This is a genomic window from Rhodobacter sp. SY28-1 (assembly GCF_005222785.1).
Classification (GTDB): Bacteria; Pseudomonadota; Alphaproteobacteria; order Rhodobacterales; family Rhodobacteraceae; genus Tabrizicola.
In genome coordinates this window covers 950074-993519 of sequence record NZ_STGH01000003.1, presented here as the reverse complement: position 1 = coordinate 993519, position 43446 = coordinate 950074, and the positions used below count along the sequence as shown (strand labels likewise).

46 protein-coding genes, 1 tRNA gene and 1 riboswitch (1 of these 48 only partly in view) are annotated in these 43446 nt (G+C 66.3%); of the genes, 18 read left to right on the top strand and 29 right to left on the bottom strand.

Annotated elements, in window-relative coordinates; genetic code table 11:
* The 7 genes from E8M84_RS19030 to E8M84_RS19000 all read right to left on the bottom strand — a co-directional run.
* A partial coding sequence (locus E8M84_RS19030; RefSeq protein ID WP_137112752.1) for an ATP-binding cassette domain-containing protein occupies positions 1-202 on the bottom strand: 202 nt, incomplete at its 3' end.
* Between the two features lie 13 nt (positions 203-215).
* A complete protein-coding gene (gene pstA / locus E8M84_RS19025; protein ID WP_137112751.1) occupies positions 216-1559 on the bottom strand; it encodes a phosphate ABC transporter permease PstA in 1344 nt (447 codons plus the stop codon).
* The gene (pstC, locus tag E8M84_RS19020; protein WP_137112750.1) at positions 1556-3016 is read right to left on the bottom strand and encodes a phosphate ABC transporter permease subunit PstC; all 1461 of its coding nucleotides are present in this window, start codon (positions 3014-3016) and stop codon (positions 1556-1558) included. Before pstC ends, pstA begins: the two co-directional genes overlap by 4 nt.
* A 90-nt stretch (positions 3017-3106) precedes the next feature.
* Complete coding sequence (locus tag E8M84_RS19015; RefSeq protein WP_137112749.1) at positions 3107-4144, bottom strand: PstS family phosphate ABC transporter substrate-binding protein; 1038 nt, start codon at positions 4142-4144, stop codon at positions 3107-3109.
* A 124-nt stretch (positions 4145-4268) separates the two neighbouring features.
* Positions 4269-5855: a GMC family oxidoreductase gene (locus E8M84_RS19010; RefSeq protein ID WP_137112748.1), complete on the bottom strand. Its 1587-nt coding sequence runs from the start codon at positions 5853-5855 to the stop codon at positions 4269-4271.
* Positions 5852-7246: an aldehyde dehydrogenase family protein gene (locus tag E8M84_RS19005; RefSeq protein ID WP_137112747.1), complete on the bottom strand. Its 1395-nt coding sequence runs from the start codon at positions 7244-7246 to the stop codon at positions 5852-5854. The genes E8M84_RS19010 and E8M84_RS19005 overlap by 4 nt, the downstream gene beginning before the upstream one ends.
* A 49-nt stretch (positions 7247-7295) precedes the next feature.
* The gene (locus tag E8M84_RS19000; protein ID WP_137112746.1) at positions 7296-7715 is read right to left on the bottom strand and encodes a Hint domain-containing protein; all 420 of its coding nucleotides are present in this window, start codon (positions 7713-7715) and stop codon (positions 7296-7298) included.
* A gap of 241 nt (positions 7716-7956) precedes the next feature.
* Here E8M84_RS19000 and E8M84_RS18995 point away from each other — a divergent pair.
* Both E8M84_RS18995 and tig read left to right on the top strand, forming a co-directional pair.
* Positions 7957-8041: transfer RNA gene (locus tag E8M84_RS18995), tRNA-Leu, on the top strand.
* A 146-nt stretch (positions 8042-8187) separates the two neighbouring features.
* Complete coding sequence (gene tig / locus E8M84_RS18990) at positions 8188-9522, top strand: trigger factor (RefSeq protein ID WP_137112745.1); 1335 nt, start codon at positions 8188-8190, stop codon at positions 9520-9522.
* A gap of 27 nt (positions 9523-9549) precedes the next feature.
* Here the strand turns inward: tig and E8M84_RS18985 are convergent, their stop codons facing one another.
* From E8M84_RS18985 to E8M84_RS18955, 7 genes are all read right to left on the bottom strand, one after another.
* Positions 9550-10494, bottom strand: coding sequence for a DMT family transporter (locus tag E8M84_RS18985; RefSeq protein WP_137112744.1), 945 nt, complete (start codon positions 10492-10494; stop codon positions 9550-9552).
* 57 nt (positions 10495-10551) lie between these two features.
* Positions 10552-11565, bottom strand: a complete 1014-nt coding sequence (locus E8M84_RS18980) for a GSU2403 family nucleotidyltransferase fold protein (protein ID WP_137112743.1) — start codon at positions 11563-11565, stop codon at positions 10552-10554.
* A 139-nt stretch (positions 11566-11704) separates the two neighbouring features.
* Positions 11705-12274, bottom strand: coding sequence for a 50S ribosomal protein L9 (gene rplI / locus E8M84_RS18975; protein WP_137112742.1), 570 nt, complete (start codon positions 12272-12274; stop codon positions 11705-11707).
* 12 nt (positions 12275-12286) lie between these two features.
* Positions 12287-12514, bottom strand: a complete 228-nt coding sequence (gene rpsR / locus E8M84_RS18970) for a 30S ribosomal protein S18 (protein WP_103256213.1) — start codon at positions 12512-12514, stop codon at positions 12287-12289.
* Positions 12515-12533: 19 nt separating this feature from the next.
* Positions 12534-12998, bottom strand: coding sequence for a 30S ribosomal protein S6 (gene rpsF, locus E8M84_RS18965; RefSeq protein ID WP_137112741.1), 465 nt, complete (start codon positions 12996-12998; stop codon positions 12534-12536).
* A gap of 153 nt (positions 12999-13151) precedes the next feature.
* Positions 13152-13571, bottom strand: a complete 420-nt coding sequence (locus E8M84_RS18960; RefSeq protein ID WP_137112740.1) for a PACE efflux transporter — start codon at positions 13569-13571, stop codon at positions 13152-13154.
* Entirely contained in the window at positions 13568-14155 is a 588-nt protein-coding gene (locus E8M84_RS18955) for a flavin reductase family protein (RefSeq protein ID WP_137112739.1), read from the bottom strand. The genes E8M84_RS18960 and E8M84_RS18955 overlap by 4 nt, the downstream gene beginning before the upstream one ends.
* 97 nt (positions 14156-14252) lie before the next feature.
* On the opposite strand from E8M84_RS18955, the gene E8M84_RS18950 reads away from it, so the two are divergent.
* From E8M84_RS18950 to E8M84_RS18940, 3 genes are all read left to right on the top strand, one after another.
* A complete protein-coding gene (locus tag E8M84_RS18950; RefSeq protein ID WP_137112830.1) occupies positions 14253-14738 on the top strand; it encodes a GNAT family N-acetyltransferase in 486 nt (161 codons plus the stop codon).
* A 40-nt stretch (positions 14739-14778) separates the two neighbouring features.
* Positions 14779-15525 carry an EcsC family protein gene (locus E8M84_RS18945; RefSeq protein WP_137112738.1) on the top strand — a complete coding sequence of 249 codons (747 nt, stop codon included), beginning with the start codon at positions 14779-14781 and terminating at the stop codon, positions 15523-15525.
* A gap of 87 nt (positions 15526-15612) precedes the next feature.
* Complete coding sequence (locus tag E8M84_RS18940; protein WP_137112737.1) at positions 15613-17085, top strand: AMP-binding protein; 1473 nt, start codon at positions 15613-15615, stop codon at positions 17083-17085.
* Between the two features lie 492 nt (positions 17086-17577).
* Here the strand turns inward: E8M84_RS18940 and E8M84_RS18935 are convergent, their stop codons facing one another.
* Positions 17578-17772: a hypothetical protein gene (locus E8M84_RS18935; RefSeq protein WP_137112736.1), complete on the bottom strand. Its 195-nt coding sequence runs from the start codon at positions 17770-17772 to the stop codon at positions 17578-17580.
* 39 nt (positions 17773-17811) lie between these two features.
* On the opposite strand from E8M84_RS18935, the gene E8M84_RS18930 reads away from it, so the two are divergent.
* Positions 17812-19113 carry a PqqD family peptide modification chaperone gene (locus tag E8M84_RS18930; protein WP_137112735.1) on the top strand — a complete coding sequence of 434 codons (1302 nt, stop codon included), beginning with the start codon at positions 17812-17814 and terminating at the stop codon, positions 19111-19113.
* 15 nt (positions 19114-19128) lie between these two features.
* Here the strand turns inward: E8M84_RS18930 and ptsP are convergent, their stop codons facing one another.
* Both ptsP and E8M84_RS18920 read right to left on the bottom strand, forming a co-directional pair.
* Positions 19129-21372: a phosphoenolpyruvate--protein phosphotransferase gene (gene ptsP, locus E8M84_RS18925; protein WP_137112734.1), complete on the bottom strand. Its 2244-nt coding sequence runs from the start codon at positions 21370-21372 to the stop codon at positions 19129-19131.
* A gap of 26 nt (positions 21373-21398) precedes the next feature.
* Positions 21399-21869, bottom strand: a complete 471-nt coding sequence (locus E8M84_RS18920) for an Rrf2 family transcriptional regulator (protein ID WP_137112733.1) — start codon at positions 21867-21869, stop codon at positions 21399-21401.
* A 37-nt stretch (positions 21870-21906) separates the two neighbouring features.
* Between E8M84_RS18920 and E8M84_RS18915 the strand changes: the two genes are divergently transcribed.
* Positions 21907-22824, top strand: coding sequence for an NAD(P)/FAD-dependent oxidoreductase (locus tag E8M84_RS18915; RefSeq protein WP_137112732.1), 918 nt, complete (start codon positions 21907-21909; stop codon positions 22822-22824).
* A gap of 68 nt (positions 22825-22892) precedes the next feature.
* Here the strand turns inward: E8M84_RS18915 and E8M84_RS18910 are convergent, their stop codons facing one another.
* Together E8M84_RS18910 and purD are read right to left on the bottom strand one after the other, a co-directional pair.
* Positions 22893-24149 carry an aspartate kinase gene (locus E8M84_RS18910; protein WP_137112731.1) on the bottom strand — a complete coding sequence of 419 codons (1257 nt, stop codon included), beginning with the start codon at positions 24147-24149 and terminating at the stop codon, positions 22893-22895.
* Positions 24150-24247: 98 nt separating this feature from the next.
* Positions 24248-25516, bottom strand: a complete 1269-nt coding sequence (gene purD, locus E8M84_RS18905) for a phosphoribosylamine--glycine ligase (protein WP_137112730.1) — start codon at positions 25514-25516, stop codon at positions 24248-24250.
* A gap of 65 nt (positions 25517-25581) precedes the next feature.
* Between purD and xseA the strand changes: the two genes are divergently transcribed.
* Positions 25582-27144: an exodeoxyribonuclease VII large subunit gene (gene xseA, locus E8M84_RS18900; protein WP_137112729.1), complete on the top strand. Its 1563-nt coding sequence runs from the start codon at positions 25582-25584 to the stop codon at positions 27142-27144.
* Positions 27145-27345: 201 nt separating this feature from the next.
* Here the strand turns inward: xseA and E8M84_RS18895 are convergent, their stop codons facing one another.
* Genes E8M84_RS18895 through E8M84_RS18860 form a run of 8 tightly spaced genes read right to left on the bottom strand, consistent with a single transcriptional unit; the run spans position 27346 to position 31289 of the window.
* Entirely contained in the window at positions 27346-27741 is a 396-nt protein-coding gene (locus tag E8M84_RS18895) for a hypothetical protein (protein WP_137112728.1), read from the bottom strand.
* Positions 27738-28133, bottom strand: a complete 396-nt coding sequence (locus E8M84_RS18890) for a hypothetical protein (RefSeq protein ID WP_137112727.1) — start codon at positions 28131-28133, stop codon at positions 27738-27740. Before E8M84_RS18890 ends, E8M84_RS18895 begins: the two co-directional genes overlap by 4 nt.
* Positions 28133-28522, bottom strand: coding sequence for a hypothetical protein (locus E8M84_RS18885; RefSeq protein WP_137112726.1), 390 nt, complete (start codon positions 28520-28522; stop codon positions 28133-28135). The genes E8M84_RS18890 and E8M84_RS18885 overlap by 1 nt, the downstream gene beginning before the upstream one ends.
* Positions 28523-28524: 2 nt before the next feature.
* A complete protein-coding gene (locus E8M84_RS18880; RefSeq protein ID WP_137112725.1) occupies positions 28525-28914 on the bottom strand; it encodes a hypothetical protein in 390 nt (129 codons plus the stop codon).
* Between the two features lies 1 nt (position 28915).
* Positions 28916-29311 carry a hypothetical protein gene (locus E8M84_RS18875; RefSeq protein ID WP_137112724.1) on the bottom strand — a complete coding sequence of 132 codons (396 nt, stop codon included), beginning with the start codon at positions 29309-29311 and terminating at the stop codon, positions 28916-28918.
* A gap of 2 nt (positions 29312-29313) precedes the next feature.
* Positions 29314-29715, bottom strand: a complete 402-nt coding sequence (locus tag E8M84_RS18870) for a hypothetical protein (RefSeq protein WP_137112723.1) — start codon at positions 29713-29715, stop codon at positions 29314-29316.
* A 4-nt stretch (positions 29716-29719) separates the two neighbouring features.
* A complete protein-coding gene (locus E8M84_RS18865) occupies positions 29720-30112 on the bottom strand; it encodes a hypothetical protein (protein ID WP_137112722.1) in 393 nt (130 codons plus the stop codon).
* 55 nt (positions 30113-30167) lie between these two features.
* Positions 30168-31289 (bottom strand): alkane 1-monooxygenase, encoded by a 1122-nt coding sequence (locus tag E8M84_RS18860; protein WP_240790448.1) that lies wholly within the window; start codon positions 31287-31289, stop codon positions 30168-30170.
* Here E8M84_RS18860 and E8M84_RS18855 point away from each other — a divergent pair.
* The 7 genes from E8M84_RS18855 (at position 31288) to E8M84_RS18825 (ending at position 37369) form a co-directional block, all read left to right on the top strand.
* Positions 31288-31980, top strand: a complete 693-nt coding sequence (locus E8M84_RS18855; RefSeq protein WP_137112721.1) for a lysoplasmalogenase — start codon at positions 31288-31290, stop codon at positions 31978-31980. The genes E8M84_RS18860 and E8M84_RS18855 overlap by 2 nt on opposite strands.
* Before the next feature lie 175 nt (positions 31981-32155).
* A complete protein-coding gene (gene ftsY / locus E8M84_RS18850) occupies positions 32156-33331 on the top strand; it encodes a signal recognition particle-docking protein FtsY (RefSeq protein WP_137112720.1) in 1176 nt (391 codons plus the stop codon).
* Positions 33328-34260: a hypothetical protein gene (locus E8M84_RS18845; protein ID WP_137112719.1), complete on the top strand. Its 933-nt coding sequence runs from the start codon at positions 33328-33330 to the stop codon at positions 34258-34260. Before ftsY ends, E8M84_RS18845 begins: the two co-directional genes overlap by 4 nt.
* Positions 34250-35128: a hypothetical protein gene (locus E8M84_RS18840; protein ID WP_170971998.1), complete on the top strand. Its 879-nt coding sequence runs from the start codon at positions 34250-34252 to the stop codon at positions 35126-35128. The genes E8M84_RS18845 and E8M84_RS18840 overlap by 11 nt, the downstream gene beginning before the upstream one ends.
* Positions 35125-36024, top strand: a complete 900-nt coding sequence (locus tag E8M84_RS18835) for an EamA family transporter (protein ID WP_137112717.1) — start codon at positions 35125-35127, stop codon at positions 36022-36024. The genes E8M84_RS18840 and E8M84_RS18835 overlap by 4 nt, the downstream gene beginning before the upstream one ends.
* A gap of 3 nt (positions 36025-36027) precedes the next feature.
* Entirely contained in the window at positions 36028-36636 is a 609-nt protein-coding gene (locus tag E8M84_RS18830) for an inner membrane-spanning protein YciB (RefSeq protein ID WP_137112716.1), read from the top strand.
* 97 nt (positions 36637-36733) lie between these two features.
* Positions 36734-37369, top strand: a complete 636-nt coding sequence (locus E8M84_RS18825) for a hypothetical protein (protein WP_137112715.1) — start codon at positions 36734-36736, stop codon at positions 37367-37369.
* A gap of 89 nt (positions 37370-37458) precedes the next feature.
* Here E8M84_RS18825 and E8M84_RS18820 read toward each other — a convergent pair whose 3' ends face one another.
* Together E8M84_RS18820 and E8M84_RS18815 are read right to left on the bottom strand one after the other, a co-directional pair.
* Positions 37459-38577 carry a tetratricopeptide repeat protein gene (locus E8M84_RS18820; RefSeq protein WP_137112714.1) on the bottom strand — a complete coding sequence of 373 codons (1119 nt, stop codon included), beginning with the start codon at positions 38575-38577 and terminating at the stop codon, positions 37459-37461.
* An 85-nt stretch (positions 38578-38662) separates the two neighbouring features.
* Positions 38663-39571, bottom strand: a complete 909-nt coding sequence (locus E8M84_RS18815) for an alpha/beta fold hydrolase (protein ID WP_137112713.1) — start codon at positions 39569-39571, stop codon at positions 38663-38665.
* A gap of 131 nt (positions 39572-39702) precedes the next feature.
* Positions 39703-39780, top strand: a riboswitch (SAM riboswitch).
* Positions 39781-39831: 51 nt separating this feature from the next.
* Here E8M84_RS18815 and metZ point away from each other — a divergent pair.
* From metZ to E8M84_RS18800, 3 genes are all read left to right on the top strand, one after another.
* Positions 39832-41013 carry an O-succinylhomoserine sulfhydrylase gene (metZ, locus tag E8M84_RS18810; protein ID WP_137112712.1) on the top strand — a complete coding sequence of 394 codons (1182 nt, stop codon included), beginning with the start codon at positions 39832-39834 and terminating at the stop codon, positions 41011-41013.
* 154 nt (positions 41014-41167) lie between these two features.
* Complete coding sequence (folE2, locus tag E8M84_RS18805; RefSeq protein ID WP_137112711.1) at positions 41168-42253, top strand: GTP cyclohydrolase FolE2; 1086 nt, start codon at positions 41168-41170, stop codon at positions 42251-42253.
* A gap of 45 nt (positions 42254-42298) precedes the next feature.
* A protein-coding gene (locus E8M84_RS18800; protein WP_137112710.1) for a TrkH family potassium uptake protein crosses the window boundary here: on the top strand, positions 42299-43446 show its 5' portion. 301 nt of this gene lie beyond the right edge of the window; only the first 1148 of its 1449 coding nucleotides appear in the window; it begins with the start codon at positions 42299-42301; its stop codon lies beyond the right edge, outside the window.

The following is a 43446-nucleotide window of genomic DNA, read 5'->3' as shown; positions in this document are numbered from 1 at the left end:
CGTTCATCCGGTTCAGGCAGCGCAGGAAGGTCGACTTGCCGCAGCCCGAGGGCCCGATGAAGGCGGTCACGGCCCGGTCGAGGATATCGACCGACACGTCCTTCAGCGCGTGGTTCTGCTCGTAGTAGACCTGAACACCCGTCGCCGAGATCTTGGCGGCTGTCGTTCCGGCCTCAAGTCCGGTGCGGGTCATGTCGTTCATGGCATCCATTTCCTTACCAGCGGCGTTCGAACTTGCGGCGCAGCAGGATGGCCGCGACGTTCATGATGACGAGGAAGACCAGAAGCACGATGATCGCGCCGTTTGACCGTTCGATGAAGGCCGGGTCGGCGCGGCTGGCCCAGGAGTAGACCTGAACGGGCAGCGCGGTCGCCGGGTCGAGGAAGCCTTCGGGCGGTGCCGAGGGGTAGTTGTCGACAAAGGCCACCATGCCGATCAGGAGGAGCGGCGCGGTTTCGCCCAAGGCCGAGGCCAGCCCGAGGATCGTGCCGGTCAGGATACCGGGCATGGCGAGCGGCAGGACGTGGTGGAACACGGTCTGCATCTTCGACGCGCCGATCCCGAGGGCTGCGTCCCGGATCGACGGCGGCACGGCCCGGATCGAGGCGCGGGTTGCGATGATGATCGTGGGCAGCGTCATCAGGCTGATGACCAGCGCACCCACAACCGAAGACGATTGGGGAAGCCCGGCAAAGTTGATGAAGATCGCAAGGCCCAGGATCCCGAAGACGATCGACGGGACGGCGGCAAGGTTCGAGATGTTGACCTCGATCGCGTCGGTCCAGCGGTTCTTGGGGGCGAATTCCTCAAGGTAAATGCTGGCTGCGACACCCACGGGGACGCACATCACCAGAACCATCAGCATCATGTAGGCCGAGCCGATGAGGGCAACGCCCAATCCCGCGGCCTCGGGGCGCTGGTCGGAGGCGTCTGGGTTGGTGAAGAAGCCCCAGTTCCACGACGAGGTCAGCATTCCGGACTGGCGGAGCTGTTCGGCAAGGCGCAGCTGGTCGGGAGTGACGTTGCTGTCACGTTCGGCCGTCTCGAGCGTCACGCGGCCCTTGAGGTAGCCGTCGATCCGGCCCGCGGCCAGGATAGATGCATCAATGGTGGTGCCAACCAGTTCGGGATTGGCAAGCACACGGGCGCGCAGTTCGCCGGGAGCGTCCTTCGAGATCAGTTCGGCGATCTCCTTGTCCGACACGCCCTCTTGCGTGATGCCCCGGCGGTCGAGTTCCGAGGCGAATGCTGCCACCAGGACTTTCTGGTAGCCGACGGTCGTGACCTTGGCCATTTCGTCTCGGTTGCGGTTGCCTTGGGGGTCAAGGGTCGCGGCAGTCAGTTCCATCGGGAAGGTGAGGCGCGCCTGGTAGAAGGAGGACACGCCATCGCGCAGGATGGTGAAGAGCATGATCGCCAGCATCACCAACGAGATGGTGATCGCAACGATGCCGTAAAGCTTGAAGCGCGTCTCGGCGGCATTGCGGCGGCGCATCTGGTCGCTGGCCGTCAGGATCGACTGTTTCGGGGCCGGGAAGGCTGCGGTGAGGTCGGTCATTCGTACTGCTCCCGGTATTTCCGGACGATCCAGAGGGCGAAGATGTTGAGGCCGAGGGTGATGACGAAGAGCGTCATGCCGAGGGCGAAGGCGACGAGGGTTTCAGGCGCGGCGAAGTCGGTGTCGCCGGTCAGCTGGCCGACGATCTTGACGGTCATCGTGGTCATCGCCTCGAACGGGTTCAGCGACAGTTTCGCGGCGGCACCTGCGCCCATGACGACGATCATCGTCTCGCCGATGGCGCGGGAGGCGGCCATGAGGATCGCGCCGACGATACCGGGAAGGGCGGCAGGCAGGATGACCTGCTTCACGGTTTCCGACTTGGTGGCACCAAGGCCCAGGCTGCCGTCCCGCAGGGACTGCGGCACGGCGTTGATGATGTCGTCGGAAAGCGAGGAGATGAAGGGTATGTTCAGGATGCCGATCACAATCCCTGCGGTCATGACCGAAGAACCGGAGTTGCCAAGGCCCAGGGGTTCGGCAAACCAGTCGCGGAGTGCCGGGCCCACGGTGACCAGGGCGAAGATGCCGAAGACGACGGTCGGGATGCCCGCGATGATCTCGATCAGGGGCTTGACCCAGTTGCGCACCGACTTCGAGGCGTATTCGGCCAGGTAGATCGCGGCGTAGAGGCCGATGGGGACGGCGACCAGCATCGAGACAAGCGTGATGTAGAGCGTGCCCCAGATCAGCGGCAGGATGCCAAGCTCGGACCCGCCGCGGAAGTTCGGTGACCAGGTCAGGCTGAAGAAGAAGTCCTGGATCGGATACTTGCTGAAGAAGTCGAAGGTTTCGCTGACCATGGACCAGACGATGCCCACCGTGGTCAGGATCGCGATGGACGAGGCGACCATCAGAAGGCCGAGAATGACCTGTTCGACCCGGTTGCGGGCGCGGAAGTCCTTGTGGGCGCGGGTGACGCCCCAGAACAGGCCGAGGGCTGCCAGGATAATGACAACGGCAGTGCGGCCCGCTGCGCCCCAGCTGGCCAGCTCCCGGTAGTCCTGCGCGGCGGAAAGGACGGGGGCGGTGACGTTCGAGCCGAGGGCGACGCCGACCTTGGCCAGCCGGTCGCGGACATCGGTGAATTCGGTGCGGATCATCGCGGCTTCGTCGGCGGTCATCTCGCCTTGCTCGACAGCCGCGTCAAGGCCTCCGGCGACGCGGCGGACGTCGGCCATCGTCAATTCGCGCTGGGTCGCGTCGGCGACCAGACTGTCGGGAAGGGCGGCAGAGATGCGGCTTTCGATCACCATGGGCTGCAAGATCAGCCAAAGGACCAGCGCGCCAAGCGCCGGGATCAGGACCGAAAGCGCGCCGTACCAGCCGTAGTAGGCGGGAAGGGAATGCAGATCGCGGGGATTGCCGCCGGACGAGGCGAGAGCGCGTTGCCGCGACAGCAGGAAGGCGGCGATCGCAAGGACAAGGACGGTGGCAAGGATCATCAGGACGGACATGGGTCAACCTGCGAAGGCCAGAGGGACCGTGGCGACACTGCCGCCGGGAAGGAAAGGGCGGGGCCCGCGAAGGCCCCGCCCGGTTTCAGCTTATTCGAGCGGACCCATCGGGGTCTCGGAGGCAACGGCAGCCTGGGTGTCGGCCAGTTCCGGGTCGGACACCAGACCATAGGCGGCCAGCGGGCCATCGGGGCCAGCCATGTCATCGGATACGAAGAACTCGATGTATTCCTTCAGGCCGGGGATCACGCCGATGTGGGCCTTCTTGACGTAGAAGTACAGCGGACGCGACACCGGGTATTCGCCCGAGGCAACCGATTCTGCCGAGGGGACGACGCCGTTCATGGTGGCGACGCGCAGCTTGTCGGTGTTGTTCTGGTAGAACGACAGGCCGAACACGCCGATGGCCTGCTTGTCTGCATCCAGACGCGCCAGCGTTTCGGTGTAGTCGCCGTCGATGTCGACGTTGCGGCCGTCGGTGCGCAGCTTCATGCAGGCGGCTTCGGTCGCGTCTTCGTCCATGCCCGAGGCGGTGAAGGCCGCCATGGCGCCAGTGTCTTCACAGCCCTGGATGATGACCTTCTGGTCGAACACTTCACGGGTGCCGTGCTTGGTGCCGGGTGACAGGACCAGGATGTCCTGAGCGGGCAATGCCGGGTTGAACTCGGCCCACTGGGCGTGCGGGTTGGCGACCAGAGCGCCGTCCTTCAGCACGGTTTCGGCGACGGCGTTGTACATGTCGGCCGGGGTCAGGGCGAATTCGGCGCCGTTCACGTCCGAGGCGAAGACGATGCCGTCATAGCCGAAGCGGACTTCCATGATCTCGGTGACGCCGTTCTGGGCGCAGAGGTCGATATCCGACTGCGAGATGCGGCTGGACGAGTTGGCGATGTCGACGGTGGTTTCGCCCACGCCTTCGCACAGCTTCTTGCGGCCAGCGCCCGAGCCGCCGCCTTCCACGACCGGGGTCGGGAAGTCGAAGTTCTCGCCGAAGGCTTCGGCAACGATGGTGGCATAAGGCAGCACGGTCGAGGAACCGGTGACCTGGATCTGGTCACGGGCAGCGGCCGGCATCGCGGCAGCGCCGGCGAAGGCCAGGACCGAAGCGGTCAGGTGGATGGATTTCATGGGTGCACTCCTGCATAACGTGCGGCCATCGGTGGCAGCGTAGGGCTGGCTCTAGCCCTGCTGCGTGACGCTTAGATTGCAGGTTTGTAAAAGCTGTATGACAGTTCGCGACACTGACGCGGGGTCACGACCCTGGCGCCAGCATCATCCGGGCGATGTTTTCGGCGATCATCATCGTGGGGGCATTGGTGTTGCCTGCGATGATCTGCGGCATCAGCGAGGCGTCGACGACGCGAAGACCATCCACACCACGGACACGTCCGGCCGGGTCCGTCACCGATGCGGGATCGGTGCCCATCCGGCAGGTGCCGACCGGATGATAGATCGTCTCGGCCCGCGCCCGGATGTCAGCCTCCAGCTGGGCGTCGGTCGTAAGCTGTTGGCCGGGAAGGGTTTCCCGGGCAATGAAGCGTTGCATGGCAGGGGCCTGCGTGATCTTGCGGGCGATCTTCAACCCGTTCAGCAGGGTCGGCAGGTCATCGGGATGGCTGAGGTAGTTCGCCGCGATTCTGGGGGCGGCGACCGGGTCGGGCGCGGCCAAGGTGATCCGCCCCCGGCTTTTCGGCAGAAGGTCGCAGACATGCAGCGTCAGGCCATAGCCAAGAGACAGCCGTCGTCCGTGGTCATGCAGGTAGGCCGGGATGAAGTGGAACTGCAGGTTCGGCCGGTCCCTGGCAGGATCAGATGTTACAAAACCCCCGGCCTCGGCCACGTTCGAGGTGAACTCTCCCTGACCGCGGCGCAGGTAGGCCCATGTTGCCCGCAAGGCGCGCGGCAGGAAGCTTGGCGCGATGCCGATGGCGTCCCGGGTTTTCAGCGCGGCCTGGACGGTGATGTCCAGATGGTCGGCCAGGTTCGCGCCTATCTGAGGCGCGTCATGGATCACCGGGATGCCCATGTCCTGCAAGTTCGCGCCAGGGCCGATGCCGGACAGCATCAGGAGGTGCGGCGAGTTGATCGCGCCGCCGGACAGGATGACCTCGCCCCCCTCGCGCAGGCGGATCTCGCGGTTGGCGAGGGCCACGCCCACGGCGCGACGATTCTCGATCAGGACGCGGTGTACCTGTGCGCCGGTGACCAGGGTCAGGTTCGGCCGGGCAAGGGCGGGGACGAGGAAGGCCTGTGCCGCGCTGAACCGGCGACCCTCGCGCTGGGTGACCTGATAAAGCCCGACTCCCGTCTGATCGGCGCCATTGAAATCCGGGTTCACCGGGATCTGACATTCGGCCCCGGCCTGGACGAAAGCCCGGCTCAGGGGGTTCGGGGCGGTCAGGTTGCTGACGGTCAGCGGGCCGCCCAGTCCGTGGTGGTCGTCGGCCAGCGCGCGGTTGTCCTCATGGTCCTTGAATATCTCGCGCACGACGGGCCAGTCCCAGTCCGGTCCGGCTGCGGCGGCCCAGTCGCGGTAGTTTTGCGGATGGCCGCGCATGTAGATCATCGCGTTGATCGAGGACGATCCGCCAAGCACGCGCCCGCGCGGCCAGAACAGGCGGCGGTTCCCGAGTTCGGGTTCGGGGGCAGTTTCGTAGCCCCAGTTCAGCCAGCGCATATGCGCCAGTGCGGCCAGGCCGAAGGGCATGTGGATCATCGGGTTGCGGTCGGGTGGTCCGGCCTCGATCAGGCAGACCCGGGTGGCGGGATCGGTGGACAGGCGGTTTGCCAGGACGCATCCCGCCGACCCGGCGCCAATGATGATGTAGTGAAAGCTCATCCGAAGACCCGCTTGACCAGTCCAACGAGCCGCATCACGCGGGCGGTGTAGGGGGGAAAGAGAAGCGGCAGGAGGAGAAAGCGGTTCCGCAGGACGGCGCGTTCATGGCTGAAAGCGCGGAAGCCTGCCTCGCCATGTGCCGACCCGATGCCCGAGGTGTTAACCCCGCCGAAGGGCAGGTTCGGGTGGGTGAACTGCACCAGGGTCAGGTTCACGCCCACCCCGCCCGAGGTGGTGGCGCGGGTGATCTTCTCGATGCGGGCCGCGTCGCGGTCGAAGACGTACAGCGCCAGCGGCTTGTCGCCGTGGTTGATGGCGGCAAGCACGGCGTCAAGGTCGGTGTAGGTCAGGACCGGCAGGATCGGGCCGAAGATTTCCTCCTGACAAAGGCGCATGTCGGACGTGGTGCCCTCGACCAGCTGTGGCGGCAGGAACTGCCCGTCAGGGGTGCCACCGAGAAGCGGTCTGGCGCCCTTTTCGACCGCGTCCGAGATCAGGGCCGCAAGGCGCTGGGCATGGGCGGGGGAGACGATCCTGGCCAGATGCGGGCTGGCTTCGCCGTTGCCATAGGCCCGTGCGATCCGGGCGCGGAGGGCGGTCAGGAAGGGCTCGCGCACCGAGGCGTGGACATAGAGGTGGTCGGGCGCGATGCAAGTTTGACCTGCGTTCAGGAACTTGCCGAAGGTGATCCAGTCGGCGGCCTGCTTCAGGTTGGCAGCGGGGCCGACGATGACCGGGGATTTGCCGCCAAGTTCCAGCGTGACCGAGGCGAGGGTCTTGGCGGCGGCAGTCATGACAACGCAGCCCACGGCGGGTGAGCCGGTGAAGAAGATGTGGTCGAAGGGCAGGGCAAGAAGCTCCTCTGCCACAGTCTTGTCGCCCTCAATTACCGTGACAAGGTCCGGGGGGAAGGTCTCGGCCAAAAGGCGCGCGATCAGGGCGCTGGTGGCAGGCGTCATCTCGGACGGTTTGACGATTGCGGCATTTCCAGCGGCAAGACAGGACACAAGCGGGCCGATGGCCAACTGGAAGGGGAAGTTCCAGGGTGCGATGATCAGGCAGGTGCCGCGCGGCTGGCGCTCGACCCGACCAGAAGCGCCGAAGGTGGAAAGCGTCGGCCAGACCCGGCGCGGCCGCATCCAGCGGCGCAGGTGGCGGCGGGCATGGGCGATTTCCTGCAGGACGGGAAGGTAGTCGGACAGGATCGCCTCGGCCTCGGGCCGGCCGAGGTCAGTGGCCAGGGCGGCGATAAGCGCGGCCTCGTTCCGGCGGACGACATCGGCCAGGCGGTCGAGGGCGGCGCGCCGTTCGGCCAGACCAAAGGACAGGCGGCGCTGGGCGTTTCCGGCCCGCATCGTGGCGAAGACTGTGGCGATCCGTGAGGGGTCCATGACCCAGGACCTTAGCCGATCCGGGGCGCAAGCCTAGAGCGACGCAGCGTCAGGCCAGTTCCGGCAGGAAGGCGGGGCAGGCCAGTTCAAGGCCTTCGGCATAGATTACCTCGTCCTCGTCGAAGCGCAGGGTGAACAGCCGAGCGTTGCGGTGGGATTCGACGCAGATGAACTCACCATCGGCAAGGCGCGCCGCAGGGATCGCCGCGACCTCGACACCGTACAGCCCCTTGGCCCGCCAGTCGCGGATCAGGACGGGTTGCCCGGGCGACAGGAGAAGATCCTGATCGGGCCGGTCATGGCCCATGGTCGAGGCCCGGACCCGGACAAGATCGACCTGCTTGCGCGCGACGACGGAAACCGAGGTCAGGCGACGGGCGCCGGCACGGGTCACGATCCGGTCGCCAGGGGTCAGGAATTCGACGGGGATCAGGCCATCGAGGGTGCGCACCATGGTTCCGGCGAGCATGCCCTGGGCTTGCGGCACCCCGGCCCCACCTGCAGATCGAGAAAATGGTGCGTTGGCGTCCACGGATCCTGCCCTTCTCCTTCAGTCAGGACAGGTTTGGCAGCCGTTTGTGGTCCGCATTCGATGCCAGTTCGGTCATTTCTGGGCAGTTGTGGCCTGATCCCGCTGGGGTTGTGGCGGGATTTGGGCGGCGCTTTTGCCTCTCGCGCCCGGGGCGGGCCTTTGTTAGAAGGGCCCCCATGCGGGTGTGGCGAAACTGGCAGACGCACCAGATTTAGGTTCTGGCGCCGCAAGGCGTGGGGGTTCAAGTCCCTTCACCCGCACCATTCCGCCCAAGTCAGGATGGCGGATTCCCCCTTACATCGGATGGAAACCTTTGCTATCAGGCCCGCCAATGCGCGCGGGGTTTCGGCCCTGTGACGATAGGCTATTGCGCAATCGCGCCCGAAAGATCGAGGAAGGACGTCCCCCCATGCAGGTCACCGAGACCCTGAACGAAGGCCTCAAGCGCGGCTACACCATTACCGTCACGGCGGCGGAACTGGACGCGAAGGTCCAGGAAAAGCTGATCGAGGCGCAGCCCGAGGTCGAGATCAAGGGCTTCCGCAAGGGCAAGGTCCCGCTGGCGATCCTGAAAAAGCAGTTCGGCACCCGCATCCTGGGCGATGCGATGCAGGAAGCCATCGACGGCGCGATGAAGGATCACTTCGACAAGACCGGCGACCGTCCGGCGCTGCAGCCCGAAGTGAAGATGGTCGGCGGCGAGAACTGGAAAGAAGGCCAGGATGTCGTGGTCGAGATGACCTATGACGCGCTGCCCCCGATCCCGGACGTCGACGCGGGCAAGATCAAGCTGGAACGCCTGATCGTGAAGGCCGACGACAAGGCCATCGAGGAAGCGCTGGGCAACCTCGCGTCTTCGGCCCAGTCGTTCGACGACCGCAAGAAGGGCGCGAAGGCGAAGGACGGCGACCAGATCGTGATCGACTTCAAGGGCTCGGTCGACGGTGAACTGTTCGAGGGCGGCTCGGCCGAGGATTATCCGCTGGTGCTGGGCTCGAAGTCCTTCATCCCGGGGTTCGAGGACCAGCTGGTCGGCGCTAAGGTCGGTGACGAGGTTTCGGTGAACGTGTCGTTCCCGGAAAACTATGGCGCTGCCCATCTGGCCGGCAAGGCCGCAGTCTTCGCTTGCACTGTCAAGGCGGTTAAGGAACCGAAACCGGCGGAAATCGACGACGAGCTGGCCAAGAAGTTCGGTGCCGATGATCTGGCAGCCCTGAAGGCCCAGATCGCCGAGCGTCTGGAAGCCGAATACAAGGGCGCCGCCCGCGCAGTGCTGAAGCGGTCGCTCCTCGACCAGCTGGACGGCATGGTCAAGTTCGACCTGCCCGCTAACCTGGTCGAGGCGGAAGCCAACCAGATCGCCCACCAGCTCTGGCACGAAGAAAACCCGCATGAGCATGGCCACAATCACGGCCACATCGAGACCACGGACGAGCACAAGAAGCTGGCCGAACGCCGCGTGCGTCTGGGCCTTCTCCTCGCCGAAATCGGCCGCAAGGCCGAGGTCACCGTGACCGATGCCGAGATGACCCAGGCCGTTCTGGCCGCTGCCCGCCAGTATCCTGGGCAGGAGCGTCAGTTCTTCGAATTCGTTCAGAAGAACCAGCAGATGCAGCAGCAGCTGCGCGCGCCGGTCTTCGAGGACAAGGTTGTCGACCACCTCGTCGGCCTCGCCAAAGTGACCGAGAAGGAGATCTCGAAAGAGAAGCTCCAGAAGGCCGTCGAGGCGCTGGACGAGATGTAAGAGACCGGTCAGGTCCGACAGGGAAAATCAGGCCGCGCCTTCATGTGCGGCCTTTTCGCTTTGCGCTTCGGCCCGGATGACCAAGAGGCCCGCCCCGATCAGTAGCGCGATGCCGCCCCAGGCCAACGAGGTCGGAAGCTGCGCCCAGAACAGCCAGCCCCAGAGCACGCCCCAAATGATAAAGCTGTACTCAAAAGGTGCCACCGAGGACGAGGGCGCGACGCGGTAGGCGTAGGTCAGAAGCGACAGGCCGATGGATGCGATCAGCCCGCAGGCCATGAAAAGCAGCAGGTCCCGCACCGGCATCGCCTGCCAGCCGCGCGTGAGGAAAGCGAGCGAGGGGTGGGTGGCCCCGTCATAGGCTCCCGATCCGAAGACGGCGGCAAGGGCCAGCGCGCTGGCGAGAAAGGTGAGGTTCCCCCAGAAGGTCATCGCCCCCGCCGTCTCGGTTCGGCCAAGGACGCGGGTTGCAAGCTGGGTCAAGGCATAGCCGAAGGCACCGAGGACGGGGAGGAGTGCGGCGGGGTCAAAGACGCTGGCGCTTGGGTTGAAGATCATCAGCATTCCGGCGAACCCGGCCAGGAGGGCCAGAAGGTTCATCGCCCCGATCCGCTCCTTGAAGACCAGCGCGGCGGCTATGGTGATGAAAAGCGGTGCGGTGAAGAAGAGCGCCACCGTATCGGCCATCGGCATGGCGGCGAGGCCCAGGTAATAGGCGGTGTAAGCGGTGAAGTTCAGGAACCCGCGTGCGAACATCCAGCCCCAGTTCGGTGTGGTGATGGTCGTAAGCCGCCCATCCAGCACCCGTACGATGATGAGGAGAAGCGGAACCGCCGTGAGGCTGCGGATAATCATCGCCTGATACAGCGGATAATCGCCCGACAGCCGTTTCAGGATCACGTCCTGCAGCGAAAAGACTGCGATGCCCACGACAAGGGCAAGGATACCGCGCTGGGTGGCTGTCAGGTTCATGCCCGCCACGCTAGCTGTGGCAGGGCAGGCGGCTTGCCTGCCGCCGACACCGCCCCGTCAAAGCGCGGCAAGCTTTGTCGCTGTTTCGGGCATCCGCTTTAGTGTGGCCCCGATATGTGCGCGCCACTGGGGGCCGCGCTCCATTGCGTCCTGATACGCCTCGCGCAGTTCGTCGGGCCGGTCCTCGGCCAGGGCTTCGATCAAGAGGGCGGCTTGGGCGCGGTCCTTGCGGGATTTGATCTGGTCTGCCCCGGCCCGCCTCCGATCCGCGACGATCAGCTTGTGGACGGCAAAGCGTTCGGGGCGAGGGATCTGGACAAGTACCCCAGATCGGTAGAGGGCAGCCGCCTTGATGGGACCTGCGATCAGGAAGTTCAGGAAATGGAGCGACTGGGCTGCCACGCCAAGCGCAGGCAGGTCGCGGATGTCCTCCTCGGGACGGAACGAGGGGGTCAGAAACTCGACCATCAGGTCAGAGCGGGTCTGCCGCCATTTCCATATCGAACGGCTGCCCAAGGACGGGACGGGCGCGAAGTCGAGGGCTCGGAAGCCGTCGGCAAGTGGCTCTTCGACCTGATCACTCAAGGCAAGGGACAGCCGTTCGAATTGGGCAATGTCGATATCGCCGGTTTGGGCCAGTTCGTCGCCAGAGATGCGGATGCCGAGTTCGCCTTCGTAAAGCCGGAAGGCCTGGGTGCCTACGAGTGTCCCGCCAAGACGGAACACGCCCAGCCGTTCCATCGTCGCCAGAAGCGAGCCGATCGAGGCGTCCGTGCCGAGCATGCCGGCAGCACGCAGGGTGCGGACCAGTTCCGTCCGCCTCCGGCTGCGCGCTTGTCGATCCTGTGCGAGCGCCAGCGTTCGTCGCAGGCGGTCGGCCAGGTCGGGTGTGTCCTCGCCGATATAGGTCTTGCGGACGGTCGTGCCGACGCGGTGGACGTCATACCAGTAGGCACGGCCATTGCGCATTTCTCGGGTTGGAGTGCCCCTGACGTTCGACGCCTGTTCATCCTGCAGGCTGCGCAAGAGGTCGAGGTAGGCGGAGTTGGTGGTCAGGCTGTGGCGGAGCATTCCTTGTGCAACAATCGTTTGGTTTGTTGTACATGGAGCGATGTACAACAAAAGTCAAGATTGTTGTACAAGACCTCGCCCAAAGAAAAACCGCGCCCGGTTTCCCGGACGCGGTTCGCAAATCCCTGACAGGAAAAGCTTATTCTTCCGACGCGGCTGCTCCCATTTCGTCGAAGAGTTCAGCGATCTCGAACTCGGCCTGGGCTTCGGCTTCGGCTGCCAGTTCGGCGACCGATTTGCCCGACGCCTGGAGCTCGGCCTCTTCGGGCGAGCGGGCGACGTTCAGCTTGATCTTCACCGCGACTTCCGGGTGCAGACGGACGGAAACCGTGTGCAGGCCCAGATCCTTGATCGGACGGTCGAGGACGACCTGGGTGCGGCTGACCGTGAAGCCCGCCTCGGTGGCAGCGTCAGCCGCGTCACGCGGCGTGACCGAGCCGTAAAGCGCACCGGCGTCCGACGCCGACCGGATCACGATGAACGCCTGACCGTCGAGCTTGGCAGCAACGGCTTCGGCCTCTTTCTTCGTTTCCAGGTTGGTGGCTTCCAGCTGGGCTTTCTTCGCCTCGAACGACTTCACGTTCGCCTCGTTGGCGCGGAGAGCCTTGCCCTGCGGCAGCAGGAAGTTGCGGGCGTAACCGTCCTTGACGTTCACGACCTCGCCCATCTGGCCAAGCTTGGCCACACGTTCCAGAAGGATGACTTGCATGTGCGTCGCTCCTTATTTCACGGCATAGGGCAGCAGGGCCAGGAAGCGGGCGCGCTTGATGGCCTGGGCCAGTTCACGCTGCTTCTTCGCCGAGACTGCGGTGATGCGGGACGGGACGATCTTGCCGCGCTCGGAGATGTAGCGCTGCAGCAGACGGGTGTCCTTGTAGTCGATCGCCGGAGCGTTGTCGCCCGAGAAGGGGCAAACCTTACGGCGGCGGAAAAACGGCTTGTTCGCCATGGTCTATTCCTTTCTCAGATCAACGACGCGGAGCGCCGAACGACGGACGGTCGCCACGATCACCGCCACGGTCGGGGCGGTCGCCGAACGACGGGCGTTCACGGCGTTCACCGCCGAACCCACCCCGGTCACCGCGATCCCCGCGGTCGCCGTCACGCTCTTCGCGCTTCTGCATCTGGACCGACACGCCTTCGGCATGTTTGTCGACCTTGATGGTCAGCACGCGCATCACGTCGTCATGCAGGCGCATCAGGCGTTCCATTTCCTGAACGGCAGCGGCGGGCGCGTCCGACTTCAGGAAGGCGTAGTGGCCCTTGCGGTTCTTGTTGATCTTGTAGGCCATCGTCTTGACGCCCCAGTACTCGTTCTCAACGACTTTGCCGCCGTTGTCCGCGAGGACGGTCGAGAAGTGTTCGATAAGGCCTTCGGCTTGCGCGTTGGACAGGTCCTGACGCGCGATGAAGACATGCTCATACAGAGGCATGCAGACTTCCTTCGTTTCAGGGCGGCTTCATAGGACGGGCAAGAGCCTTTCCGCAGCCCGTCCACGAGAGGCATCGCCGGTTCATGGATAAGCGGAAAGGATGCGGCCTTATACAGATTGCCGCCTTGGGCGCAAGGCCAAAGGGAGCAGGGCCTACCGCGCCGAGGCAGGCAGGCCGAAGACGCGGTCGAAGCCCCAGGTGAAAAGGTAGGTATAGAGGATGAACAGGGCGATCAGCCCGGCCTCGTAGACCAGCGCCTGCCAAAGCGTCACCCCCAGCCACCAGGCCATGACCGGAAGGAGGAGGAGCACCAGACCGCCCTCGAACAGGATCGCATGGGTCGTGCGGCGGGCCAGCGACCGCCCCTTTACCGGTTGCCGTGCCTCCCAGGCCTCGAAGCCGGTGTTGAAGACGAAGCTCCAGCACAGCGCTATCGTCGCGGTCACGACCGACAGCGCGAAGGAGGATGCCGGGCTCGCCTCGGACAGAAGCCAGAGGTAGGTCGAGACGACCAGCGTTCCCAGGGCCTCGAACGAGACGGCATAGACGATCTTGCGGCGGGTGGGCGTCATCCCTTGGCGGGGTCCTTTGGGCGGCGCAGTTCCCGGATTTCGCGGACAAAGGTGTAGTCGTGATAGCCCAGCCGCGCGGCTGGGGCGTAGCGGGTCGGGTCCAGGCGGCCATCCACCAGGCAGTCGTCGCGGATGTGGATGCCCACGACCTCGCCGATCAGGACCTTTTCCGGGCCAAGGAGGTCCACCAGCTTGACCACCCTGCATTCCAGTGTCGCAGGGGCATCGGCCACGCGCGGGCAGTCGATGGCAACACATTCCGCCTTGGCCACACCCGCTGCCGTGAACTCATCCGTCCCACGCGGGAACCGGGCCGAGGTCGCGTTCATCGCTTCCAGCGCCGCTTCGGCGACGATGTTCACCGCGAAGACGCCTGACTCCATCGCATTGACCATGCTGTCGCGATAGTCGCCCGCGAACATCACCTGTGGTGGCGTATAACCCACGGCGTTGAAGAAAGAATAGGGCGCCAGGTTGTCGCCCGTGCTGGCGCGGGTCGAAATCCAGCCGATGGGCCGGGGCGAGACGATGGCCGAGAACGGGCTGTGCGGCAGCCCATGGCCTTCGGCGGGTCGGTAGAACATCGGCAAGTCCTGTTTCACAAATTGATCGTGACCCTGCGCCATGTTACGGGCCGGTGCCAGTGGATTCGGCAAGGGCTTCGAGTGGGATCAACGGCGCGTGTACAAGCTTGAGGAAGAGACGGAAGACGACTGGTGGGAGGTGGAAGCCCTCTATGATCTCTGTTTCGCCCCTGGCCGTACCGCGTTGTCCTCATACCGCCTACGCGATGGTGTCCCGACCGTGGCCCCGCTTTGCCTGACGCTCCGCGACGAGGACGGCGCGCTGGCGGCGGTGATCCGTTACTGGCCCGCGCTGATCGGCGAACAGGACGTGCTTCTGCTTGGCCCTGTGGCCGTCCACCCGACCCACCAGGGCGAAGGGCTTGGGGCGCTTCTGATCAACGAAAGCCTGGCCGAAGCGCGGCGTCTGGGCTGGGAGCGGGTGATGCTGGTGGGGGATGCACCCTATTACGGCCGCTTCGGGTTTCGGAAGCTGGACGGGGTCGAGATGCCGCCGCCGACGAACCCGGACCGCATCCTGGGGCTGGAGCTGAAGGCGGGGGCCTGGAACGGGGTGACCGGCACCGTGACCAAAGCGACCTGAGCCCCATTGCAGCCGGATCAGGGGCACCCATATCAAGACCATGGACCAGACCCTTCCTGCCGCAATCGATCTGTCTTCTCAGGTTGCCGACCTTGCCCGCCGCTACAAGCGCGCGAACGGGCCGGTGATCCGGCTGGTGAACCGCCTTGGAACGACGCTGGAAAACCAGCTTTCCGTCTTGCCCGAGGCGGTCCGCGCCCAGATCGAACGGGTGACAGCGCAGGCGCTGGAAGCCTCCTATGGGATCGCGGCCCGCACCCCGGACCTTGGCGCGCGCGGCCCGCTGGCCGCCGTCATCGCAACCGGAGCCGCGGGCGGGGTTGGTGGCCTGCCGACGGCTGTTGCGGAACTTCCGGTCACGGTGACGCTGTTTCTGAATGCGATCCGCGCGGCGGCCCGCGATGCCGGATTTGATCCGGATGAGGATTGGGTGCGGGCCGAGTGCCTGCAGGTCTTTGCGGCGGGCAGTCCGCTCAAGGACGATGACGGGGTGAACACCTCGTTCATCGGCACGCGTCTGGCCTTGACCGGATCGACGGTGCAGAACCTGATCGCCGCTATCGCGCCCCGTCTGGCCACGGTCCTTGGCCAGAAGGTCGCCGCCCAGGCCGTCCCGATCCTTGGCGCGGTGTCGGGTGCCGCGATGAACGCGGCCTTCCTGTCCTACTACCGCGAGATCGCCCGCGTCCGCTTCGCGCTTCTGGACCTGGCCAGGACCCACGGAACCGACGCGGTCGAAGCCGAGTTCCGCATCGCGGTGACGCCTCCGAAGGTGATCAAGGCCTGATCCCGGGCCGCAAAAAGTTTCGGCGAAAATTCTTGGGTTGTGCCGCCGCCACGGCTAAACCCCGGACGAGGCGGCGGAGGCAGGGTCATGAGCGCAGATGTCATCACATCGCTGAAGCAGATGGCGGCGACGCCGGGCCGGACCTGGATCGTCGGAGGTGCCAGCTATGGCGACCTGTTGGCCGAGACGGGGCGGCTGGCGAACGCGCTGGTGTCGCTGGGTCTGCGGCCGGGCGACCGCCTGCTGGTGCAGGTCGAGAAGTGCGAGGCGGTCCTGTCGCTGTATCTTGCCTGCCTGCGGGCCGGGGTGATCTTTCTGCCGGTGAACCCTGGCTATACGGTGTCCGAGACCGCGCACTTCTTGACTGATGCCGAACCTGCGCTGGCTGTCACCGATCCCGCCAGGGCAGAGGGTCTGGCGGCCCTTGGGGCACGGGTCATGGCGCTGCCCGATCTGCTGGCGCAGGCAAAAGAGCAGTCAAGCGATTTCACCGATCCCATGCACAGGCCGGACGATGTGGCGGCGATCCTCTACACCTCGGGCACGACGGGGCGGTCAAAGGGAGTGATGCTGACGCGGGAGAACCTGGCTTCGAACGCCGAGGCGCTGGTGGGGTTATGGCGGTTTTCCGAAACCGACGTCCTCCTGCACGCGCTGCCGGTCTTCCACACCCACGGCCTTTTCGTCGCGACGAACTGCGTGCTGTATTCCGGCGCCTCGATGATCTTCCACCCCGCCTTCCAGCCTGCTGCCGTCCTGGCTGCGTTGCCCAAGGCTACGGTGATGATGGGGGTGCCGACCTTCTACACCCGGCTATTGGCGGAACCGGGGCTGACCCGCGACGCGACCGCGCATGTCCGGCTGTTCATCTCGGGCTCTGCCCCGCTGTCGCCCGCCACCCATGCCGAGTGGAGCGAGCGGACGGGGCATGCGATCCTGGAGCGCTACGGGATGACCGAGACGAACATGATCACCTCGAACCCCCATGACGGCGCGCGGCGGGCGGGGACGGTGGGGATGCCGCTGCCGGGGGTCGAGGTGCGGATCACCGGGCCGGACGGCGGGGAGTTGCCGCAGGGCGAGGCGGGGGCGATCGAGGTCCGGGGGCCGAACGTCTTCAAGGGCTACTGGCGGCTGCCGGAGAAGACGGCGGAGGAGTTCCGCGAGGGCTGGTTCATTACCGGCGACATGGGGGCCTTTGATGCCGAGGGCTACCTGTCGATTCTGGGCCGGGCCAAGGATCTGGTCATCACCGGCGGGCTGAATGTCTACCCGGCCGAAGTCGAGGCGGCGCTGGATGAACTTCCCGGCGTCGCGGCCAGCGCGGTGATCGGGGTGCCGCACCCGGATTTTGGCGAGGCGGTGGTGGCCTGTCTGGTGGCAACCAAGGGGACGGTTCTGGACGAAGGGCTTGTCCGGGATGCGCTGCGGGACCGGCTGGCGGCGTTCAAGATTCCGAAGCGGGTGCTGGTGCTGGAGGACTTGCCCCGGAACGCGATGGGGAAGGTTCAGAAGGCTGAACTGCGGCGGGTTCATGCGGGCCTTTTTGCGGCCGGGTGAAGCTTGTGTCCACGGTGGACAAAACGGCATAATGAAATGAAAACAAATGGTTGGCTGCGGGCGTTAGGGGAATCTCAAGTCCTTGATCCTTCCGCCTTTTCGGCGTGGGCCGCCGGTCGGATTGGGTGAAATGACCCCGACCGGGCAAGATCAGCCGTCCGTTGCAGGGGAAGCCGCTGCAAGGCCGTGCCGCATGACCCTTGCGGCCTGCGCCATCTGCGATGGTGCCCTGTCGGTGCCATTCATCCGGGCAGCAGCGCGCGGAAAGGCGCGTATACCTTAGGTTTAATTCGCCGGAATAAACCGCTGGCAAGTAGCCAAGGCCGTTTTCCTGCCGCAAGCCTTGGTCATCCCAGCCGTCGTAAATCTGACATGCCTGGGACTTCGGTCTGTAAGAATCAAGTAGGAGAACTCGATGACCCAAGACGCAGATGAACGCAGCTTTTCGCGCCGCAAGGCCCTGACCCGCATCGCCGCCCTTGCGCTCGGCGCCTATGCCGCCCCGGCCGTCACCACCTTGAGCATGGCGCAAGCCAGCAGCGGTTCGAGCGGCACCAGTTCCCCGAGCCCGACCAGCACCCCGAGCCCTGCCAGCGCCCCGAGCCCGACCAGCGCTCCCAGCAAGACCACGACGCCCAGCAAGACCACGACGCCCAGCAAGACCACGACCCCCAGCCAGTCGACCACGCCCAGCACCTGCTCGGGTCCAGATGACGACGATGCCGGATGCTCGAACCCGGCGCCCTGACGACCAAGACCTTGGCCCTTGGCGCGACGACCCTGCGCCAGGGGTATCGGGTGCAGATGCCGATGCAACGGGACATCGTGTTTGAAGGGATGGCAGCGCCCTTGCGGCTGGAAGGTGCCGCGCCGGTCCACGCGCTGCTGCCAAAGGTGATGACTGGCTGGCGCTTTCACGAACGGGCGGAAGATAGCGCAGTGCAGCCGTTCTTTTCGATCCACGACACCGAGGACAAGGCGCGCTTTCGCTGCGAATGGCATGTCGAAGAGCGCCCGGTGCAACACTACGATCCGGTCAATGCGATCTGCGATGCCGTGTCGGCCATGTCTTTTGCGCTTCCGGCCGAGGATCCACGGCTGATCTGCCTGCATGCGGCGGCGGTCGAGATGGCGGGGCGCCTGGTCGTCTTTCCAAACATCCGGCGGGCCGGAAAAAGCACGCTGTCGGCAGCGCTGGCCATGGCCGGGCATCGGGTCTTCAGCGACGATGTGCTCCCCCTGCTTTTCACCGAAGACAGCCATGCCGTCGGCCTTGCGATGGGGATCGCGCCCCGCTTGCGTCTGCCGCTGCCAGACAGCGCGCCGCCCGATTTCCGGGACTGGGTCGCTGCGGCAAGCGGGCCGCAGAACCGACAATACCTCTACCTGACCCTGCCGAACCTGCCGCTGCACGGCGACACCTGTCCGGTTGGAGCCTTCGTCATCCTGGACCGGCAGGACGATGCGACCGAAGCCCGGCTGGAGCGGGTGCCGCCGGATGTCGCCATGGATGCGCTGTTGCACCAGAACTTCACCCGCGACCGACATTCCGGTGACATCCTGCAGGCGATGGCCGCGACCCTGGCGGAAAGGCCGGTGTTCCGCCTGACCTATTCCGGGCTGGCAGATGCGGTCACCTGCCTTGGCGCAGCGTTCCGCGACTGGAGGGACGAGTTTCCAGAGGCGGCAGGTGCCGAACGGCAGTTCCAGCTTGCCCGGTTCGACGAACCCGAGGCCGGGGGTCTGCGGGACGGATCACCAATCCAGCAGAAGGCGGGGACGACTGCCGAAACGATTGGGGAAACCCTCTATCTCGCCGACACGCATGGGCTGGCCATTCACCGGATGGATGCGCTGGCGACGGTGATCTGGACATTGCTGGAGGACCCGGTCACGCCGCAGGAAATCCTCGATGTGCTGGCCGAGGCCTTTCCGACGGAAGATCCAGAGCGGATCGCGGGCGATGTGCAGGGTCTTCTGGACATGCTGCGCGACGCCGGACTTATCGAGGCAGCGGTCGGGGACTGACCCCTGCCACGGCCATCAGGTGTCGACGGTGGTCAGCCAATCCATCAGCGCGGGTCTTGCACTTTCGGCGCCGTCCGCGCGGGCGCGCTCGATCACCTTGCGCGCCTGTGCCAGATCGACCTTGCGGAGCAGCGCCTTCACCGGACCGACCGAGGCCGGGCGCATCGACAGGGTGCGAAAGCCGATGGCGGCCAGTGCCAGCGCCTCGATCGGGCGACCCGCGTCCTCGCCACAGAACGAGAGCATGGTGCCGGTTTCCGCGCAGCGGGCGACGATGTGTTCCAGGAAGTTCAGGAAGGTCAGGTTCAGCGTGTCGTAGCGGCGGCGGACCAGTTCATTTTCGCGGTCGGCGGCAAAGAAGAACTGCTTCAGGTCGTTGCCGCCGACGCTGATGAAATCGGTCAGTTCGAAGAAGGCCTTGGGTGCATAGGCGAGCGATGGCGTCTCCATCATCGCGCCGATCTCGATCCGTTCGGGGACCGGGTGGCCAAGGGATTTTTCGCGGTGAAGCTCCCGCAGGGTGTGGCTGCGGGCGGCCTGGAATTCGCTGAGCTCGGTGATGAGGGGGAACATGATCGTCAGGGGCCGGCCGTTCGCGGCACGGATCAGCGCCTGCAGCTGCATCCGCAAGACTCCCGGCTTGTCGAGGCCGACCCGGATCGCGCGCCAGCCCATGGCGGGGTTCGGCTCTTCCGGCGGTTTCATGTAAGGAAGGACCTTGTCGGACCCGATGTCGAGGGTGCGGAAGGCCACGCGGCGGCCTTTGGCGGCATCCATGACCCGGGTGTAGAGGCGGGCGAGTTCGGCGCGCTGCGGCATCTTGGAGCGGACGAGGAACTGCAGCTCGGTGCGGAAGAGGCCGACGCCTTCGGCGCCCGAGCCTTCGAGCGATGGAAGGTCAGCCATCAGGCCCGCGTTCATGTGGAGCGCGATCGTGGTGCCGCAGAGCGTGGTCGCGGGCAGGTTGCGGAGCGAGGCATAGCGCTTCTGAGCCTCGGCCTGCATGGCGATCTTGTCGCGGAAGGCGCGGGCGACGGCTTCCTCGGGGCGCAGGTGGACGATGCCCTGGTCGCCGTCGACCAGGATGTGGTCGCCGTTCAAGGCCTCGGCCACGACACGGCTTGCGTTTATGACCAGCGGGATGGCAAGGGCGCGGGCGACGATGGCGGCGTGGGAGCCGACGGAGCCTTCCTCCAGCACCACGCCCTTCAGCTTGCGGCCATAGTCCAGAAGTTCAGCGGGTCCGATGTTGCGGGCCACGAGGACCGGGTTGTCGGGCATCTCGGCGCCCGTGTCCTTGCCCTGGCCGGTGAGGATGCGGAGGAGGCGGTTCGAGAGGTCGTCGAGGTCCTGCAGCCGTTCGCGGAGGTATTGGTCGGGGACCTGTTCCATCCGGGCGCGGGCGGCGGACTGTTCCTTTTCCACCGCAGCTTCGGCCGACAGGCCGCGCATGATGTCTTCTTCCATCCGGCGGAGCCAGCCGCGGGAATGGGCGAACATGCGGTAGGCCTCAAGCACCTGCTTCTGGTCCTTGTCCAGCTGTTCGGCGGCGAGGAGGTCGTCGATGGAGACGCGGAGTTCCCCAACGGCGGCCTTGATGCGCTCGATCTCGGTCAGGGGGTCGTCGGCGACCGGGTTCGTGACGACGACGCGGGGCTCGTGCAGCCAGACCCGGCCCTCGGCCGCGCCTTCCTGGCCCGAGGTGGCGCGGAACATCACCGGCTGCTTGTGCAAGGCCCGCATCGCGCCGTCGCCCGAGGTGAAGGCGCCAAGCTCGGTCATCTCGGCCAGCACCATGGCGACGACGTCGAGGGCGTAGATCTCGTCTTCGGAGAACTGGCGGGCGGTCTTCGACTGGACGACGAGGACGCCCAGTTTCTCGCCAACCCGCTGGATCGGGACGCCGAGGAAGGAGGAGAAGAGTTCTTCCCCCGTCTCGGGCATGTAGCGGAAGCCCTTTTCGGACGGCGCGTCGGCGGTGTTGACGGGCTGGCCTGTGCGCGCGACGCGTCCCACAAGCCCTTCGCCCAGCTTCATCCGTGTCTGGTGGACGGCTTCCGGTTTCAGCCCTTCGGTGGCGCACAGTTCCAGCGTCTCGGGGTCGCGGAAGAGGTAGATCGAGCAGACCTCGGTTCCCATGCTGTCGGCGATCAGATGGGTGATGCGGTCCAGCCGGTCCTGGCCCCCGCCCGAAACCGACAGCACATCGCGCAGGCGGCGCAGAAGCTTGCGGCTGTCGCTTTCACTGCGTTCGGGCATCGGGCTCCCCAGGGTTGTTTTTGCCCTTAGAGCACAGGCGGGGCCGCAGGGGAACTGTGCTCATGCGTCGCCGACAGCCCTTCGGCAAAGCTGCCCGAAAGATCGGCAAGACTGACTTGCGACAGGCGGGAGAGGAGCGCCGTTTCGGCCAGGGAGACAGCGTCGTCCCAGGTGCGGTGCAGCGCGCGTTCGATAGCGCAGGTCGGCGGATTGTCCGGTCCCGCGCCGGGGGCAGGGTCGAGATGTTCCCCCAAAGCTCGATAGACATCGGCAATGCTGACCTTGGCCGGGTCGGCCGCAAGTCGCCAGCCCCCGGCATGGCCCCGGGTCGAGGCGACGATGCCCGCCGCGCGCAGAAGGCCGAGCGTCCGGCGCACGACAACCGGATGGGTGGTGTGAAAGGCGGCGAGGGTTTCTGACTGCAACACCTCGCCCGGCCGTGCGCCCATGTGGCCCAGGATGTGCAGGGCGAGGGATAGCCTGCTGTCACGTTTCATGTAACTATCATAGTTATGTTTGATTCGAGAGGTCAAGATGCCCGTCCATACTACCGCAGATGTTGCCGTGATCGGTGCAAGTTTCGCAGGGCTTTCGGCCGCGCTCATGCTGGCGCGAGCGCGCAGGCGCGTGGTGCTGGTGGACGAGGGCCTGAACCGCAACCGGTTTGCCAGCCATTCGCACGGGGTTCTGGGGCTGGACGGGGTGTCACCAGACGAAATCCGCGCGCGCGGCCTGGCCGAAGTGCTTGCCTATCCCACCGCAGGCCACCTGACGGGACGGGTTGGCTCGATCACCGGCAGTGCCGGGGCATTCATCATCGAGGGACCAGAAATGATCCGCGCTGACCGCGTCATCCTTGCCTATGGCCAGCGCGACATCCTGCCCGAGATTCCGGGTCTGGTCGCGTGTTGGGGAATCACAGCCAACGCCTGCCCCTATTGCCATGGCTACGAACTTGCCGACCGGACGACCGGCCTTCTGGTCTCGGGCCCGGGTTTTGCACATCAGGCACGGCATTTGTCGGCCTGGACCGACGATCTGGTCTATCTGGAGAATGGCCATCCGGTCGATGATCCGGGTGCGCTGGACCGTCCTGGCCTGCGCCGCGTGGCAGGCCGAGTAGCGCAGGTGCTGCACGAGGCGGGCGTGATCTCGGGCGTTGTCCTTGCGGATGGCGCAATTGTGCCGATGCAGGCTTTGTATCTGCAGGGCCGTTTCGAGCCCGCGGCGCCCTTTGCCGATGACCTGGGTTGCGCGATGACCCAGATCCCCGCCGGGCGCTTTGTCAGCGTGGACATGTTCCAGCGGACCTCGATTCCCGGCGTTTTCGCAGCGGGCGATCTGACCCGGTCCTTCGCTTCGGCCCCCGCGGCTGCGGCGGGTGGCAACATGGCGGGAGCGGCCTGCAATCAGGACCTGCTGGGCCTGCTTCCGCCGCCTGGCGGAGCGTGAAATGCAAAGCGCCAGACCGGGCATCCCGATCTGGCGCTTTCTTGAGCGGCCCTGTCCGGCAGAAAGGCTCAGGCCTTCTCCAGCTCGAACGTGTCGTGCAGGGCCTGGACCGCCAGTTCCATGTACTTGCGGTCGATCAGGACGGAGATCTTGATCTCGGAGGTGGTGATGACCTTGATGTTCACGTTTTCCGCCGCAAGGGCTGCGAACATCTTGGCCGCGACACCGACCTGGGACCGCATCCCGATCCCTACCACCGAGACCTTGGCAACGTCGCTGTCGGTGACAAGCTCGGTAAAGACGAACTTGCCGGCGGCGCTTGCATCCTCGATGGCCTTCTTCGCGCGCTCGACCTGGTTCGTCGGCAGGCTGAAGGTCATGTCGGTATAGGCCCGGTTGTCCGTCGGCTTGTCCAACTCGCTGATATTCTGGACAATCATGTCAACATTCACGCCCGCATCGGCCAGCGAGCCAAAGATCGCGGCGGCAACGCCGGGGCGATCCTCGACCTTCAGAAGCGTCATCTTCGCCTCATCGCGGGAATAGGCGACGCCGGACACAACTTTCGATTCCATGATTTCATCCTCGTCGCAGACCAGGGTTCCAGAGTTTTCGTCAACCTCCTCGAACGAGGAGACGACCCGCAGCCGCACCTTGTAGCGCATCGCCAGTTCGACGGACCGGGTCTGCAGCACCTTGGCGCCAAGGGAGGCAAGTTCAAGCATCTCCTCGAAGGCGATCTTGTCGAGCTTGCGCGCCTTGGGGCTGATGCGGGGGTCGGTGGTATAGACCCCGTCGACGTCGGTGTAGATGTCACAGCGCTCTGCGCCGAAAGCGGCGGCGAAGGCGACGGCGGTGGTGTCGCTGCCGCCGCGACCTAACGTGGTGATGCGGCCTTCAGGCGAGAGGCCCTGGAAGCCCGCCACGACGGCGACCTTGAAGCCTTCGGCAAACTTCGCGTCGATGTTGTCGCGCGGGATCGACACGAACCGGGCCTGGCCATGTGCCGAGGTGGTGTTGATCGGCACCTGCCAGCCCTGCCAGCTGCGGGCGGGCACGCCCATTTCCTGCAGGCGCAGGGCCATCAGACCGGCGGTCACGTTCTCGCCCGAAGATACGACAGCATCGTACTCACGGGCGTCATAGAGCTTTGACGTGGTCTCGACCCAGCCAACGAGTTCATTGGTCTTGCCCGACATGGCGCTGACGATGACGATCACGTCATAGCCGCGCTCGACCTCGGCCTGCACCTTCTTCGCGGCGTTCTCGATCCGCGCGAGGTCGGCGACCGAGGTTCCCCCGAATTTCATCACCAGAAGCGGCATGGTCCCCCCCTTAAGGGCCCGTCAAATCCCCGCGCGTCTTATGCAAGGCCCGGGGTGGGTGCAAGTGGTTGCGGCCGCGAAAATGAGCGCGTTCCGCGCTATTCGGAAAGCGCCCGCCAGCCGATGTCGCGGCGGCAGAAGCCCGCAGGCCAGTCGATGCGGTCGATCATGGCATAGGCGGCGTCGCACGCCTCACGCAGGGTGGCACCGCGGGCGGTGACGTTGAGGACACGGCCGCCGGTTGCGATGATCTGTGCGTCGCGCTGTGCGGTGCCCGCGTGAAACACCATGTGGCGGCTGTCTTCGGGAAGCTCTTCGAGCCCCCGGATCTGTGATCCCTTGGCATAGGCGCCGGGGTAACCCTGGGTGGCCATCACCACGGTCAGGGCATGGTCGTCGGCCCAGTTCACCTGCACTTCGTCCAGCCGCCCCTCGGCGCAGGCGAGCATCAGGTCCAGGGCCTGTGCGCCAAGGCGCATCATCAGGACCTGCGCCTCGGGGTCGCCGAAACGGCAGTTGTATTCGACGAGGCGTGCCTTGCCGTCCTTGATCATCAGGCCCGCGTAAAGGACGCCCTGATATGGAGTGCCGCGCCGGGCCATCTCGGCGATCGTGGGCAGGACGATCTGGTCCATCGCCTGTTTCTGGAGGGCGTCGGTCAGGACGGGGGCCGGGGAGTAGGCGCCCATGCCGCCGGTGTTCGGGCCGGTGTCGCCGTCGCCCGCGCGCTTGTGGTCCTGGGCGGTGCCGATGGGCAGGGCGTTCGTGCCGTCGGTGAGAATGAAGAAGCTGGCTTCCTCGCCGTCCATGAACTCCTCGATCACCACTTCCGCCCCCGCGGCGCCGAGGCTGCCGCCGAACATGTCGTCGATGGCGGCAAGGGCCTCGGCTTCAGACATCGCGACGACGACGCCCTTGCCCGCCGCCAGGCCGTCGGCCTTGACCACGATGGGTGCGCCCTGGGCGCGGATGTAGGCTTTTGCGGGGTCGGGTTCGGTGAAGCGGGCCCAGGCGGCGGTGGGGGCGGCGCAGGCGTCGCAGATGTCCTTGGTGAAGGCTTTCGAGGCCTCAAGTTTCGCGGCGGCGGCGGAGGGGCCGAAGGTGAGGAGGCCCGCGGCGCGGGCTGCGTCGGCGACCCCGGCGGCGAGCGGCGCCTCGGGGCCGACGATGACGAAGTCGATGGCGTTTTCCTCGCAGAAGGTCACCACGGTCGCGCCGTCGAGGATGTCGATGTCAGCGCATTCGGCCAGCATGGCGATCCCGGCGTTACCCGGAGCAACGATGAGGCGGTCGCATTTTGGGTTCTGTTTGACCGCCCAGGCGAGGGCATGTTCGCGGCCGCCGGAACCGAGGATGAGGATGTTCATGGGCTGCGCCCCCGCTTGGACTTTCGTTGCGGGCGTCATAGGGTCGGGGGCGACGGAGGGCAAGCATGGACCTGATCGACGACAACCCCGCCCCGCAGGGGAACCAGCCGGAATACACCGTGTCCGAGCTTTCGGGCGCGGTGAAGCGGGTGATCGAGGGGGAGTTCGGCCTTGTTCGCGTGCGGGGCGAGGTGGGGCGGGTGTCGCGTCCGGCCTCGGGGCATCTGTACTTTGACCTGAAGGATGACCGCAGCGTGATCGCGGCGATCAGCTGGAAGGGGCAGGTGGCGCGGATGCAGGTGCGCCCCGAGGAGGGGATGGAGGTTGTCGCCACCGGGCGGATGACCACGTTCCCGGGGCAGTCGAAGTATCAGCTGATCGTCGATGATGTGGCCCCGGCAGGGGCGGGTGCGTTGATGGCGATGCTGGAGAAGCGGAAGGCGGCGCTGGGGGCGGAAGGGTTGTTCGACGCCGCGCGGAAGAAGCCGATTCCTTATCTGCCGAAGGTGATCGGGGTGGTGACCTCTCCCTCCGGGGCGGTGATCCGGGACATCCTGCACCGGCTGCGGGATCGTTTCCCCCGGCATGTGCTGGTCTGGCCGGTCGCGGTGCAGGGGCAGGATTGTGCGGCGCAGGTTGCCGCCGCGATCCGCGGGTTCAACGCGATTGAGGCTGGCGGGCCGATCCCAAGGCCGGATGTGCTGATCGTCGCGCGGGGCGGCGGGTCGCTGGAGGATCTCTGGGGGTTCAACGAAGAGATCGTGGTGCGGGCGGCGGCGGGGTCGGCGATTCCGCTGATCAGCGCCGTGGGGCACGAGACGGACACTACGCTGATCGACTATGCGGCCGACCTTCGGGCGCCGACCCCGACAGCAGCGGCGGAACTGGCGGTGCCGGTGCGGCTGGAACTCCTCGCGACGCTGGAGGCGCTGGGCGCGCGGCTGGTGCGCGGGGTCGGGCAGGGGGTGGTGCTGCGGCGGCAAAGGCTGCGGGACCTGTCGCGGGCATTGCCGCGGGTCGAGACGCTGGTGGCCACGCCCCGGCAGCGGCTGGATGCGGCGATCCTGCGGCTGGGTTCTGGGTTGGGGCTGGCAGTCTCGAAGAAGCACCGGGAGTTCGACCGGGTGGCGGGGCGGCTGCAGCCGGCAGCGCTGCGGGGGCTGATGGCGCGGCAGCGCGATCTGCTGACCGGGCGGGGGGAGCGGCTGGCGCGGGCGATCCTGCTGCGGCAGGAGCGGCGGCGGGAGCGGCTGGAGGGGCTGGCGGCGCGGCTGGCCCCGGCGCTGGCACGGATGCTGGGCGATGCGGGACGGCGGACGGCGGAAGGGCGGGCGCGTCTGGCGGTGCTGGCAGACCGGCTGGAGGCGGCGCCTGCGGCGCGGTTCGCGCGGCTGACCGATCGGCTGGAGGCGCTGGACCGGACGCGGGCGACGCTGGGCTATCATGCGACGCTGAAGCGGGGCTATGCGGTCGTGCGGGGGGATGGGGCGGTCGTCACCTCGAAGGCCGGGGCGGAGAAGGCGGCGGTGCTGGAGATCGAGTTCCGGGACGGGCGGATGGTGGTCGGCGGTCGTTCCGGAAAGCGGGCGAAGGGGGATGCGGATGGGGGGCAGGGAAGCCTTTTCTGAGGCCTTGTCCACGCTGGGCGCCTTTCGTCGATCAAGCGATTTCAACGGGTTGCGCGTGGGCGTTCGGAAAGAATTAACCCTGATTGCGCCCAAGGTGGGTCGTTGCGGCAAAATCGTTGAGGAAGGATTTTGGCAAATTTCTTGCTTAGGAAATTTGGGCGCCGGGTGGGCAGAGCGTGCTGTGTTGGGCAGGGCCTGGCATCAGCTGCCAAGGAAATCGTCGCAGGTCACTACGTCCTGCGAGGGGTAGAGCATGATCGGGTCCTTGCCCCAGATGCCGTCTTCGAACCCCATCAGCCAGCCGCCACGGTCGTAGAAGCTGCTGCAGAAAGGTCCGGGATCGTCGCCTTCGTAGGTGTAACAGACGATGCCGTCGGCTTCGGTCCAGGTCCCTTTCAGGCACCGATCCGCGTCGCGCCACAAGGTGCGGCGGCCGGGCAGGAAGGTCTCGACACCAAAGCGTCCGGTTTCGTCGTAGGTGTCCATGGTCTTGCCTTCGACGATGGCCTCGAACTCGGCCCCGGTCAGCGGACGGTCCTGGCCTGCGGTGGGCAGGGCAATGCAAAGGAGCGCGACCGAATGCCGAAGGGGCGTCATACGCCGAAGTACCCTTCGCAGGTGGCGACCTCTTGCGACGGATAAAGCATGATCGGCTCGGTCGCGCGGTCGCCATTTTCCCAGGACATCAGCCAGCCGCCACGGTCATGGTAGGTCCAGCAACGGGTCGTCGGATCGCCCTGATAGTCGAAGCAGATCAGGTCGCCCTCGGGCCGCCAGCTGCCTTCCAGGCACTGTTCTGCATCGCGCCAGATTGCGCGGCGACCTGGGAGGAAGGTTTCCACGCCGTAGCGGCCGGTCTGGTCGTAGGTGTCCATGGTGCGGCCCTGAACGAAGGCTTCGAAGTCCTCGACCGACATCGGGGCATCAGACTGGGCGAGCGCCGCGCCGGACGCCGCGAGGAGGGCGAGGGCTGCCGGGAGGAGGCGCATCAGACGCCGACCTCGGGGCCGAAACAGGCGGGGGGATCGAGGGTTTCCGTGACAGTGACGGGCTCTGCCTCGGGCGGGTTCAGGGTGTAGCGGGCGCTGAAGCCGTCGCCCGAGCGGGTGATGATCCAGCAGTCGGGCTCGATGTCGTCTTCGTATTTGAAGCAGATCGCCGGGCCATCCGCATACCAGTGACCGGTCTTGCAGTCGTCGCCGACAACGGCCCAGCGGACGCGGCGGTCGGGGAGGTATTGTTCGACGCCGTAGACGGTGCCGAATTCCGCCCAGGTCATGCTGCGACCCCGGGTCAGGGCGTCGAAGTCTTCTGCGGTGAGAGGTTCCTCGGCGAAGGCCGGGCCGGTGGCAAGGAGGAGGGCCAGAAGCGTGCGCATCGTCAGACGCCCACATCCGGTGCGGGGCAGTCGAGCGGTGCTGCGGCGAGAGTGACGTGTTGCTGGGCGTCTTCGGGCGCGGACTGCACGGGTTTGGCGAAGACCGCATCGCCGTCGCGCCAGTAAAGCCAGCAATGGGTGCCGTCGAAGCCGGGATAGACGAAGCAGACCGCATCGCCATCGGCGTACCAGTAGCCGTCCCGACAGGGGCCGCCCGTATCGGCGTCACGAACGCGGCGGTCGGGGAAATAGGCCTCGGACCCCCAGATCTGACCGTCGGTCGAATAGTCGAGCGTGCGCCCGGTGGACCAGCGGTCGAACTCCTCGGGGGTCATCGGGGTCTGGGCGGAGGCTGACTGGGCAAAGAGAAGCACGGCTGCGGTCAGGCGCATGTCAGACGCCTACATCCGGGCCGGGGCAGGGCAGGGGAGTGTCATCGGCGGACACTTCGTAGAGTTCCTCGCCCGGTGCGGACGTGACCGACAATGCCACAAGAGCGCCGTTCTTCAGCCAGAAGGTCCAGCAGGCGGGGGTGGGATCGTATTCGTAGACGAAGCAGATGTCATCGTCCTGCGGATACCAGCTGCCGTACTGGCACTCGTTGGGCGCCACGCTCCATCTGACCTTGCGGTCGGGCAGGTATTCCTCGATCCCGAAGATGCTGTCGAACTGCCGGTAGGTCACGGTCTTGCCGGTGACGTGCGCCTCGAACGCCTCGGGCGTGATCGGGGTGTCGGCAAGGGCCGGGAAGGCTGCGGCGATGGCGAAGGCTGCAAGGGTCAGGCGCATCGTCATACCCCCACGTCCGGGCCGGCGCAGCGCAGCGGCTGGTCGCTGTGCGAGACTTCGTGGATTTCGAGGTCGAGCGAGTTGCCCGAGGAGAGGAAGGTGGCCTCGCCCCGCAGCCGGCCTTCGTCCTTGAAGAAGTGCCAGCAGGCCGAGAGCGTGCCGTCCGCATAGGCAAAGCAGATCTGGTTTCCTTCGTCGAACCAGTAGCCTTCAAAGCAGCGGGCATCCTCGAAAGCCCAGAGCAGCCTGCGGTCCGGTCCGTAGTCCGCCGTGCCGCGCACGCCGTTGCTGTAGCGATAGCTGAAGGTGTTCTGGCCGATATGGGACTGGAATTCGGCCCCGGTCAGCGGGGTCTGGGCCGAGGCAATCGCAGGCCAGGCCGAAAGGATCAGCGCAAGCCGCATGCCGTCAAACGCCGACGTCCGGTCCGGCGCAGGGCAGGGGGCCGTCGTCGCGGGAGGATTCGAGGATTTCCCAGCCGCCGCCTTCACCCATGTAGCGGCCGCGGATCTTGCCGTTGTCCAGGAAATACAGCCAGCAGGCCGGGGTGGGGTCATTTTCGTACTCGAAGCAGATCTCGTCATTCTTCTGGTACCAGACGCCGTAGATGCAGAGATCGCCCTCGAAGGCCCAGCGGACGCGGCGACCCTCCAGGTACTCCTCGGTGCCGAAAAGGCCGCCGCCGTAATCGTAGGTCAGGGTCTGGTTGACGGTGGCGGCGTCGAATTCGTCGGCATTGAGCGGGGTTTCGGCCAGCGCCGGGGTGGCGGCAAGGATCAGGGGCAGAAGGCAGGCTCGCATGGAAGGCTCCGTTCGGTCTGGGGGCAGAGTGCCAGAGGCAGGGCGGGATGGCCAGTCAAGCCGACGTGTCCCGGGGGGTGTCGGTGGGTCGGGTATTCCGCCACCGGGCAAGGTGGGGCGCGATGGCGCGGCGCCAGGTGCGGGGGGAAAGGGCGAGGGCGCAGGCGAGGGGCAGGGGCCAGGGCAGGCGGGGGGCGTCATCAGGCAGGTGCAGGGCGGGGAAGGGGCGGGAGGGATGGACGTGGTGGTCGGAGTGGCGCGGGGCGTTCAGCATCATCGCCGAGGTAAACCAATGCGCGGTGTTCCAGCTGTGGGCAGGGCCTACGGCTTCGAGCTTGCCGTCGGGGCGGTGGGCGCGGGTCAGGCCGTAGTGCTGGACGTAGTCGGAGAGGAGGATCTGGCTTTGCGCATGAAGCGCAAGGCCGGTCCAAGCAAGGAGGCCGGGGAGGCCCGCGATCAGGGTGGCGAGGATCAGGACGGCGGCGCTGAGGCCGAGGTAGAGCGCATAGGGGTGCAGGCCGCGGCCCGCGCGGAGGGCGGTCTCGGCCCGGGCGCCGTCGCGGAAGCTGCCGATCCAGGCGCGGGGGGCGAAGCGGTAGAAGCTTTCGCCCGCACGGGCGGTGTTGGGGTCTGCGCGGCTGGCGACGTGGCGGTGGTGGACAAGCCGGTGGGCGCTGGCGTGCTGGCCGAAGAGGATCGCGGAATAGTAGGCAGCGCCAAGGCGGAACTGCCAGCGGTGGGAGCGGTGGATGAGTTCGTGGGCGGCGGGGTGGCCGACCTGGCCGAGCCAGAAGCCGGTGGCGAAGAAGAGAAGGATGCGTTCGCCGGGGGACAGCGCGGAGGGACCTGCGATGGCCCAGGTGGCGAGGGGGAGGAAGATCAGCGCGCCGAGGCCCACGGCGACGAGGAGGGTATTGGCGGCGGGAAACTCGGTATCGTCGGTCTGCCCGGCGGTGAGCGGGATCAGCTGGTCGAGGAGGACGGTGAGGACAGCCATGTAGAGGAAAGCCGCCCAGAGCCAGAGGCCCCCCGCAGCCGCGGCGACGGCGATCAGCGCGAGGGGGCTGAGCGCGGCTGCAGCGAAGGCGGCAAGGGGCAGGGGGCGGGCTTGCATCGGGGTCTGGTCCGGGGGAGGCTGGACGTCAGGGCTGATTGTGGGGCTTTTGGGGGCGGTCATGCCGGACAACTTGGGCGAAATGCTGGCGCTTGCAACTGCCTTGATGTCGCTGGTGGCGGCGCTGGCCTACTGGGTGCTGTTCGCGACGCGCGAGGTGAAGGGGACGGCGGGGGCGGTGGTCAAGACGGCCTCGACGGCGCTGCTGGCGGTGCTGGCGCTGGCGATGCCTTACGGCGGCTGGTTCTGGCTGATCCCGCTGGGATTGGCGCTGGGGGCGCTGGGCGATCTGTTCCTGGCGTTAGGCGGGATGCGGCGGTTCCTGGCCGGGGTGGCGGCATTCGGGCTGGGGCATCTGGCCTATACGGGGGGCTTTCTCTGGCGGTCGGGCGAGATTGGGTTCGACGGGCTTTCGGTGGTGGAACAGGTGGCGCTGGGCCTTCTGCTGGTGCTGCTTCTGTCGACCGAAGGCTGGCTTGCGCCGCGGACGGGGGAACTCCGCCAGCCAGTGCGGGGCTATGTCGGGTTGATCGGGCTGATGGGCGTGGCTGCGGTCCTGTTGCCCGCGCATCCGGGACAGGAGGTGCTGCGGCTGGGGGCGGCGCTGTTCATCCTTTCGGACCTGATGCTGGCCTTGCAGCTGTTCGTGGTGAAGGACCAAGGCGCAAGGCGGGGGCTGGCACTGGCGCTCTGGCCTGCCTACTGGGCCGGGCAGGCGCTGATCGCCTGGGGAGCGGTCAGCCATGCGGGGTGACGGGACGCGCGCCCCGCCCGGGAAGGCTCGTCGGGGACTTCGTTCCTCCTCGCAGGGGCGCGACCGTGCGAGGAGGAGACGAAGTCGAACGAGGAGCCTTGCAGTGCGGGGGGACGCACTTCCAATGGCCCGCCAAAGCGACTAGGTGAAAGGAAACAGCCCGGAGGGCCAGCCCATGTCGTTCTTCAAGAAGCTCAAGGAGCGGATGTTCCGGTCTTCGGACAAGATCGGCGAGGGGTTGGAGGCGCTGGTCGCGGAAGGCGCCGAGGACCCGAAGGACCCGCCGCGCGAGCTGCCCGATCCGGTGCCCGAACTGCCAGAGCCATTGGCGCCCGAGGTGCCCGAGCCGGACCTGCCGGAAGTGCCGGAGCCGGTAGAGCCAGAGCCGGACCTGCCGATGCCAGAAGACTCGACGCCACAGGGTCGGGGCCATGCGGCCATCGTGGCCGAGGCGCCGGAGCCTGCGAAGCCGGGCCTTCTGGGTCGCCTGTTCGGGCGGGGCGCGGTGGAGGAGCCGCGCCGGGTGCTGGACGATGCCATGCTGGAAAGCCTGGAGGAACTGCTGATCCAGGCCGATATGGGCGTCGATACCGCGGTGCGGGTGACGGCGAACATCGCCGAGGGGCGGTTCGGGCGGAAGATTTCCACCCGCGAATTGCGCGCGGCGCTGGCCGGGGAAGTGGCACGGATCATGGGGCCGGTGGCGCGGCCGATGCCGCTGTACCCTCAGAAGCCGCAGGTCGTGCTGGTGGTCGGCGTGAACGGGTCGGGCAAGACGACGACGATCGGGAAGCTCGCCAGCCAGTTCAAGGCGGCGGGGAAGAAGGTTGTGATCGCGGCGGGCGACACGTTCCGGGCCGCGGCAGTGGAGCAGTTGCAGATCTGGGGGAGCCGGGCCGGGGTGCCGGTGTTGACGGCACCCGAAGGGTCGGACCCGGCCTCGCTGGCCTTCGATGCGCTGACCAAGGCACGGGCCGAGGGGGCGGACCTTCTGATGATCGACACGGCGGGGCGCTTGCAGAACCGGCAGGACCTGATGGAGGAGCTGGCGAAGATCGTGCGGGTGATCCGCAAGGTGGACCCGACAGCGCCGCACAATACACTGTTGGTGCTGGACGCGACCACGGGGCAGAACGCGGTCACCCAGGTCGATATCTTCCGCAAGATCGCCGATGTCTCGGGGCTGGTGATGACCAAGCTGGACGGGACGGCGAAGGGCGGCGTGTTGGTCGCGCTGGCCGACAAGTTCGGCCTGCCGATCCATGCCATCGGGGTGGGCGAGCAGATCGACGATCTTGCCCCCTTCGACCCGGAGGAGTTCGCGAAAGCGCTGGTCGGGGCCGAGGGGTGATCCGGGCGGGCTTTGTGGTTCTGGCGCTGACGGTTCCGGCTGGGGCCGAAGGGCTGGCAGGGCAGGCGCTGTGCGAGGCGGCCTGGGCCAGGGTGAGCGAGGGGTTTGCGGCGGTTGGAAGCCCGACCGTCCGTGGCGTCGTGCAGGACGGTGACTGGTGTCTGGTCGAGGCCCTGGTTCTGGACCTGCAGGGGCAGTACCTTCCCGACTGGCACATGGACCGGCTGCGGTTTCGGGGCTCGGCGCTGGGCTGGATTGCGGATGGGTCGAGCCGGCCAGAAGGGCTGGAAGTCGTGGTCGACGGGCTGCGGCTGGTGGTGCAGACCGGGAACGGACAGATGGACTGGCTCTTCGCGGCGCAGTCCCGACCGAATGCGATTGATGCCGAGATGTCGCTGGCCTGGGACCTGGCGGCCAAGGTGTTGCGGCTGGAAGGGCTGAGCGTCGACTTTCCGGGCGAGAATCTGGTGGAGGCCTCGGCGACGGTGACGGGGGTCGATCTGTCCTCGACCGGGGCGATGCAGATGTCGGCCACGGGTTTCGCACTGACCGAGTTCGACGCGCGGATCACGACGCATGGGCTGTTCGAGTGGTATGTGCTGATGGCGCTGGGGCCGGTCGTACTGCCGCCAGAGGGTGACATGGACGCGGCTTTCGCGGGGATGCAGGCAGAGGTCGAGGCCTTCGTCGCGGACCTGCCGGGGTCGAGCTTTCCCGAAGAGAGCAAGGCGGCGCTGGTGGCCTTCGTTGACGATTTGCCGAACCCTTCGGGCGAGTTGACGTTGGGCCTGCGGGCTGAGCCGGGCCTTGGGCCGGTGCGGCTTGGCGGCTATGCGGTGACGGGGGTCCCGACCTCGATCACCGAGGCCGCGCCGCTGTTCCAGGGGGTGACGGTCGATGTGGGATGGAGCCGTGCCGATGCGCCGTGAGGCCGCGCTGGTGGTCGCGCTGCTGGCGGGTCCGGCGGGGGCCGAGCCTGTGCCTGCGGATTGCGCCGCCTTGACCGCGCTGGTGGCGGGGGTGGTGGACGGCGATCTGGTGGCGCCACCGGCTGCCATGCGGGATGGCTGGTGCGTGCTGGACGGGGCACGTTCTTCCGGAGGCGACGTTCGCGTCAGCGCAGAGGAGCTGCGGGTCCGGGGCGAGGTGCTGGGTGAGCGGCTGGTCGCGCTGGAGATCGAGGGTGAGGGCCTGAGGGTAGCCCCGGCGCTGAACAACCGGGACATGCCGGACTGGCTGCGGGACTTGGTGCGGTTGCAGTCGGCTGAGCTGCGGCTGGCGCTGCGGCGGGATGAGGCCGGGGACCTGCTGCGGGTGGAGCGCGGTCATCTGGGCCTGTCTGGTGGCGCTGAACTGGTCGTGTGGGGCGAGATCGCGGGGGCTGACCTGGCTGTGTCGTCACTTCTGGCCGGGCGGGTAAGCAGGCTGCATCTGGAATGGCTGAACGATGGCCGCACCTTGCGGCCGGTGCTTGAGGCTCTGGGTGCGCAGCTGGAGCCTGGGGCGACCGGGACCGAAGCGGTGCTGGCGGCGCGGGCAGCGCTGAACGGGGCAGTCTCTGCAGTGCCCGAGACAGTTCTGGGTGAAGCGAATGCCGGGGCGCTGGAAGCCGTCATCCAGGCGCTGCCGCAGGGCCGTGGCCGTCTGGTCCTGGATGTCGCCTCGGACACCGGGATCGGGGCGGCGCAACTGGGGATGCTGGCTTTGGCTGACGACCCGACGGGTCCCGAGGCGCTGGCACGGGTCTTCAGGGGGGCTCGGGTGAGTGTCGCTTGGACCCCGGGTCTGGCCCCTTGACAGAATTCCTGCGGTCGATCGAAGGCACTCCCGCAGGGCATGACGCGGCGCTGATGCTCGCGCTGCTGGCGGCCGTCCTGCATGCGTTGTTCGGGGCGTTGCAGAAAGGGCGGCATGATCCCTGGCTGAGCCGTGCGGCGATTGACGTCAGTTACGGCGTGATCGCGGCCCCCTTCGCGCTGTTCGCCGTGCCATGGCCCGAGCCGCATATGTGGCCGATCTTTGCCGGGGCCTTCGTGATCCATGCGGTCTACAAGGTGCTGCAGGCGATGACCTACACGCGGGGGGCCTTCACCGTGGTCTACCCGGTGGTGCGGGGGACGGGGCCGTTCTTCACGGTGATCGGGGCCGGGATCGTCTTTGGCGAGACCTTTGCGCCCGGGCAATGGGCAGGGCTGATGCTGCTGGTGGGCGGCATCCTGGGGCTGGCGCTGTGGAACCTGCGGACTGTCACGGTGGATCGGGCGACGATGGTGCCTGCCTTGTGGCTGGCCGTGGCGACGGGGGCGATGGTGGCCTGCTATACCACCTATGACGCCTATGGCATCCGGGCGACGGCGGACCCGTTCACGTTCCTCGCGTGGTTCTTCATGCTGGACGGGATCTTCATTCCGCTGGTCACGCATCGCCGCTGGCGGCAGCTTCCTGCCGCCGAGATCGTGCCCTTGCTCAAGCGGGGTGCGTTGGGGGCTTTCGTCGCCTATTTCAGTTTCGGCTCGATCATGCTGGCCACGCGGCTGGACAAGGTGGGCGAGGCAGCGGTGCTGCGCGAGACGTCGACCGTCTTTGCCGCCTTGATCGGCTGGCTGGTTCTGGGCGAGAAGGTGGGGCCGGTGCGGGCGGGGCTGATGGGCTTGATCGCGGTCGGCGCGGTCGTGATGGAATGGGCGGGATAGGCAATGGCGGAACGCAAGATCAACCCGATTCTCAAGCAGGTGTTGGAACTGGGGCCGACCGTGGTCTTCTTCCTGATCTACATGCGGATCAAGGATGAGACCTACAATCTGGGCGGGATCGACTATTCCGGCTTCATTGTGGCAGCGCTGGTCCTGGTTCCGCTGCTTCTTGCCGCAATTTTCATCCTCTGGTTGTTGACGGGGTCGATCAGCCGGATGCAGATCTTTGTCGGGGTGATGGTCGTGGTCTTTGGCGGGCTGACGGCCTGGTTCAATGACGAGCGGTTCTTCAAGATGAAGACGACCATCGTCTATGGCACCTTCGCGGTGATCCTGGGGATCGGGCTTCTGCGGGGGAAAAGCCTGCTGCAATGGGTGATGGCGGAAGCTTTGCCCATGAAACCAGAGGGTTGGATGATCCTGACGCGCCGTTTGACTGGGATGTTCGCGGCTTTGGCTGTGGCGAACGAGGTCATCTGGCGCACGCAGACGACCGAACTTTGGGTCAAGCTGGAAACCTTCGCGATGCCCGCGGCGCTGTTTCTGTTCCTGATGGTGAACTTCATGACGCTGCAACGCTACATGATCGAAGAGCCGGAAGACAAAACCTGACAACCTGCACAGGAATGCCCCGAGAGCGGCCGGGTTCTGCCCCACACCTGCCTTGAAGCGTCGGTAGACCAGACGACAAGCTAGAGGGGGATGACCCATGCACCGCACTCCGTTCGATCTGGTCCGTCTGTTCCTGAGCCTGTTCCAGGACCTGCCGCCCCTGTCGCGGTCGATGTACCTCCCTGGTGCGGTCCTGCTGATCGGTTACCCGGTGCTGTCGGTGGCCCTTGGACCTGACCATTCGGGCCAGGCTTTCGCCACGGCTTTTCTTGCGGCGCTGGCGGTGCGGATCGCGATGGGCTTCGAAGGCATGGTGCAGCGGCTTCTGACGCGCTACTCGGTCGGCCGGACGATCGTCTTTGCAATCGCCTTCGCGGGTGTGCCGCTGGTGGTGCTGGCGCTGGCGAACGACCCGCTGTGGTGCCAGCGCATGCAGAGCCTGTTCTATGTGGTGATCGGCGGCATCTTCCTGCAGGACGTCCTGCACGGGCGCACCAGCACGGCAGCGAGCTTCTGGCCGGATGCGGACATGCGCGACCACCTGCCGAACCTGACCAAGATGATGGTGGTCTACAACTTCGCCTTCCTTCTGATGAACGAAACCATGATCCGCGCCGTGGACCCGTCGCACTGGCTTCTGTTCTGGGCGGTGCTGCCGATCATCGGCCACACGGTGCTGCGGGCGATGGTGCTGACCGTCATCAACCTTGACGACAACGGCCACGCGGCCTGAGGGCGGTCGAAACGATTTTCAAGCGAAGGCCTTTATCCCCCAAGACCTTTGCCAAGGGCGCCGCAAGGCGCCCTTGCCTTTTGGGAGGCTCACTCGGGCAGGATGCAGGCGGCTTTCTTCACGTCCATGCAGCGCCTGAGCGCCGTCAGCACCGCCGCCGGTGCGTTCGACAAGGGCAGGAAGCCCAGTTCGGACAGCTTGCGCGCATAGGTCTTGGACAGGCTTGGGTCGATCCCGACGGCCGCGTCGTAGTTGGCATAGGCGTCGTCCATCCGCCCCAGGGCCGCGTCGATCCGGGCGAGCGTGTCGTGATAGATCGCCTCCATCCGCTGGCCGTCGGGGTTCTGGCGCAGGCCCTGGGCGACCTGATCCGCCTCGGCCGCCTTGCCGTCGGCGAGAAGCGCGCGGGCCTGCACGTTGGCTGCAGCCAGGCTTTGCGGAAAGCGCTGCAGAAGGGCCGCGGCTTCGGCGGCGACTGTGGCGGGTGGGGCGAATTCGCCCAAGGCAAGAAGGCGGCGGGAAAGGATATCTTCCTCGATCGCCGGATTACTGTCGCTTACGACACCGGGGCGCAGCGCCTCATCCGCGACGGCGACGAGGTCCTGATAGCGGCCAAGGGCGGACAGGGCGGCAAGCTTGTTGCGGTAGGCGTTCTGGTAGCCGGGGGCCAGCGCGATGGCAGTGTCGAAATAGGACAGGGCCTCTTCCGCGCGATTGAGGTCGATCAGGCAGCGGCCCTTGATTTCATTGGCATAGGCGTATTGCGGGTCAAGCCTCAGGGCGTTGTCGGCGTCGTCGGAACAGCGCTGGCCTTCGCGGAATTGCCACCAGGTCTCGGCCCGGTTGGCCCAGGCCGAGATGTAATCCTCGGCGGCCAGTGCGGCAGAGTAATGCGCCAGTGCCCCGGCCGGGTCACCCTGATCATAGCGGACATTGCCAAGCTCGACCCAGATCCAGGCGTTGGCGGCCGACAGCGCGATGGCTTGCTGCAGCGTGTCGGAAGCCTCGTCCAGCCGACCAAGCATGCGCTGCGCCTCGCCCTTCATCGCCAGCGCCATGGCGGCGCCGTCGGCGGTGTCGGCAGCCTGGTAGGCCTGATCGCAGAGGGTGATCTGCGTTTCGAAATCGGCGGTGCGGTCGTCGCAGGTCTGCGCGGACGCGGGAAGGGCGGGGGACAGGGTCGCGAGGACGAAAAGGAGGCGGCGCATGGGGGCTTTCGCAGATGGGTCCGGGCAGGTGGCGGAAGCGTCCTTCAGCCGGTCTGGAAAATCAAGTGCGGGGCGCGATGCCCGGTCATGCGGCGGGAAGGCGCGGGGAAAGGGCCATGCCGCGCGCCCCGAGGATCAGGCGCGACCAGCGGCGGCCGGGACGGTGCAGCGGCAGGTCTGCGGCGGACAGCCGGCCCTCGATCAGCGCGCGATAGAGCGCGATGGTGCCCGGGCGGAGGTAGGGCGACCAGTGGCAGATGCGGCGGGGCGGATCGGCGAGGGGATGGCCCAGGGCGGCAAGCCCGGCCAAAGTGCGCGGCTGGTCGATCCAGAGATCGTGCCAGTTTGGCAGGCTGCGCCCGAGCCCCTGACCGATCGAGGTGCGCAGGCCGAGGTGGATGCCCCATTCGAAGCAGGCGTCGAAGAGGTCGTTCTCGCGCGTGGTGACGTTGATGACCTCGACCGCGCGCCCGGCGGGGGTGGCAAGGGCGGCGAGGGTGCGGCCCCGCGTCTCAGCAGCCGCCAGAAGGACCATCCGGTCGATCAGGCCGGGGTCAAGCAGGGGGAGGGCGGCGAGAGCCACGCGGGCGCCCATGGAATGGGCGATGATCTGGACAGGGCGGCCGGAGAGGGCGTGGACAGTGCGGGCGATGCTCGCCAGCGCGTCGCCGGTGCGGTGGGCGCGGAGATGGGCACGCCAGGGGTCGCATTTCGCGTTCCAGCCGAGCGCGATGCCGAGGCCCTGCCGTCCGTCAAGCCCGAGATGGCGGGGCCAGCTGACCGCGCGGCGGTCCTGCGGCGCGGGGTCGAGCGACAGGATCGAGCCGTGCGGGCAGTCGCGGGCAAAGCCGGGGGCATAGCGCCAGCCGTGGATCATGACGACAACAGGGGCCCCGGGGGGGAGGGCGTCAAGCTTGCGTGCCAAGCGGTCCCGATCGAGGTCAAGGCCATGGCTGGTCGCATCGGCGCGGATCGGACGGGGATCGTCGGACATGGCCTGCACCCGGAGCTGCCTCTATGCGCCGTGTGTTGCCGCAGCGCGGAAACGGTGGCGTGACGGGTCGGTGACGGCGGCATGACAGGGCGCAAGCGTGGCGGGTTGACCACAGGGCTGGCCAGGCGTATGCAGACGCCCGTGGCGCTTTGTTACCGGATTGCGGGCCACGTTAAACAAACCGCTAAAGAGGTGAAGGGCATGGCCCCGGCACCTTTGGTATGCCGGGGTTTTTTATTGGCCGGGGGGCCTGGACGACGATGACGAAGGACTGGAAGACCCGCACGCAACTGGTGCATGAGGGCACCCGGCGCAGCCAGTACGGTGAGATGGCCGAGGCGATCTTCCTGACGCAGGGCTTCGTCTACCCCACGGCCGAGGCGGCCGAGGAACGGTTCATCAAGGCGGGCGAGGACGAGTTCATCTATGCCCGCTACGGCAACCCGACGACCCGGATGTTCGAGGAGCGGATCGCGGCGCTGGAGGGGACGGACGACGCCTTTGCTACGGCATCGGGCATGGCGGCGGTGTCGGGCGCTCTGATGTCGCTGGTCCGGGCGGGGGACCATGTGGTCAGCGCGCGGGCGCTGTTCGGGTCCTGTCTTTATGTGCTGGAGGAGGTGCTGCAGAAGTTCGGGGTTCGTGTGACCTTTGTGGATGGCGCGGACCTTGACCAATGGCGAGCCGCAGTGACCCCCGGCACCAAGGCGGTGTTCTTCGAATCGATGTCGAACCCGACGCTGGAACTGGTGGACATTCGCGGTGTCAGCGAGATCGCCCATAAGGCCGGTGCTTTGGTAATCTGCGACAACGTCTTTGCGACGCCGATCTTTTCCCGTGCAGTCGAACAGGGCGCGGATGTGGTGGTCTATTCGACGACCAAGCACATCGACGGTCAGGGCCGGGCGCTGGGAGGTGTCGTCTGCGGCACGAAGGAGTTCGTCCGCAAGACGCTGGAACCCTACATGAAACATACCGGCGGCTCGATGAGCCCGTTCACGGCCTGGATGCATCTGAACGGCATGGCGACGCTGGACCTGCGCTGCCGGGCGATGGCGGCCTCGGCGCTGAGGATCGCCGAGGTGCTTTCGGGGTGGAGCCAGGTGGGCCGGGTGATCTATCCGGGGCTGGCCGTGCATCCGCAGCATGATCTGGCCATGACGCAGATGGGCAGCGGCGGGACCATCGTGACCTTCGACGTGGCGGGCGGCAAGGAGGCAGCGTTCCGCTTCATGAACGCCTTGGGAATCGTCAAGATTTCCAACAACCTGGGCGATGCCAAGACCATCGCGACGCATCCGGCCACGACGACTCACCAGCGCTTGCCGCAGGAGCAGAAGGATGCGCTTGGCATCACGCCGGGCCTGATCCGTTTGTCGGTCGGGTTGGAGGACGTCGATGACCTGATCGCGGACCTTGGACAGGCGCTGGGGCGGAACTGAAGCCTACTCTGCACTTGCGGGCAGGGGAAAACTGTCTATCTATTGGGTCTCTGCCTCGGACCAGGGTGATCCGGTGGCGGCTTCCCAGCGTAGAACATTCCGGAAATTGACGGCTTGGCCCGATGGCCCGCCCGAACCGAAAGGACCTGCCCCCATGAATATCCATACCCCGGAAATCGACCGCCTTCCTTCGCGCGAGGAGGCGGAAGCAGCCCTTGCCGTGCTGCGCCAATGGGCCGGGAAATCGTCCGACGAGGAAATCTCGCGGCTCGACTCGGCGGTGGGCTGGTTGGTGCCGGGGCAGGGCTATCCCGCCTTGTCGCGCGAGTATCCCCATGCCTTCAAGGCGGATGCGAGCTATCGCACCACGCTGCCCGATTTGCAGAATGGCCCCTCCAGCCTGATCCGGGGGTCGAAGGCGCGCATCCAGCATGTCGGGATTTCCAACTTCCGTCTGCCGATCCGCTTTGCCACCCGCGACGGTGCTCCCGTCGTGCTGGAGACGAGCGTGACCGGGACGGTCAGCCTGGAGGCCGAAAAGAAGGGCATCAACATGAGCCGCATCATGCGGTCGTTCTATGCCCATGCCGAGAAGGAGTTTTCCTTCGGCGTGATCGAAGCGGCGCTGGACGACTACAAGACGGACCTCGGCAGCTTTGACGCGCGCATCCAGATGCGGCTGTCGTTCCCGATGCAGCTGCAATCGCTGCGGTCGGGGCTGGCGGGCTGGCAATATTACGACATGGCGCTGGAACTGGTCGAGGTGGCCGGGGTGCGCAAGCGGATTGCCCATCTGGATTACGTCTACAGCTCGACCTGCCCGTGCAGCCTGGAGCTGTCGGAGCATGCCCGCATGATGAGGGGCCAGCTGGCGACGCCGCATTCGCAGCGGTCGGTCGCGCGGCTGTCGGTCGTGCTGACGGGCGAGATGGCGCTGGAGGATCTGGTGGACCTAGCGAGGGGCGCGGTGGTCACCGAGACCCAGGTCATGGTCAAGCGTGAGGACGAGCAGGCCTTTGCCGAGCTGAACGCGGCGAATCCGATCTTCGTCGAGGACGCGGCGCGACTGTTCTGCGAGGCGCTGCGGGCCGATGCGCGGGTGGGCGATTTCCGGGTGCTGGCCAGCCATCAGGAGTCGCTCCACAGCCATGACGCGATCAGCGTTCTGACCGAGGGCGACACCTTTGCGGGCGAAAGTCTGGACCCGCATCTGTTCCGGACGCTGATCCACACGCGCTGACAGGTGATTGACCAAAGGCGCGGGGCCGCGTAGCCATGCCCGACCATGGTTGACTTCCGCCCCGTCGCCTATGTCATTGGCCGCATCCTGATCGTCCTGGCGATCCTGATGCTGGCCCCGGCCATACTCGACTGGCGGGCGGGGCTGGCGAACGGCTTTGCCTTTCTGGCTTCGGCCGCACTGACCGGAGTGACAGGCACGGCGCTGACCCTTTCGACCGGCAATGCGCTGGGGAAGGGTCTGGATACAAGGCAGGCCTATCTTCTGACGGCGGGCATCTGGTTCGTGGTGCCATTCTTCGGCGCCCTGCCATTCTGGATCGGCGCACCGCGGTTGACCCTGCAGCTTGCCTATTTCGAGGCGGTGTCTGGGATCACGACCACCGGGGCTTCGGTCATCTCGGGCCTGTCGGACCTGCCGCGGGGCATGATCCTGTGGCGCGGGATGCTGAACTGGGGCGGAGGACTGGGGATCGCCTTCATCGCGATGATCTTCTTGCCGCTGATGCGGATCGGGGGCATGCAGTTCTTTCGGACCGAGGGGTTCGACACGTTCGGCAAGGTCCTGCCGCGGGCGACCGACATCGCCCAGCAGCTTCTGATCGTCTATCTGGCGCTGTCGGTCACCACGATGACCGTCTACGCCATCCTTGGCATGCCAGCCTTCGATGCCGTGGTGCATGGCATGGCGACGGTGGCGACAGGCGGATTTTCCAGTCGGGACGATTCCTTCACCAGCTACAGCGCCTCTATCCAATACGCTTCGGCGCTGTTCATGTTCCTGGCGAGCCTACCTTACATCCGCTTTGTCCAGCTGATGAACGGCTCGGCCCTGCCTCTGTGGCAGGATGCGCAGGTGCGTGCCTATGCCAGGTGGCTGGCAATGGCAGTGATCGCGGTGGCACTGTGGCAGGTCTGGACCACGAATACCGGGCTTGAGGAGGCCTTCCGGCAAAGCCTGTTCAACCTGGCCTCGATCATGTCCTCGACCGGGTTCGGCACGGTCAGTTTTGCCGGCTGGGGCGGGTTCATGCTGGTGGTGGCTTTCGTGATCGGGGTGATCGGGGCCTGCTCCGGTTCATCCGCGGCTGGGCTGTCGGTCTTCCGGGTGCAGCTGGTCATTGCCGTGCTGAAGCGCGAGGTGCTGCGGATCGGCAACCCCTCGACTGTCGACCCGGTACGCTATGACGGGCG

What these genes read in the sequence shown, in the direction of transcription:
- E8M84_RS18985 (WP_137112744.1), bottom strand. Translation starts at nt 10,494, where the DNA reads ATGAACCTGACAGCCACCCAGCGCGGTATCCTTGCCCTTGTCGTGGGC.
- E8M84_RS18955 (WP_137112739.1), bottom strand. Translation starts at nt 14,155, where the DNA reads ATGTTCTACCGACCCGCCGAAGGCCATGGGCTGCCGCACAGCCCGTTC.
- pstA (WP_137112751.1), bottom strand. Translation starts at nt 1,559, where the DNA reads ATGACCGACCTCACCGCAGCCTTCCCGGCCCCGAAACAGTCGATCCTG.
- ptsP (WP_137112734.1), bottom strand. Translation starts at nt 21,372, where the DNA reads ATGCCCGAACGCAGTGAAAGCGACAGCCGCAAGCTTCTGCGCCGCCTG.
- E8M84_RS18895 (WP_137112728.1), bottom strand. Translation starts at nt 27,741, where the DNA reads ATGACGCCCCTTCGGCATTCGGTCGCGCTCCTTTGCATTGCCCTGCCC.
- E8M84_RS18860 (WP_240790448.1), bottom strand. Translation starts at nt 31,289, where the DNA reads ATGACCGCCCCCAAAAGCCCCACAATCAGCCCTGACGTCCAGCCTCCC.
- E8M84_RS18945 (WP_137112738.1), top strand. Translation starts at nt 14,779, where the DNA reads ATGGACCAGACCCTTCCTGCCGCAATCGATCTGTCTTCTCAGGTTGCC.
- E8M84_RS19010 (WP_137112748.1), bottom strand. Translation starts at nt 5,855, where the DNA reads ATGAGCTTTCACTACATCATCATTGGCGCCGGGTCGGCGGGATGCGTC.
- E8M84_RS18825 (WP_137112715.1), top strand. Translation starts at nt 36,734, where the DNA reads ATGCACCGCACTCCGTTCGATCTGGTCCGTCTGTTCCTGAGCCTGTTC.
- E8M84_RS19015 (WP_137112749.1), bottom strand. Translation starts at nt 4,144, where the DNA reads ATGAAATCCATCCACCTGACCGCTTCGGTCCTGGCCTTCGCCGGCGCT.
- E8M84_RS18960 (WP_137112740.1), bottom strand. Translation starts at nt 13,571, where the DNA reads ATGACGCCCACCCGCCGCAAGATCGTCTATGCCGTCTCGTTCGAGGCC.
- E8M84_RS18875 (WP_137112724.1), bottom strand. Translation starts at nt 29,311, where the DNA reads ATGCGCCTGACCCTTGCAGCCTTCGCCATCGCCGCAGCCTTCCCGGCC.
- purD (WP_137112730.1), bottom strand. Translation starts at nt 25,516, where the DNA reads ATGAACATCCTCATCCTCGGTTCCGGCGGCCGCGAACATGCCCTCGCC.
- E8M84_RS18930 (WP_137112735.1), top strand. Translation starts at nt 17,812, where the DNA reads ATGCTCGAACCCGGCGCCCTGACGACCAAGACCTTGGCCCTTGGCGCG.
- E8M84_RS18815 (WP_137112713.1), bottom strand. Translation starts at nt 39,571, where the DNA reads ATGTCCGACGATCCCCGTCCGATCCGCGCCGATGCGACCAGCCATGGC.
- metZ (WP_137112712.1), top strand. Translation starts at nt 39,832, where the DNA reads ATGACGAAGGACTGGAAGACCCGCACGCAACTGGTGCATGAGGGCACC.
- E8M84_RS18820 (WP_137112714.1), bottom strand. Translation starts at nt 38,577, where the DNA reads ATGCGCCGCCTCCTTTTCGTCCTCGCGACCCTGTCCCCCGCCCTTCCC.
- E8M84_RS19000 (WP_137112746.1), bottom strand. Translation starts at nt 7,715, where the DNA reads ATGCTCGCCGGAACCATGGTGCGCACCCTCGATGGCCTGATCCCCGTC.
- rplI (WP_137112742.1), bottom strand. Translation starts at nt 12,274, where the DNA reads ATGCAAGTCATCCTTCTGGAACGTGTGGCCAAGCTTGGCCAGATGGGC.
- E8M84_RS18980 (WP_137112743.1), bottom strand. Translation starts at nt 11,565, where the DNA reads ATGCTCCGCCACAGCCTGACCACCAACTCCGCCTACCTCGACCTCTTG.
- tig (WP_137112745.1), top strand. Translation starts at nt 8,188, where the DNA reads ATGCAGGTCACCGAGACCCTGAACGAAGGCCTCAAGCGCGGCTACACC.
- E8M84_RS18915 (WP_137112732.1), top strand. Translation starts at nt 21,907, where the DNA reads ATGCCCGTCCATACTACCGCAGATGTTGCCGTGATCGGTGCAAGTTTC.
- xseA (WP_137112729.1), top strand. Translation starts at nt 25,582, where the DNA reads ATGGACCTGATCGACGACAACCCCGCCCCGCAGGGGAACCAGCCGGAA.
- E8M84_RS18920 (WP_137112733.1), bottom strand. Translation starts at nt 21,869, where the DNA reads ATGAAACGTGACAGCAGGCTATCCCTCGCCCTGCACATCCTGGGCCAC.
- E8M84_RS18940 (WP_137112737.1), top strand. Translation starts at nt 15,613, where the DNA reads ATGAGCGCAGATGTCATCACATCGCTGAAGCAGATGGCGGCGACGCCG.
- E8M84_RS18880 (WP_137112725.1), bottom strand. Translation starts at nt 28,914, where the DNA reads ATGCGCCTGACCGCAGCCGTGCTTCTCTTTGCCCAGTCAGCCTCCGCC.
- E8M84_RS18885 (WP_137112726.1), bottom strand. Translation starts at nt 28,522, where the DNA reads ATGCGCACGCTTCTGGCCCTCCTCCTTGCCACCGGCCCGGCCTTCGCC.
- E8M84_RS18830 (WP_137112716.1), top strand. Translation starts at nt 36,028, where the DNA reads ATGGCGGAACGCAAGATCAACCCGATTCTCAAGCAGGTGTTGGAACTG.
- E8M84_RS18910 (WP_137112731.1), bottom strand. Translation starts at nt 24,149, where the DNA reads ATGCCGCTTCTGGTGATGAAATTCGGGGGAACCTCGGTCGCCGACCTC.
- E8M84_RS18870 (WP_137112723.1), bottom strand. Translation starts at nt 29,715, where the DNA reads ATGCGGCTTGCGCTGATCCTTTCGGCCTGGCCTGCGATTGCCTCGGCC.
- folE2 (WP_137112711.1), top strand. Translation starts at nt 41,168, where the DNA reads ATGAATATCCATACCCCGGAAATCGACCGCCTTCCTTCGCGCGAGGAG.
- E8M84_RS18855 (WP_137112721.1), top strand. Translation starts at nt 31,288, where the DNA reads ATGCCGGACAACTTGGGCGAAATGCTGGCGCTTGCAACTGCCTTGATG.
- E8M84_RS19005 (WP_137112747.1), bottom strand. Translation starts at nt 7,246, where the DNA reads ATGGACCCCTCACGGATCGCCACAGTCTTCGCCACGATGCGGGCCGGA.
- E8M84_RS18865 (WP_137112722.1), bottom strand. Translation starts at nt 30,112, where the DNA reads ATGCGAGCCTGCCTTCTGCCCCTGATCCTTGCCGCCACCCCGGCGCTG.
- ftsY (WP_137112720.1), top strand. Translation starts at nt 32,156, where the DNA reads ATGTCGTTCTTCAAGAAGCTCAAGGAGCGGATGTTCCGGTCTTCGGAC.
- E8M84_RS18840 (WP_170971998.1), top strand. Translation starts at nt 34,250, where the DNA reads ATGCGCCGTGAGGCCGCGCTGGTGGTCGCGCTGCTGGCGGGTCCGGCG.
- rpsF (WP_137112741.1), bottom strand. Translation starts at nt 12,998, where the DNA reads ATGCCTCTGTATGAGCATGTCTTCATCGCGCGTCAGGACCTGTCCAAC.
- rpsR (WP_103256213.1), bottom strand. Translation starts at nt 12,514, where the DNA reads ATGGCGAACAAGCCGTTTTTCCGCCGCCGTAAGGTTTGCCCCTTCTCG.
- pstC (WP_137112750.1), bottom strand. Translation starts at nt 3,016, where the DNA reads ATGTCCGTCCTGATGATCCTTGCCACCGTCCTTGTCCTTGCGATCGCC.
- E8M84_RS18890 (WP_137112727.1), bottom strand. Translation starts at nt 28,133, where the DNA reads ATGCGCCTCCTCCCGGCAGCCCTCGCCCTCCTCGCGGCGTCCGGCGCG.